The sequence below is a fragment of the Corallococcus sp. AS-1-12 genome (assembly GCF_020036995.1).
GTDB lineage: Bacteria > Myxococcota > Myxococcia > Myxococcales > Myxococcaceae > Corallococcus.
Genome location: NZ_JAIQDD010000021.1, coordinates 57,672 through 115,342, shown reverse-complemented (window position 1 = coordinate 115,342; position 57,671 = coordinate 57,672). Strand labels below are relative to the sequence as shown.

Genomic DNA, 57,671 nt, shown 5'->3' with positions numbered 1-57,671 from the left:
CGAGGCATCGCGTGTCCCTTTGGCGAAGAACGCCCGGGACGCTAGAGGAGCCCTCCGGCAACCTCAAGGCTCAGGGGCGCAGCAGCACCAGCTCCACGCGCCGGTTGAGCTCGCGGCCACGGGGAATCAGGTTGGGGGCCTTGGGGTTGCGGTCCCCCAGGCCCACGGCCTCCACGCGGGACGGGGCCACGCCGGCGCGGATCAGCATGTCCGCCACGGCGCGGGCGCGGGCGTCGGAGAGGCTCTGGCGCGCGGGCTCGGGGACCTCGCGCGAGTCGGTGTGGCCCTCGACGCGCAGGCGCGCCTTCGGGTCGCGCACGAGCAGGTCCACCGCCAGGTCCAGGCCCGCGAGCGAGGCCTTGGCGGGCACGGGCTTCTTCTCGTCGAAGCTCAGGGGCTGGGGCAGCTCGATGCGGCCCTCCTGCACCTTGGCGGCCTTGGCGGCCTTGGGCGCGGGCACCAGCGCGAAGGCGAGCGACGTGTCCGCCCCGGCGGCCAGCTCCACCTGACGCGTCTGCGCGAGGAAGCCCTCGGCGATGAGGTCCACGGTGTACGCGCCCGCGGACAGGGCCACGTCCTGCGGCTTCTTGCCGGGCACGGTGAGCTTCAGGGGCTCGCCCGCGCCGCGCACGAAGGCGACGGCGGAGGTGGGCTTCTTCGACGTCACCTGGAGGCGAAGGCGGCTGGGGGCCACCAGCGGGCGCTCCACGGGCGGCGTCACGGAGACCACGGTCGTCGTGGGCTTCACGCCCGCGTCCGGCGGTGGCGTGGGCTGCGCGACCTTCACCGGGGCGCCGGCGTCCACGGGCGCGGGCTTCACGGGCGGCGCGGTGACGACGGCGGGCTCGTCCTTCAGCGGCTGGATCATCTCCGCGGTGACGGCGTGGGAGAGCTTGAGCTTGAGGCGCGGATCCGGCGCGTTGGGCACGACGCTGGGGGACGCCTTCACCACGACGCGCAGGCCGCGCTGGGTCTGGAAGCCGACGGAGGCGGTGATCTTCCAGAGGAAGCCGTTGGTCTCGCTGAACAGGCTCCAGGAGCCGTTGGTGTACGTGACGCGCGAGACGAGGGTGTGCTCGCCGGGTTCGACCTTCAGGTTCGCGAGCCGGTGGACGCCGGGCGCGTTGAGCTCCTCCAGCGACGGGACGGCGAGCGGCTCGCCATCCAGGAGGAAGTCGGTCTCCACGAGCCGGTAGCCGTCCTCCGGCTTGAAGCCCGCGAAGAGCACCTGCACTTCGGAGGGCGACTCGGGGACCATGTCGCGCAGTTGGCGTTCCAGCTCCGCGCGCACCTGTTCCTCGCGGGTGGTTTCAGCCGCGAACGCGCCCGGGGCGAGGAGTCCTGCGAGGACCAGGGACCCGAATCTGAGGAAGGTGGAATCCACGAGACGCCACGCAGCATGGCACAAGGCGCCCCGGGACGATGCAGGGATACAGCCCTGTAGGGCGAGCAGGCGTGCGGGTCCGTCAAGTTTCGGGGATCCGGTTGAGGGCCTGGCGGTGAATCCCGCGTTCCAACCAGTCCTGGCGTGGCGAGGCCGGGATGGATCATCCTGTTCCGAGCATGGATCCACGGCCCGAGTCCCCTCCCACGGCTGTCCCCTCCACTCCCAAGGCGGCCTCCCGTTTCTCACGGCGGGCGTGGACCTGGAGCGCGGTGGGGGCGGTGGTGACGCTGGGGATGCTCGCGGGGATGGTGCGGGTGGAGCGCACGGCGCGAGGCCCGGTGCTGCTCCATCTGGGCGAGTGGGTGGACGTCCCGGCCCCGGCCGCGGGGCGAGTGATGTCGGTGGACGTGGGGCTGACCGAGCCGGTCAAGGCCGGGCAGGTGGTGGCGCGGCTGGAGACGGCGTCCGGCGAGGCGGAGGTGGTGGCGCCGCTGGAGGCGAAGGTGGGCCGGGTGGCGGTGAGGAAGGGGGCCCAGGTGGAGGCGGGGCAGCCGGTGGTGGCGTTGATGAACCGGGACGTGATGCCGTCGCTCTACGCGCTGTTCCCAGAGGACTTCCGGTCGGAGCTGGCGCCGGGGATGACGTTGGAGTTCCAGATGCCGGGCATGCCCCAGCCGCTGGACGCGGTCATCGAGCAGGTGGAAGGCCCGGAGGCGTCGCTCCAGTTCGCGAAGGCGCAGGGGCGAGACGGAGCGTACCCGAAGGGCGCGGTGCTGGTCCGCGCGCACGTGCCGGACCGGACCTACGAGCGCGACGGCAAGACGCGCGTCTACCAGGACGGCGAGTGGGGCCGGGTGCAGGTGAAGCTGGGAACGCAGCGGCTGCTCGTGTCGTGGTTCCCGGGCCTGCGTGATGCGCTGCCGTGAGGCGGCCTGACGCTCAGGCGCCCTGACGGGACAGGCGGCGCTCCAGGCGCTCCAGGCGGAGCCGGTGTTCGTCGGGCAGCTCCACGGGGGCGGCGAGCCTGGCGTGGTACAGGGCCCGGGGCAGGTCCTTGAGGGAGTGCTCGTAGAGCTTCGTCAGGGACAGGTGCAGCACCGCGCCCTGCCCGGGCTTCGCGAACGTCAGCGCCCGCTGCAGGTGCGCCACCGCCGCCTCGCAGTCACCCGATCGGCGGCACAGGCGCGAGGCCAGCACCAGCGCTTCGATTCCCACCGGGCCTCCGCTCTCCGCCGCGGCCTTCGCGAACGTCAGCGCCCGCGCCGCGTCCCCTGCCCTCTCCGCCACCTGCGCGAAGCCCAGCAGATCCCGTGGGTCCTGCCGCTCCGTGCCCTCCGACTGGAAGCGGCGCACCAGGTCGCCCATCAGCGCCGCCAGCAGCAGCAGGTCCTTCTGGTTGTGCTCCAGCACCGGCACCAGCTCCGAGCCGTCCGTGCCTCGCAGGAAGCGGAAGTACAGCTCCGGGATCAGCGAGCCGTCCACGTCCCCCACCCGGTGATGCCCCAGCACCTTCGACTCCAGATGCACCAGCCTCGCGCCCTCGCCCCGGTGCTTGAAGACGCGCCGCGCGCAGTGCAGCAGGTCCAGGTGCGGCAGCTCCTTGGGCACCGGCACCCGGTTGAGCACGAAGCGCGTGCGCAAGAGCGGCCAGTCGAAGCTCTTGCCGTTGTACGTCACGAGGCAGGACGACGACGCCATGCGCTCGGCCAGCAGGCGCAGCAGGGGCGCCTCTTCTCCCATGCGCCGCAGGAAGAGCTGCTGCACGCGCATGGAGCGGCCTTCGAACCAGCCCAGGCCCACCAGGAACGGCACCGTGCCCGTGCCGCCCGCGAGCCCTGTCGTCTCCGTGTCCAGCATCAGCATCCGCGTGAAGTCCACCGACTCCAGCTCCGGATGCAGCGCCAGCCCCGCCACCAGCCGCGCGTCCACGTCGAGCGCCGCCGCCACCGGCGCCATGCCGTGACGGTGGTCTGGCGCATACACCTGCTCGGCCACGTGCACCGTGCCGTGCGGCGTCGACCGCGCCTCCACCGGCAATGCGCGCGGCTCGGGGACCGGCGCCACCGCCTTCCGAGCGGACGCCGTGCCCTGACGCTCCGCCCAGAAAGACAGCATCTGGCGCAGGGTTTCTACCCGGGGATCCGCGGGGCCGTCCACACCGCCGCCCCGCTTCGCCGCGAACCGCCGCCGCGCCTCTTCGCGCAGGTCCACGAGGCCGTCCGCGTGCCGGGCCTCGTGGGAGGAATCGTCCTGCGGAGGAGGCTCATTGAGGGCAGGTTCCCCCTCCCCATCCATCGACATGCGCTTGCGCAGCGCCTGGACCAGCACCTCCGCGAGGGTGGTCGTCCCCGCCTCTTCCACTGGCGGAATCCGAGCCACCTCCGGCGCCTCCACCGCGGGTGTCTCCACCGCCGGAGCCACCGCCACGGTGTTCACGGGCGCCCGGGCCTGACTGCCGGGGCCCGCGCTGGTGAGTCGGGACAGCTTGCGCTTCAGGTCCATGCCGCGCCCGTGCTCCTCACTGCACCCCGGCGACGCCGAGCGCCGCCAGCAGGTCCAACGCCAGCCGCTTGCGAGGTTGCGACCCCGACGGCGCGCTCCCCGGCTGCCCACCCGCCGCCGGCCCGATGCACGCCGGACACCCGTCCTCGCATGGGCACGACTCCAGCAACTTGCGCCCTCGCAGGAGCAACTCCTCGCGCTGATCGTACAGCCGCGCCGCCAGCCCCACGCCGCCGGGCACGTTGTCGTAGAGGAACAGCGTGGGATCGAAGCCCACGCCCCCCTCCTTGCGCGGCGGACCGTCCGGCTCGTCCTTGCTGCCCAGCGTGCGGCCCAGGTCTCGCGGGTCGCTCATCAACCCCACGCACGCCACCGTGCGCAGCGCGGACCCCAGCCCTCGCAGCGCGTCGATGACCGCGGGCCGGGGCGCGTCCATGCTCCGCACCACCGCCTCCGGCACCGTCAGCCACAGCGCCGACGTGTGCATCTGCATCTCCGGCAGCCGCACGTCGCCGTAGCCCACGTTCTCGTGCGTGTGGAACTTGATCTTCTTGTAGCCGACCACCTTCTCGATGACGGACACCTCGCCCAGCCCCGCGTGCAGCGAGGGCCCCAGCGGCGCGCCCTGGTCCTCCTGGATGACGCTCACGCGCACGTTCGTCATCGCGTCCGTGAAGTAGTCCGGCGCCACCTTGCGCACGAACGCCTTGTGGTTCTCCAGGTCCAGCAGCTCCACCTGGTACTGCTCGGAGTCGTGCTGGTAGATGGCCTGCTCGTGCAACTGCGTGTGCGCCGAGCGGAAGTCCATCTCCGCCAGCGTCTTGTCCGTGCCACGCTCGATGACCACCACGTTGTCCCAGCCCACGCTGCGCAAGGACACGTGGTGCGCCGGATACGCGTCCGACGACCAGTGGAACATCCGCCGCCCGCCCTCCGGCGCCTGCGACGGGTGCACCACCTGGTGCTGCGTGAGGAAGTCCAGCGCCTCCGTGGTGTTCTCCACCGGCACGTCGCCGAACGCATCCCCCTCCTCGAAGGGCAGCTCGAACGCCGCGCACTTCAGGTGCTGGACCAATATCTCCACGTTGTCCGGATCAATCCGCGCGTGCTCCACCGGCGCGCCCGTGAGCGCGCGCGGATCCGCCGCGAAGTACTGATCCAACGGCGAGCTGGACGTCACCAGCAGCGCCAGGCTCCCCATGCCGCGCCGGCCCGCGCGCCCGAAGCGCTGCGCCAGCGCCGCCACGGAGCCCGGGTAGCCCGCGCACACGACGGCATCCAGCGACCCGATGTCGATGCCCAGCTCCAGCGCGTTGGTGGCCACCACGCAGCGCACCTCGCCCGCGCGCATCGCGGCCTCCGTCGCGCGCCGGGTGCCCGGGAGGTAGCCGCCCCGGTAGCCCTGGATGAGCGACGGGTCCAGCTTCTCCTCCACGAACCGGTCGCGCAGGTACTTGAGCATCACCTCCACGTTGTTGCGCGACTGGCCGAACAGCAGCGTGGACACCCCCGCGCGCACCAGGTCCGACGTGAGCCGCACTGCGCTCTTCAGGTAGCTCGCGCGGATGCCCAGCTCCGCGTTCACCACCGGCGGGTTGTAGACCAACACCCGGCGCTCGCCGGACGGCGCCCCGCTCTCCGACACGAGCGCCACCTCGCGCCCCAGCATCCGCTCCGCGTGCGCCTTCGGGTTGCCGATGGTCGCCGACGCCAGGATGAACGTGGGCGACGCGCCATGGAACCGCGCCACCCGCTGCAACCGCCGCAGCACGTTGGCCAGGTGCGAGCCGAAGACGCCCCGGTACGTGTGCAGCTCGTCAATCACCACGTAGCGCAGGTTCGCGAACAGCCGCGCCCAGTTCGCGTGGTGCGGCAGGATGCCCGTGTGCAGCATGTCCGGGTTGGTGAGCACCACGCCCGCGCGCTCCCGGGCCGCCCGCCGCGCGTCCCCCGGCGTGTCCCCGTCGAAGGTGATGGCGCCGTGGCCCAGGCCCGCCTCGCGCATGAACGCGCGCAGGGACTCCTCCTGGTCGCGCGACAGGGCCTTGGTGGGGAACAGGTAGAGCGCCCGCGCTTCCGGCTCGCGCGCGAAGCGATCCAACAGCGGCAGGTTGTAGCAGAGGCTCTTTCCGGACGCGGTCGGCGTGGCGATGACCAGGCTCTCCCCGTCGCGGGCCCGCGCGAAGGCTTCGGCCTGGTGGGAGAAGAGCTGCTCCACGCCCCGGCGCTTGAGCGCGTCCCGGACCTGCGGGGACAGCCCCTCCGGCAGCGGCGCGAACACGCCGGCGCGGGCGGGCGTCACGGCGTCGTGGACGATGTTCGGCCACACCTGCCGGTCCGTGCGCCACCCCTGGAGGACGGCGTCCAGCCCGCGAGCCCCCGACCACGGCGTGCGGCGCGGGCCGGAGAAGGCCTCGGTTTCCTTCTCGGGCTTCATAGGGCCGGCCACTGTACAGACGTGTACCCGGAAGGACAACGCGCGTCAGGACCTCCCGCGTCGGTCCTTGGGGGGCCCATCACCCACATTCGCCCCCGGCAGTAGCCGGCCCGATTCCCTGCTGGACAGGCGGCTTCGGGGGACCTCGACGGGCCCGAGGCGCGGACCCTAGTGTCCCGCGCCCGTGGCGCTCGCGATCTTCCTGTTCACGTACATCTTCATCGCCGGGGCGAGGCTGCCCTTCATCAAGCTGGACCGCCCCGGAGGTGCCCTGCTGGGCGCCACGCTGATGGTGGTGGCCGGGGTCGTCACGCCCGCCGAGGTGTTCGGCCACAGCGCGGACCGCGATCAGCAGGCCATCGACATGGACACGCTCGTCCTCCTGCTGGGGATGATGCTGCTGGCCGTGTACCTGGCGCAGGCGAACTTCTTCCGCGCCGCCGGGGCCAAGGCCCTCAAGGTCGCGCACACGCCGCGGCTGCTCCTGGTGGCCGTGACGTTCGTGAGCGCGTTCCTGTCCGCGTTCCTCGTCAACGACACCGTGTGTCTGTTCCTCACGCCGCTGGTGCTGGCGGTGGTGGCGGACGCGCGCCTGCCGCCCGCGCCGTACCTGCTGGCGGTGTGCATGGGCAGCAACAGCGGCTCCGTGGCCACCTTCACCGGCAACCCGCAGAACATGCTGATTCAAGGCGCGTCCGGCCTGGGCTACGCGCGGTTCGCCGCGTACATGGCGCTGCCCGCGGTGCTCTCCACCGCCGTCGTCGCCGTGACGCTGCTCTACATGTTCCGCAAGGCGCTGCCGTCCGCGCGCTTCGACACGCACCCGCCCCCGCTGGAGGTGGACCGCCGGCTGCTGGCGCTGGGGCTGGGCGGCCTGCTGGGCGTGGTGGTGGCGTTCTTCGCCGGCCTGCCCATGAGCTGGAGCGCGCTCGCGGGCGGCGTGCTGGTGATGTCCCTGTCCGGGCACGAGCCGCGCGAGGCCCTGGAGCGGGTGGACTGGGTGCTGCTGCTCTTCTTCGCCAGCCTCTTCGTCGTCGTGCACGGGGTGAACAAGGCGGGCTGGGCGGAGGAGATCCGCCACGTGTTCTCCCCGCTGATGGCCGGGCCGCCCTGGCGCGAGACGCTGGGCTTCGCCGTCCTCACGCTGGTGGCGTCCAACCTCTTCAGCAACGTGCCCTTCGTGATGCTCGCGCGGGCGTGGGTGCCGGCCATGCAGGAGCCGGAGCTGGCGTGGCACGTGCTCGCGCTGGGCTCCACGCTCGCGGGCAACCTCACGCTGGTGGGCAGCGTGGCCAACCTCATCGTCTTCGAGGCCGCGCGCGGCAAGGTCCGCATGGGCTTCGTGGACTACCTGCGCGTGGGGGTGCCCGTGACGCTGATCAGCTTCGCCGTGGGGCTGGGCGTGCTGCTGGCCGAGCACGCCCTCTTCTAGGCGTCCGGATCCGGCAGCTCGCCCGGGGGGAGCTGCTGCTCGGGCGGCGTGGGCGCCGGGGCGCGCTCGGGCGCCGGGGTGACGGCGGAGGGCACGGTGTCCGGCGCGGTGCTGCCCGAGGGGGCCGCGCCCTTGCGGTTCTTGGGCGTCAGGTCCTTCACGAACATGTCCGCCACCTTGTCCAGCAGGTCCGTCATGGCCAGGCGGAACAGCTCCGGCTCCTTGCCGACCTTGAACGGATCCAGGTGCGGCGCGCCCTGCTCCACCGCGTCCAGGTCGAACGGCCGGCGCCACAGCTCCGAGCGCCCGTCCAGCCGGAACATGCGCCCGTACCCCTTGAGGTAGGCCCCGGCGTGCCCGTCATCGCTGCGCATGCCGTAGTCCTGGATGACGAACTCCACGATGGTGTCCGCGCCCAGCGGGGCCATCAAGTCGTAGTCCGGCGCGTTGGCGGGCACCTCCTCCACCAGGAAGCTCTCCAGCGCGGAGGCCACCCGGGCGGGGTCCACCGCGTCCGTCCAGGGGGCCTCCTCCGGCAGGCGGGACAGGGTGGTGACGCGCAGGCGCTCGGAGAGCTCGAAGCGCGTCACCGCCTGCTGCAGCTTCACGGTGAGCCGGCGATCCGCCTCCTTGGGCTCCAGCTTCTTGAGCTTGTCGGAGTACGCGCTGTCCTCCTGGAACACCTTGCTCTTGGGGCCCGCGCCGTCCTCGATGCGGGAGATGAAGGCGGGCCGCTGGACCCGGTCCAGGTCCGCGCCGGACAGGCGCTGGGACGCGCACCCGGCGGTGAAGGCGACGAGGACTGCGGCGAAAAGGAGGCTTCGGCTTCGCACCATGGGCCCCAGGCTATCCCATCCCCGTCCCCCTGGCCTGTTTGTGACCCACCGGAGGCCTGGGGAGTGTCCAGCGCTGATATGCTGCCCGGCCGTGACTCCTCCCCCTTCTGTTCCCCCCGGCCCGGGCCCCAACCGCAAGCGGCGGCTGGGCGAGATCCTGATGGACGCCGGCCTGCTCACCGAAACCCAGTTGCGCACCGCGCTCGCCGAGCAGCGCAAGTGGGGCGGCCGGCTGGGCCTCACCCTGGTGCAGATGGGCGTCGTGGACGAGAGCTCCATGGTGCACGCCCTGTCGCGGCAGTTGGCCATCCCCACCGTGAACCTGGACACGCACGTCCCCGTCCCGAACGCCCTCCAGGCGCTGCGCGTGGACATCGCCGAGCGCTACACCGTCTTCCCCATCGCGTACGAGCCCGGCACCAAGACGCTCACGGTGGCCACGTCGGATCCCACCAACGTGGAGTCGCTCCAGGAGCTGGCCTTCCACTCCGGCCAGAAGCTCCAGGTCGTGGTGGCGACGGCGTCCTCCATCGAGCGCGCCATCCGGCACCACTACCACGGGGAGATCACCTCCACGGCCGCCACGCCGCTCTCCTTCGGCATGGACGAGGCCACCTTCGAGCTGGCCCCGCCGCAGCAGCCCGAGCCCCCGCCGCGAACGCCCACGCCGCCGCCGGTGGTGCGCGACGCGGAGCTGGCGTCGAAGGTGGAGGCGCTCACGCAGCAGGTGGCGGACCTGGAGCGCATGGTGGCGCAGCAGGCGCGCGTGATGCGCGCGATGATGGACGCGCTGGAGGCCCGGGGCGCGCTGACCCGCGAGGAGGTCCAGGCGAAGGCCCGGTGAACACCGCATGGCGCTCCCCTTCTCCGAAAAGCTGAAGCTGGAGCTGACCGTCACCGCGGGCGAGCAGGCGTTCGCCATCCCGGGCGGCCAGGTGCGGGACTTCTCGCTGCGGATGACGCCCACCGGCTTCCGCTGCGAGCTGACTTTCTGGACCGCGCTGGAGAAGGCGGACGCGGCGCTGTTCACCGCGTTCAGCAAGCCGGACCTGGTGCGGGTGCGGCTGGCGCTGTCCGGCGTCTTCGACCCGCCCGCCGCGCCGCTGGTGGTGCAGGGCCTTGTCACGGAGAAGCGCGTCGGCGGCACCGCGCACGGCAACAAGGACAGCGTGGCGGTGGCCTTCCGCCAGTACACCGTCACCTTCGAGGACCCCGCGCGCGTGCTCTGGAAGCAGCACCGCCCGGTGGAGCTGCACACGGCGAAGAAGCTGTCGGACCTCCTGGACGCGCACAAGCCCGGCGGCCTGCTGCTCACCTACGACTGGGACGCGCTGGAGGAGAAGCACGCGATGGTGTGCCTGGGCATCGGCGACGACCACGCGGCCGCGAGCTTCTACGACTTCGTCCTCTGGTTCGTGGACACGCGCGGCGGCGTGCTCACCTACGACAGCCCCAAGGACACGTACACCTTCTCCGCGAAGAAGCCGGCCACGGGCACCGCCACCGGGCTCAGCCGCAAGCACGTGGCGCGCGTGGACGTGGAGATGCCGCCCGTCATCCGTCACGGCGCGCGGGTGCTCAACGGCTTTGGCGCCGGGGCGACCACGGTGGCGCTGGAGCAGCCCCAGGCGGTGGCGGGCATCCAGCACGACATGCTGGTGCGCACGCCCATCGCGGCGGAGGCGGAGCAGCGTCAGGCGCTGGAGAAGGGACGCCTGCGCGTGCGCAAGCGGCGGCTGCGGCTGGCGTTCCTGGACATGCCGCCCGTCGCGCTGCACCCGGGTGCGTTGATCAAGCTGGACGGAGGCCGGTGGAGCCCGGACCTCACGGGCCTGGGCGAGGACCACCGCGTCGCGGAGCTGGCCTTCGACGGCGTGGGGCTCCAGGCCGGGCCGCACGACGGGCAGCAGGAGACGCTGCAGGGCTACACGATCTCCCTGTCCGTGCTGCTGGAGCAGAAGTCGGATCCGGTGCCGGAGCTGCCCGCGTACCGCCCGCCCCGCTACCCCATCTACGTCGAGGGCAAGGTGCACAGCCCCGGCGGCGAGGCCTCGGACCGCATCTACCTCCAGGTGGATGATCAGAAGACGTCCGTGACGAACTACCGGGTGGCGATCCCGCTCTGGAACAAGACGGTGAGCGTGCCGGCGGAGCCCGGTGAGTTCCCGGGGACGTTCTACTTCCCGCCGTACAAGAACGAGCGCGTGCTGGTGGCGCTGCACTTCGACCACGCGGCGCTGCACCGCTTCCTGGACTGGGGCGAGGGCGTGCGCATGCCCCAGGACAGCCAGGGGGATCAGATCCTCTTCGGCAAGAACGGCGCGAACCAGACGGCGCTCACGCACGACTTCCAGGACAACAAGCCGGTGTGGAACCTGGGGCGAGTGAACGCCAGCGACACGGAGATCATCCGCCTGTCGGAGGGCCACCTCCTCATCCAGACGAAGGAGAACCCCGGCGGCGCCGCCACCACGCCCACGTACGACGTGACGCCGCAGGTGGAGACGGCGAAGGGCGACCTCACCGCGGGCGTGGACGGCGCGGTGAGCGACGCGACGGCGGCGTACAAGGAGTCCACGGCGGAGGTGAACGCCAAGCTGAACGCGGCGACCGAGGAGACGGGCGCGGCCCTCGCCGCCGCGGAGGCCCAGGTGAAGGGCAAGGCCGCCGAATCCCGCGCCAAGCTCACCGGCGCGCTCAACGGCGTGGATGGCCAGACGGGGGCGCTCTCCGGCGCCGCCGCGGAAGCCAAGGCCGCGCTCGCGGGGTTGAAATGAAGGAGCTGCGCGCCACCGTGGCGAAGCACAAGTCGGCCGTGGAGGGCTTCGGCTCCGGCATCACGCCGCGGCTCGCCACCGCGAAGGGCGAGGTGGAGGCCCTGGCCCAGGGCGTCGTGGAGCAGGTCGCCGCGCTGCGCCCCTCCATCAGCGCGTCGCTGGGCGCGCTGCTCACGCAGGTGAACGCGGCGAACGTGACGCTGGCGGACCCCTCCCCCCGCTTCGACGCGCTGGCCACGGAGGTGCAGGGCCACCAGCAGTCCCTGACCGCCTCCAGCACCACGGCGCGCACGACGGCGGAGTCGCTGGGCCAGGAGGCGACGGCGAAGAGCCAGGGCCTGGAGGCGCAGGCGAAGTCGTCCGCGGAGGCGTCGCAGGGGCAGCTCACCGCGCTCCAGCAGCAGGTGGCCCAGAAGTGCGACGCGGACAAGCAGTCGTTCGACGCGAAGCTCGCGAAGCGCAAGGGCTCCAAGGAGGAGACGGAGGCCCGCCGCGCGCAGGGCTACGCGTTGATCGAGCAGACGCGCTCGCAGCTCACGCAGGACCTCACGGGCGTGGGGTCCACCCTCACGGCGGCGCTGTCGGCGGTGCTGGTGCGGCTGGCCGCCTCGCGCGACGCGGCGACGGGCCGGAGCGCCCAGCTCACCGCCACGCTGGAGGGCGCGGTGAAGAACCCCGTGAGCGCGCTGAAGGCGCTGCACCAGGAGATCGTCAACGCGGGCACGGCGGCGAAGGACACCCACCAGCAGCAGCAGTCCGCGCTGGAGGGCCAGCGCAAGACGCTGGTGGATCAGCTCATGGCCGCGGCGGCGGCGTCGGCCGCCATCGTGGATCCGCTGGACACCCAGGTGGCCCCCTCGCTGACGGCGGGCAAGACGCAGGCGGACGGGGCGCTGGACACGCTGGGCAAGACCCTCGCCGGCCAGGTGGCCAGCGTCACCGCGCAGCTCACGGCGGTGGAGAAGCTCATCGACCAGGTGCAGAAGCAGGTGGAGACCGCCATCACCACGGTGAGCGGCACCATCGACGGCGTGGTGCAGGGAGCGCTCACGGCGGTGGAGACCGTCAAGGCGCCGCTGAAGGCCACGCTGGAGGCGGCCTTCACCACGCTGGACTCGCTGGTCGCCACCGTCAGCGCCCTCAAGCAGCAGGTGATGGCGCTCTTCGAAGCGCTGCCGCAGTTGCTGGAGCAGCTCCAGACCCTCTTCCAGCAGATCGTCGGCTCGCTGGAGTCGCTGCTGGAGCGGGCCATGGGCCTCCTGGACGCCATCCCGGCCGCGGACCTGCCCAAGCCGCTGGTCAGCCCCGCGGTGCAGGGCATCAGCCAGGTGGTGGGGCAGATCACCACGCAACTGGGGACGATCTCCTCGCAGGTGGGCACGCAGCTCCAGGCGGTGCAGCAGACCATCGTCTCGCAGGTGGAGACGGTGCAGACCCAGGCGCAGACGCAGATCGACGCGGCCACCACGCAGGCCGTGACGCAGATGGGCACGCTCACCCAGTCCGTCCTCCAGGGCATCGAGCAGGCCACCGCGCAGGTGGGGCAGATCGTCGCCGCGGCCGTCACGCAGATCGGCACCGTGAAGGACCAGGGCGTGCAGCAGATTGAAGCCATGAAGCAGCAGGTCGCCGCCCGGGTGACGCCGCTGGACACGCAGGTGCCCCAGCGCCTGGAGGCCCTGGACGCGCAGGTGGGCTCCGGCATCGACGCGGCGGTGCAGGCCATGCAGGCCGCGCGCGACTCGGCGGAGGGCCAGGTGACGTCCGCGAAGGGCCGGCTGGACTCGCACCTGGGCACGACGAGCTCATCCGTCACGGCCGGGCTGACGTCCCTGGAGACGGCCCGCGCCAGCGCGGAGACGTCGCTGACGTCCCAGGTGGACTCGGTGCTCGCGGCCTTCAAGCAGCGCGCGGAGGGCCTGAAGGCGGGCGCGCAGACGCAGGTGGACTCCGTCTCCACCCAGGCCACGGGGCAGAAGCCGCAGCTCCTCTCCCCGCTCGACGCGATTGGCGCCCAGCTCCAGGCGGGCGCCTTCGCGAAGCCGGTGACGGCGGCGAACGGCCGGGTGACGTCCGCGCTCAACGCGCTGGGGCCGAAGCTGGACGCGCTCGCGTCCTGAGCGCTCCTACTTGGGAGACGCCAGGGACATGGGCGGCTCGGGCGCCTTGGGGGCGGCCGGGGCCTTGGGGGCCTCGGGCGCGGCGGGCGTGGACTCCTGCGCGGGCACGCCCTTGGGCAGGTCCGTGCGGATGCGGCTCTCCTGGAGCTCGATGTCCACCGTCTTGGGCACCGGCACGTCCAGCAGCGCCTGCCACGCGCCGTTGGGCGTGGTGAAGAGGAAGCTCACCGCCACCGCCTGCTCCGGCGGCAGGGGGATCTTCACCTGCTTCGTGCGGCTCGGGTAGATGACCACCGTCTGGAGCACGGACTCGTCCGGGCTGATGACCTTGGCCGCGACGTCCGCGTAGCCCTCCGTCATCGACGTCTTCGACACCGTGCGGATGAGCATGTACAGCGGCCGGCCCTGATTGGTGCCCGCGGGCGCCTTGACGTTCACCGTCAGGCTGGGCGCCGCGCAGCTCCCCACCACCACCGCCGTCACCAGGCCCGCGGCCAGCCTCACACCCCTGCCCTTCATGGCACCACCCCACGGAATGGCGCCCAAGGCTCGCCGCGCAACCCGAAGCTGATCTCCAGGACCTTCTCGTTCGCCGCCAGCCCACGGCCCGGCAGCACCCACACCACGTTGGACTGATCCGTCAGCGTCGCGGACTCCAGCAGGCGGAAGCAGTTCCACGACGACTCGGACATCTCCATGGAGCGGTAGCGCTTCCCGTCCTGGGACGGCGAGCGCAGCTCCACGCCGATGGACGACGGCTGCGGGCTCCACCAGCTCAGGGGGAACTCACCCCACGCCGGCCGCTGGTTGAAGCCGAACGACGCCGCCCCGCCGCACTTCAGGTACGACAGCGTCACGAAGCTGTCCGGCGTGGGCGCCGTCGGCAGCGGCAGCGGGCGCACCTGCATGGGGATGGGCCGGGGCTTGCCCTCGTCGTCCCACAGCAGCTTCGACAGGCGGCCCAACTGGCCCAGCGCGGTGAGCATGCGCGGGGGCAGCAGCAGCCGCGACTTCAGCGGATAGCGCAGCGTCCAGTCCGTCCCGCGCTCCTCCACCACCGGCGCCAGCACCTGCGTGACGAAGCCCCAGAAGGCCCCGTCCTTGCGGCGCAGCACCTCCAGCTCCACCGGGTCCACCTCCAGCGACGCGCTGGGGTTGAACGGATAGCGCTTCACCAGCGGATCCAGCGTGCGGCGGGCCTGGTAGGTCCACTGCTCCGCGATGACGCGCTCCAGCTCCGCGCGGCCCCGGTTGCGCACGACGATGAAGGGCTGGCGGAACGGCTGGCGGAACTCGCCCACCAGGCCGTGCTGATCCAGCCACGCGTCCACCCGGCGCAGGTATGAGTCCTCCTCCTCCAGCAGCATGCTCAGCGCCACGCGCCCCACCGGCGACAGCATCTCCGCCAACTGCGAGCCCGCCGAGGACGCCGTCGCGCCGGGCGCCGCCGCGTCCTTGGGGGCGGCGGGCTTCGCGGCCGCGGGCTTCACGCCGGACAGCTCCTGCTGAAGCTGCGACACCAGCGTGGTGTAGGCCGCCAGCTCCACGAGCACGCCGCTCTTGTCCGGCGTCATCAACTGCACCACCGGCTTGAAGGGCGCCACCGCCTCGCGCATGGGCGCGTAGTACTCGCTCTCCAGCGGGCCCACGCCGGCGCGGACCGCCACGTCGCGCAGCATCGCCTCCAGCGGCGAGGACGGCTGCAGCAGCACGGACAGGTCGCTGGCCAGCGAGCCTCGCGGCGTGGTGCGGAAGCGGTAGCCCCGGTACGTCGCGTAGAGGTCCTGGCCGTAGCGCCTGGCGAAGGTCTGCACCTTGCCCTGCACGAAGGTGGCGCGCTCCACGGCCTCCTCGCGGGACAGGCTGGACTTGGCGAGCCGCTCCGTGAACTCGTCCACCAGCGGGCTCAACTGCGCCTCGAAGGCGGCCTTGCCCAGCACCTTGCCCACCACCGGGGCCGTCCCGCTGGCGAACTCCGTGTCGTCGTCCCCCACCCCTTCGGTGGCGACCTCCGACGTCGTCTCCCCCGTGCGCGGGTTGAGCGCGTTGCCGTCGAACGGCGTGCGGCCCGTCTCCTTCAGCGAGCGCAGCACCTTGTCCAGGAGCTGCCGCGACACGTCCATGGGACGGAAATCGAAGTCGCGCCGGAGGACCTCCACCTGGTAGCGCGCGTCACCGTCGCTGGGGGCGAAGAGGCCGTCCGCGCGGGTGAGCAGCTCCGCGGGCGTCATGCGGGCGGCGGCGCGCAGCGCGGCGTCCGTCTCGTCCTCCATGCGCAGGATGGCCTCCAGCGTCTGGCGGTTCTGGCGCAGCCAGTCCAGCGAGTCCAGCAGGCTGCCCACGCCCTTCAACTGGCTGGCGTCCGGCTCCGCGTCCGACGCGTTGATGAGGTCCATCACCTTGCGGGCGGAGTTGTACGGCGCGCTCTCCGCCAGCGAGGCGCGCAGGCGCTCCCGGTCGTCCGCGAGCGCGCGCCAGCGGGCCAGGTCCAGCTCCTTCGCGGCCAGCGTGTCCTGCAACTGCATGAAGTGGTCGCGCCACGGGCCCAGCAGGCCGTCCAGCGACAGCCAGACGTAGGGCCAGCGCGTCCAGGGGACGTTCTCGTCGAAGGGCCTGTCGCTGGCGATGACGTAGTTGGCGATCATCGGCTCCGCCAGCCCCATCGCCTCCAGCCAGTTGTGCTCCTGGTCGGTGCTGGCCAGGCTCAGCCCGAAGGCCTCCGCCGTCCACCCCAGTTGCTTCTTGTGCGCCCCGTGCACGCTGTTCAGCACGAACTTGCCCAGGTCCTCGTTGCGCGACGCGTACAGCACGCCCAGCGTGTAGAGCACCTGCTCCGGACGGCACAGCGTCTCCATGTGGCAACTGTCGTCCACGGCGGGCGCCGGGATCAGCGGCGTGGCGCGCGTGCCCCGGCTGGCGAAGGCGGGCGCGGGCTGGCAGCCGGGAATCTGGCTCGCGCAGCGCCGGCACTGGTCCTGGCACTTCTCCAGCATCGGCTTCAGGTAGGACATCCGGATGCTGCGCGCGAGCCGCGAGCGCAGCTCCTCCCACTCGTCGGTGAAGCTGTGCGCCAGGGGCGGCCAGTAGCGCGTGGCGCCCCAGAGGGCCTCCATCGCCCGCACCGCGTCGCTCGTCTGGGACTCCACCACGGAGCCGGACACGCTCTGGTTGCGCTCCTCCAGCCGCTGCACCGTCACCTGGAACGCGTCCAGCTTGTCCTGCGCGCGCAACAGCAGGCGGTAGAAGTGCGCGTACGCCAGCAGCACCGGCAGGCACCCCACCGCGAGGATGGCCGCGCACCGGCGCAGGTGCATCCAGCGGTAGTCCCGGACGAGCAGCTCCGCCGGCTGGTCCGCCTGCACCGCCAGCGCGCCCGTGGGCTGGGCGTCCGGCCCTCCCGAGGACAGGTACACGCGCTTGAGGTTCAGCGGGTACGCCAGCGAGCCGCCCTCCAGCAGCGTGGACACGAAGCGCCCCAGCGCCGCGAACGCCTCGCCGCCGCGCGAGTAGAAGGACGCCAGCCGCTCGAACGCGTCCGGCGCGAGCGAGGTGAGCCCCAGCGCCAGGTACTTCTCCATGGGCTGGAGCGCTTCTCCCAGCTCCCCTTCCCTGCCGGGCGGCGGAACCTCCAGCTCCAGCGGCACGCCGTTCTTGCGCAGGAGCTGCGCGAAGTCCGCGTAGCCGTCCAGCGTGTCCATGTGCGTGAGGACCAGCCGCGTCTCCACGGGCGCCTGGCACACCTCCGACAGGAGGTTGACCTTGCCGCGCAGGAGCTGGGTGACGCGCTTCACCTCGTCCGGAGACGTCTCCAGCAGCCAGTTCACCTTCAGGACGATGACGGCCCGGCCCACGTGCCGGCGCCCGAAGGTGGCCTTCCACAGCCGGCGCAGCGCGCGCCGCGCGTGGCGCGAGTCGTCCTCCAGCACGGGCGCGGCCAGCTCCTGCACCACGACCTCCGGCCCCAGGAACACCTTGAGGAGCGGGTCGTCCGTGTAGCTGGGCATGAACTGGCGCTGCTGCCGCTCCCAGTCCACCTCCGCCTCGATGAGGTCCGACTTGCCGCTGCCCGCCGGGCCCAGCACCACCAGCGTGGGGAAGTCCCGCACGGACGCGCGGAAGCGCCACGGCAGCTTCGCCAGGAACTGCCTGCGCACGGCCAGGAGCTGACCGGAGCCGAGCGGCTTCTGCTCGCCCGCGAGCGACGGGCCGCCCTGCTGCCGCTTGCGCCACCAGAGCGTCACGCCCACGCCAATGGCCGCGAGCACCACCACGATGCCCAGCACGAGCACCCAATGGGCCTTCAAGGCCGCCAGCATGGACTGGATCGCGCCCACGTCAGCCGCCGCTCCTTCCGCCCGGCTTCACGGCCAACTGGAGCGCTTCCAGCACGTCCTCGGCCTCCTCCAGCGTGGAGGTCAGCTTCGCGCGCAGCTTCTCCTGCTCCTGCGGCGACGGCAGCATCCCGTCCCCGGGCGGATCCAGCGCCAGCAGGCCCTCGCGCACGGAGTCCAGCAGCGGCTGCACGCCCTCCTTCAGCGACCCCAGCTCCGCGCCCACCCGCTGCTCCAGCGCGTCCAGCAGCGCGAGCGTCCGGGGAGGAGCCTTGGGGGCCGGCGCGGGAGGCCGTGCGTCGTGTGTCGGGAAGGGCCTCAATTGGAGACCCACCACAGGAAGACGGGCAGCCCCAGCACGATGGCCGCCGTCACGGCGTAGTAGCGCACCGGGAAGTCATAGACGGTGGGCACCGCCGCGGGCACCACCGGCGCGGGCGGCGCCATGGCGGCCGGCTGCGGGATGCGCTGGGAGATGCGGTCCTTGAGTTCGCGGATGCGCTCCGGCTGCCCCACGAGGCGGCCCGTGAAGCCCGCGGCCAGGCAGAAGCGGATCATCTCGAAGACGATGGAGGGCGTATCGTTGCGACGCAACTTCTCTTCCACGAACTCGTAGAAGAGGTCTCCGCCCGCATCCACCTGGAACAGGTTCTGCTGCAGGAGCGGCCAGAGATGTTGCTCCGCGTCCGCCAGCCGCCGGAGCACCCACTCATCCAGGAAGAAGACGAAGGGGCGGATCAGATCCTCCACTTCGTCCGGGCGCATGTCCGCGCCGAACGCGGCGCGCAGGCGCTCCAGCTCCACCATCAGCGCCTGCTCCAGGTGGCCCAGCGCTTCCTGCCCCACCCTGCCCTGCGGCCGGCGCGCACCCGGGGCGGGCTCGGCGGGCAGCGCCCGGTCGAGGAGCTGGCGCACGCGTCGCTGCGTTGCCAGGAGTGCGTTCCAATGCTCCAGTTTCATGAGAGTGTTTGACTATGTTGGAAGCTGTAGCGGCCCCAAACCCGCCACCGAGGCCTTGAGATCAACCGTCGCCTCGTTGTTCCAAGCATCAAGCAGGTCCCTCAACTGCTCAAGAAAGCAGATGACGACAGGCTCGAAGCTCTGGTCGAAGGGCTCCATCACGGCTTCATACGCGTGGCGGAGCCCCGACCCCTTGAGCGCGCTGTCGGGCACGACACTGAACTTCAACTCCTTGAGCCACGGAAGGACGCGGCGGAACGGGCTCTCCGCGGGGGTCCCCAGGTGACCCAGCAGGGCGACCACCTCGTCCCGGCCCAGCGTGGGCTTCGCCTTCCACGCGAGGAACTGCGTCAACGCCTCCACGTCATCCCGTAGCACGCTGTCGCGGTGCGGCTGGAGGCTGCCCACCGTCTGCCATTTCAGGCCCTCGATGTGACGGCCCGGCACGGACACGTCCACCCTGCCCGCCGCCTGCGCGGAGAACTGCGGCTGGTGCCACAGGGCCTCCAGCACGATCTTTCGCGGCGCCGTGAAGGCCTCCGGCATGCGCACGATGAGGCTCTGCCGGGACGCGAGCTTCTCGTCGAAGGTCTCGTCCACCTCGTAGCTGGGGCCCTTGCCGGGCAGGAAGGCGGGCCGCAGCGGGGCCAGGCCCGCCTTGGTCATCTCGAAGACGCCCGTCACCGAGTGCAGGGTGAACTCGCGCCCCGCGCTCATGCTGATGATGGGGTGCTCCGCGCGCGTGCCGTCCGCCACCACCACCTGCGCGGGCTCCGCCTTGAGGTTCACCACCGGCACGGTGAAGAGCTGGAAGAAGTCCGGGTGCAGCGAGCGGCCGACGTTCCAGTCCTTGTCCAGGTCCAGGCAGAGGCAGAACCGCATCCAGGAGCTGCCGCGCGGCGGCGGCACCTTCACGTGCACGAAGAGCTGCTGCTCCGGGAACTGGAAGAACGCGCGCAGGCGCTGGAACGGGTGCGCGTAGAGGCCGCTGTCGTCCGGCGCGGGCGGGTCCCGGTTGAAGGACACCTCGCAGGGGCTGCCCACGGAGTGCTCGTCCGCCTCCTCGTCGTAGACGACGCTCACCTGCTTCAGGTGCTTGCGCAGCGCGTGGAACACCGCCAGCGACGAGCGGTAGTCGTCCAGGTGCCGCACGTGCAGGCTGAGCACGTCGATGGCGTCCTTGCGCGCGAAGCGGGACTCGAAGCGGAGGATGAGCCGGTGGCCGCTGCGCACCTGGGGCACCACGTCCGTGCCCTTGAGGAAGATGGGCAGCACGCGCAGGTCGCGCTGGAGCCGGAACGAGCCCGCCACCCCTTCCGCGGGCGTCAGGCGCAGCTCCGTGCCCCGGGTGAGCAGCACCGGCTCCACCATCTTCTCCGTGGGCACGGCCTGCGCCATGGCGGCGGCGGGCACGGGCTCCAGCAGGAAGTCGAAGAAGCCCGCGAACAGCCGGCGCCAGGTGGAGCGCAGGTTGTGCAGCGTGGCGTGCCGCGTCTGCACGGAGAAGAACGCCATCGCCTCGATGAGGCGGCGCACGTCCGGGTCCTCGCGGTCCAACGGGGCCGCCGGGTGCCGCTCCTGGAAGCGCTGGCGGAAGCGCTCCAGCCCGTCCAGCTCCGACAGGAAGTCCAGGTAGATCTTCTCCGAGAAGTCCTTCACCGCCCGCTCTCCCGCCGTACGTCAGTCGTCGCCATGTGTGGGTCAGTCGTCCGTCTTCAGCCCAGCTTCACCAGCGCGCCGCCCACGCTGGTGATGGAGCCCTTCAGGTTCGCCATGCCGGAGCTCTCCAGGTCGAGCTTGCCGGTGCCGGACACCTTGGTCATCGCGCCGGACATCTCCGCCTGCGACTTGCCGGCCAGCTTCAGCGTCACGCCGTCCACCTTGGCCTCGCCGCCGGAGGTCACCATCTCCGCGCCCATGTTGCCCTTCATGGCCAGCTTGGACGTGGCCTCGATGTTCACGTTCGCGCTGGAGGACAGCTTCGCGTCGCTGGTGGCCGTCTGCGTGAGCTTGGCGCTCGTCTTGAGCGTCATGTCCTTGGTGCTCTCCACCGTGAGCGTGTCCTGGCTGGTCCACTTGGAGACGCCCTTGGACTTCATCGTGATGGTGTCGGTGTCGAAGGTCAGGTCCTTCACCGTCACCACGATGCTGTCCTGCTTCTGCACGATGGTGCTCGTCTCCTGCTGGCCCTTCACCGTGATGGTGATGCTGGTGCCGTCCATCACGATGGTCTGGGTGATCTTGTCATCCCCATTGTCGACCTGGACGGTGATGCCGCCCTTCTTGTCCAGTTCGATCTTGCAGACCAGCGTTCCCGCCGCTCCCGGTCCTGAAGCTCCCATCGTCCCTCCCGCCTCAGGCGGACTCTTCCTTCACCAGGATGAGCAGGTTGCCTTCCTTGAGCTCGACCTTCTCCGTGTCGCTTTCGTTCGTGCGCTGCAGGCGCCACAGCGGCTTGTTGTCCTCGTAGAAGTGCCTCATGGACGTGCCGCTCGTCGTGGTCTTGCCGACGAGCAGGTGCACGCCCTGCCCGTCCGAGGGCAGCCGCGCGCCCGCCCGCCAGTCCAGGTTGCGCTTGAGCCACGCGCGCAGGAAGTCCAGCGCCACCAGCACCCGGGCGCCCTTGTAGGCCGGGAAGTAGAAGTGCCCCGGCTGCAGGTTCGCGTTGAAGGGCACCTGGACGATCTGGTTGGCGAACAGCGGCAGCTTCACCTTGTAGCTGTCCAGCGACGTGGCCTCGTCCGTGTACGCCTGCCAGGTCTCGTCCTTCTGCTCGCCCACTTCGCTGACGACGAGCCCCTCCACGAAGCGCGGGTACACCGGCGCGGTGAAGGGCGGCAGGTCCACGTGCGCCTCCGCCTTCTTCTCCAGCCGCGTGGTGAGCGAGATGAGGAAGCGGCTCTCCGGCTTGGGCCGCCGCACGGGCTCGTCGCCCGAGGGACCGGACGCATCCCCGCCCGAAGGCAGCTCCCCCTCCTCCACGGGCAGCGGCTCCGCGCGCAGGCTCATCCGGCGCACCCGGAAGTCCTGCGTGGCCGGCACGCCCGCGGCCGTCCACCCGGCCGTGTCCGGCAGCTTCACCAGCGCGCCCGGGGCGAAGGCCACCGCCGGGAAGCGGTTCCAGTCCAGCTCCACCTCCAGGCCGCGAATCTTGAGGCGCGCCGTCTCCAGCGTCACGCGGGCCTGCACGTCGTCCGCGATGTCCGTGCGCAGCAGCACGTCCTGGCGGATGCCGGTGACGGCCTGGGCGTTGGTGATGGCCTGGTTCTTGGGGCTCTCCGCGGCCGCGTTGAGGATGGCCACGTCGTGGCGCGCCACCTCCGGGAACACCACCGACACGCGGTCCACGTCCGCCGCGCGCAGCGTGAGGGGCGTCCCGGTGGCGTCCTTCGTCGCGCGCAGTTGGTAGCCCTGCGCCGTGTAGTCGTACGCCAGCACGCCGTTGCGCGTGTGCACGAACCAGACGACGAAGTCGTAGAAGCTGGCGCCGGACTCCGGGGCCAGGCCCAGGAAGATGAGCGGCAGCGTCTTGTCCAGCTCCGCGGCCCAGTCATTGGCCAGGGTGATCTTGTCGCCCTTGTGCGCGTCCAGCACGTCCTGGAGCGTCTTCTGCGTGTAGAGCACGCACGGGTGGTGCTGCGTCCACAAGAGCCGCGCGGGGTCCACGAAGCGCACGGTGTAGTGGCGGTAGGTGATGCCCGCGCCCTTGGCCCGGGCGACGGCCTCCTCCGTGAGGGCCTTCTCCTGCACCAACCCCTTCACCTTCAGCGACGTGAAGGTGGGCTTCGTCGCCGTGTCGGAGTGCACGGCCTTCAGCTCCAGCGCCACCTCCGCCAGGTCCGGCTTGAGGAAGTCCGCCAGCAGCGTGTCCTGCTTCTGTCCGCCGTGCGCCGTCTCGTCGAGCACGCGGAACTCCACCCTCCCCTCGTGCCCCCAGCCGTGCAGATCCAGCTCGAAGGCGAGCACGTCCGAGGAGGGGATGGCGTGCGCCGTCCCGCCGATGGTGAGCGTCAGGCCCAGGTCCAGGCGGTCGGCGAAGGCCATCAGGTGTCCTCCGCCTGCACGCGCACCCGGCCGGTGGTGGAGTGGAACAGCAGCGACAGGTGGCAGGGCTGCCCGTCGAAGGTGCCCTTGCAGTCGAAGTACAGCCACAGCGCGCTGTCACGGCCGCGCAGCTTCACCTCCGGGTCCACCAGCCGCGGCTCGTGCCGGGTGATCTCCTGCTGGATCTCCGCGGTGAGCGCCTCCACCAGCTCGCGCGTGCCCAGCTTCTCCGTGTACCCGCCCAGCCCGAAGTCGTGCATGAAGAAGCCGTAGCCCTTCTTCGTGTTGAGCACGGCTTCGATGTTGCGCATCACGTGCTCCAGGCTGTCGCGGCTGTTGGCGTGCTCCCTGCGGGCCGCGAACTTGTCCAGGAACGGTGCGCGCGCCATGGCGTCTAGCTCCTCCGCCAGAACAGCGAGGTCTGGGCGCCCCGGAGCGCGGGCGTCACGTAGAAGGCCAGGCCGTCCTCGCGCAGCGCGTGCTGCCACTCCTCGCCCTGGCTGAGCAGGTACCAGTCGATCTCCGGCCCCAGCGCGTGCGGGAAGGACGGATACGGCACGTGCTTGAAGGGCACGCCCTTCAGGGCCTGGCGGCGCACCAGCGGCAGCCGGGAGGGGCTGGCCAGCTTCACGCCGTCCAGCGGCGTGCGCTCCCCGGGCTGGGTGCGCTGCACCAGGAGGTACGCCTCGCTGGCGGAGCGGATCTCCGGCGGCAGCGGCGTCATCTGGAACTGGCCCTCCTTCGCCTGGAAGGCCTTGTGCGTGGAGCGCGTGGCCTCCGGCTGGAAGCTGCGCTGGAGCAGGCGGATCCACCCGCCCAGGGACTCGTTGAGGCCCTCGTGCTGGTACACCGGCATCTGCTCGTCCGGGAGCATCTCCAGGTAGCAGCACGCCTCGAAGTACAGCCGGCGGAGCGCGTCGAACAGGTGGTACGGGTGCACGTACACCTGCCGGAACATGTCCCGGCGCAGCGCGATGAGCCGCTGCACTTCGAAGAGCGCCCGGCGCGCGTTGGTGAGCCGGTCCGTGCGCAGGTACGTGTCCGAGATGTTGGTGAGCAGTTGCTGGCGCACCTGATCCAACAGGTCATCCAGCGTGGAGAGCAGCTTCTCCAGGAAGGGGTTGGGCCCCACGAGCAGGAGCGGCGGCACCCAGTCCGGGGACGTGTGCCACGCGCCGTCCTCGTCCTGAGACACGGCGGCCAGCCCCAGCGAACCGATGGTCCCGTCCAGCACCGGCTCCGTGGACAACTGGAGCTTGTGGAGCACGCGCTGGAGCACCGGCGGATCATCCGCGTACAGGCGGATGCCCTCCGCGCTGACGGTCTCCTTGAGCACGTGCAGGTAGACGATGAACTCCGTCCTGCCCACGGCTTCCAGCGACAGGGGCGAGATGACGGAGTTGCCCGGGACGTCCAGCAGGTCCCCGGACTTGGTGACGACGGTGAGCGCGGAGATGGACAGGCTGCCGCTCTGCAGGAGCGACTCGTTCCAGGCCAGGTTCGCGACGCCGTAGGAAGGCAGGCCGGACAGCGTGGAGTGGAGGCGGATCTCCGCGTCCAGCGCGTCCTCCTGCGCGACGAAATGCTCCGGAAGAAGCGTCTGGCCTACGTGCCAGCGGACCCGTGCGAGCTTGTACCGCTGCATACGCCGTTCTTTCCTTCCACCCGCCTGAACCCGGCCGGGAGCGAGACCTGCTCCCGGCCTGGTTTAGACCCGGACCGCGGCCGATGCTACTTGGCGGCCGCCTCGGTGATGCCCCACTTCTTCGCGATCTTCTTCGCGGAGGAGGTGGCCAGGTTCAGCGACTGCTCGGTCGCCTGCGGCTTGATGCCGATCTGGAACGTGAAGTTCTTGGGCGACTGCACCTCACGCGACTCGTTGTCCGCGATGGACATGTTCAGGTCGTCGCCGTTCTTCTCGAGCAGGCCCTTCATCTCCGCGTCGAGGAAGTTCGACTTGAAGTACTTCTTCCCGATGGGGTCGTACTCGTAGATGACGTACTTGAAGTTGACTTCGATGTTGCTGAAGTTGCCCAGCAGCATCTCCGCCACCTTCTGCTTGTTCGCCACCGACACCTGGCCGGAGAAGTACATGGCGTCCGTCACGCCCGTCTCCCACAGGTAGTGGTTGAGCACCGCGACGACCTTGTCGGCGATGGCCGCGTCCGGGTTCTCAGGATCCTTGATGGTCTCCTGATCCGCCGCCAGCGCCTCGCCGCCAATGGTGATGGCGGTGATGTAGCCCACGGGGGTCTGCTTGTCCTTCTTGAAGTTGAAACCCTGATACACGTCCAGGTTGCGCGAAAACTGGGGCATCTGTCACTCCAGGGTAAGGGGGGCAGGCGCTCACCTGCCCCAAGTGGGAAGCGGCTCAACCGAGCCGCGACTCGAGCATCAGCTCCACGTTGAGGCCTTCGAACTGGATGTGCGGGAGCACGGCCAGCTTGCAGTCATACCAACCGATCTCACCGGGACGCGGGAACACCGTCACGCTGCTCGCCTTGAACGGGAAGCGGCGCACGGTGAGGTCGTCCGGGTTGGCCACGGTCGTGACGTAGTTGGACAGCCACGAGTCCAACTGCCGCTGGATGTAGGGCGCGTCCGCCGTGTTGCCGATGTTGTCGCGCATGATGCACTTCACGTAGTGCGCCAGCCGCGTGATGGAGAACGTGTAGGCCAGGTTGGTGACGAGCTGCGAGTTCTCCGAGTCCTTGGGGTCCTTGAACGTCTTGGCGACCTTGGCGGACTGGGTGCTGAAGAACGTCGCGTCGCTGGAACCCTTGCGGTACACGAGCGGGATGAAGCCCGAGCGCGCGAACTCGTACTCGCGGTAGTCGGGGATCGCGATCTCCACCGGGGCCTTGATCTCCTCCTGGCCGCGCAGGGAGAAGGTGTCCACGGGCAGGCCCGTGATCAGACCGCCGCCCTTGGGGCCGCGGATGGACTGGCACCAGCCGGAGATCTCGAACGCCTTCACCATGTTGCGCGCGAGCAGGATGGCGGAGTTGCCCCAGAGGTACTTGTCGGAGTCGCCGCGCGCCGTCTCGGTGAAGTTGAGGACGTCGCAGGGGTTCTTGTCCGGGTGCCAGGGCAGGCGCAGCACGTAGCGCGGGAAGGTCAGGCCCACGTACGCGGCCTCCTCCGTGTCGCGGAACGCGTTCCAGCGGCCGAAGCGCGGGTGGGCGAGCACGCCCTCCAGGTTCTTGATGGCCTCCATCTCCTCGATGGTCTCGCAGCCGAAGAACTTGTGGTTCACGGCGGAGATGAACGGCGCGTGCGCGGCGTTGGAGACCTTGGCCATGCGCTGCAGCCAGGTGAGGTCCGCGGGCGACGAGGAGAAGTCGTACAGGCCCACGATGGCGCCGAAGGGGCGGCCGCCGTACTGGTCGTACTCCTGGATATAGACCTTGTCGAACAGCGCTCCGGCGAAGATGTTGCTGGAGTTGTTCTCGAAGTCCTCCGCCAGCTCATCCTTGGCGACGTCCAGGATGTCGATGGCGATGTTGGCCTTGAAGTTGGTGTGGTCGACCAGGTCCTCCAGGCCGCGCCACGTGGACTCCAGCTTCTGGAAGGTCTCGTTGTGGAGGATCTCGTTCATCTGCGCGTCGATCATGCGGTCGATGCGGCTGATGACGTCCAGCACCTGGCCCTTGTCGAAGCGGGCGGTGTTGTCCGGGCCCTCCACGGGGGCCACGTTCTGCAGGAGCGCGGCGACGCTGGAGAGGAAGCGGCTCTCCAGGGTGACCTGCTGCTCGTCGCCCGCGGGGGCGAAGTTGGTGGTGATCATCGGCGCCGATTCCTGGGGCGGATCGAGCCGGACGCTGGTGAACAGGCGCTTCAGGTAGGTGGTCTCAGCCATGGCGGAGTCCTTTTAGAAGTCGAAGGGTTGGGAAGGCGGATCAGGAAGCGGCCGGGGGCTTGGCGCCCGCGGCGACGGTGGCGGCGACCGCGGCCGTGGCGGCGGCGGCGCCCCCGGCGGGCTTGCCAGCGGCGGCGGCGGCACCGGCGGCGGGCGCGTCCGTCTTCGCGGTCTCACCGGAGGGCAGGCGCATGGTCTCGTAGCCCTTCAGCTCGTTGAGCAGCTCCTTGAGCGCGTCCGGCTTGGAGAACAGCTCGTAGAGCTCGCGGCGCAGGTCCTTGCGGTTGTCGATGTTCGACTGCATCTCCACGAGGAGCGTCTTCAGGAGCAGCAGCGCCTTGAGCTTCGGCACGTGCTTGACGATCTCATCCGGGTGGAAGGACTTCATCCGGTCGATGGGGAGCGTGACGTTCAGCTCCGACTCCACGTCCGGGTTGATGCGGTTGGGGACCTCGAAGTTGGCGGACATCTTCATGTCCTTCATCAACTCGTCGAGGTTGCGGCCGTCCACGGACCGCAGCTTGCGCGTCTCCAGGTCCGTCTTGCGGTCCTCGGAGGAGCCCAGCGAGAAGTCGCCCATGACCAGGAGGCGCAACGGCAGGTTCACCGTCTCCTGCTCGCCGTTGATGGTGGTGCGGTACGTGAGGGTGATGCGGGATTTGGGAAGCTGGTCCTGAATGGCCACGGTGACTCCCTGACAATCGCAGTGCGTCGGATTCCCCCCAGTCCTACTGGAGCCGCCCCGGGAGTACGCCCTGCCGAGTGAACATTTACAGCCTAGGCGCGATCAGGAATTCCCGTCAACCAGCCGACATGACAGGTCTAGCGGGGTTCGGATGATCGCAGTTGAGCGGTGTCCCCCGTGAACAGGAGGACCTCCTGGGTCTGTTCCGGGCCTCCTACCAACGGCTCGTAGCCCAGGTGGCTTCCGTCGATCAGCCGCGCGTAGCTGCTCTGATCACGCAGGCACAGGATGACGGCGAGCGCGAGCGGGGTCTCCGCGAGGCTCGGGAGGATGCGGGTGTTGAGGCGCCGGCGGGCCTCCACGGCCCAGGGGGTGCCGGTGCCGGAGTGCGGCTCGTTGAGGAACAGCCGCACCTCCACCCCGCCGGTGGGGACGGTGGCGAAGCCGCCCACCGCGCTGCCGTCTCCGAGCGCGGCGGCGCCCAGGCGGATGCCCTTGGCTTCGATGCGCTGGCGGCGCGTCTCGCGGCGCACCACCACCTCCGCCTCCGGGAAGACCTTGGCGAACAGCCAGTGCAGGCTGCTGGGGCACGCGAGCCGCAGCAGGCGCAGCCGGTGCGCGGTGGAGTGCTCCCAGCCGGGCAGCAGGGACTCGTCGCGGTCCGGGAACTGGCCCGCGAAGCGGGTCCGCAGCAGCAGGTGGTCGAAGTAACCCAGGAAGTCCGCCATCGTGTCCTGCTCCAGGCGGTCCATGGCCTGGAAGAGGAACGAGGGCAGCGGCGTCTGCAGGCTGAGCAGGCCCAGGTTGACGGTGATGACCACGCGCTTGCGCGGGTGGCGGGTGAACTCGATGGCGTGCACCAGGTGGGGCTGGTGCACGGTGCTGCGGTGGCTGCGGAACTCCACCTCCGCCTCGCCGTAGCCCTCCTTGGCGAGCAGGTCCAGGAGGGCCGGCACGTCGAAGCTGCGGATGCGCTCGCTGATGCGCTCCTCGACGGTGAGCTTGCGGCCCGGCTGTTCGCGCTCCAGTGCCATGGGGCTATTCGTCGTATTCCGGGCCGCCGCCGCGCGGCGGGCGCGCCTGGGCGACGAGGAACGCTTCCAGGTCCACGCGGTAGAGCTGATCCATGGCGCGGAAGGACAGCGTCTCCGTGTTGTGCAGCATGGGCTCGATGGCCTCCGCGTGCTGCGTCAGGCCGTTGAAGAAGCCGGAGAAGAGCTGCGGCAGGTACACGCGCGGGTCGAAGCGCTCCACCGTGGCGAGCACGTCCACGGCGATGACGCTCGCCTTGGTGTAGTCCTCGCGCTCCACCAGCGCCTCGAAGGCAGACAGCTTGCGGACCAGCAGCGCGAGCGCGGGAGACATGGGCACGCCAGGCCCCGTGTCCTGCGCCTCCTGGCGGGCGGCCTTCTTGCGGCGCGCGGGGCGGACCTCCTCTTCCTCCTCCCCTTCTTCGTCGTCCTCTTCTTCCTCGTCGTCCTCCGGAGCGGCGGCGAGCTCGGGCTCCGGCGCCGCGGCGGGCCGGGGCTCCTCCGGCGGGGGCAGGAAGGGCACGGCCTGGGCGTGGGAGCGCAGCGCGCCGAGCAGCGTGCGCATGGCGTCCATGCACGCGCTCTTCTGCAGGATGGCGAGGGCGGCGATGAGCGGGTCGCCCAGGGCCAGGGCCTCTTCCATGGGCTCGCGGTTGCCGGGCGCGCTCCAGGCCTGCCATTGCGCGTCCTTGAGGCGCGAGTGGTGCTCCAGGTGCTTGCCCATCATCTTCAGCAGCCAGCGCAGGCCGGTGTCCGCGAAGACGAGCTTCTTCTCCACCGGGCCGAAGAAGTCCCAGTTCTCCGTCAGCGTGCGCTTGAGGGAGCGGAACAGGACGGGCAGCGCCTTCATGCCGTCCGCGAAGAAGTGGCCGAAGAGGTACGGCCCCACCAGGCGGATGTCGCGCACGCCCTGGCGCAGGAGCGCGGCGGCGGCGCGGGAGGCGTCCGCGTACTCGCTCTTGGCGACGAAGCCGGTGATGGCCTCCAGGCGCGGATCCGGTCCCTCGGACTCGTCGAGCGGTACGGGGGCGGTGGTGAACTCCACGTCGAGCAGCGTGAAGTCCACGGGCTCCAACACCTGCGCGGGGCTACCCATCGATGGCCACCATCTGTCCGGGGGCGGTGATCTGGATGACGCCGCCCCAGTTGCACATGCACTTGGAGTTGCTCTCCAGCGCCGGCATGTTGCCGATCAGCACCTTGGGACACCCGGGCACCCAGGGGGCCGCGGTGACGGGGATGCAGGGCATGGGGGTGAGCGCGCCGAAGGCCGCCGCGGTCGCCGCCGCCACCATGGGGTTGGCCAGGGACTGGCACATGCCGAAGGGCAGGATGTTCATGAACGGCTTGTTGTCCATGATGTTCGCCGCGGGCGTGGTGGCCATCACCCGGTTCACGGGCAGCACCATCAGCGACGAGGGCGCCATCCCGAAGCTGCATTGGAGCATCGCTCCCATCACGACCTGCGCACCCATGGACCGCTCCTTTTTCAGCGCGCTGACGACGGATCATCATCGCCTGAAGCCTCGGCGCTTTCCAGCAGCCGTCCTCGCAGGGCGGTGAGGGCCTGGAACATCGGGTCCCTCGCCTTCTTGTGCAGCGCGCCGGTGAAGAACTGCGAGGCGCACCACGCGTCGTCGACCGCGCCCTTCACCCGGTGGGGAAAGAGCGGAAAGAACTCGATGCGGTCGGGCAGGAAGTCCCCGCCCAGCAGCATTTCGATGCGCCGGTGGATCTCCTGCTCGCCGGACGAGGGAGCAGGCGTGGCCCCGGTGAAGGCCAGGAGGATGAAGCGGGAGTGGCTGGCGAGGCCGCCGGTGGACACGGGCACCACGCTGGTGCCCGCGAGGAACGGCAGGTCCTCCAGCGCGGCGGTGACCTCCTTCGCGGAGTAGGTGCGGCCGTCGTGCCGGAAGCCCAGGGTGCCCGCGTAGTGGTAGCGCTGGCGGATCCGCGCGAGCAGGACGTGACCCGGCGGGTATTCCTTGTCCGGCAGCAGCGTGAAGACGCCCACGTCCGTGGGGGCGCCCTGCCCGCTCTCGTTCGGATCCTTCAGCGTCCACGCGCGGCCCGGCACGGGGAGGACGTCCGTGTGCACGTCCGTGGCCGGCTCGTTCACGCCGCGCGACGACACCAGCACCGCGCCGCCGACGGACGCGTCGATGAGGACGTTGGAGGACGGCACGCCCTGGAGGCCGCACTGCTTCACCCACGCCCGCCACGCCTGGGCGTCGAAGGGCTCCTCCGGGCTGCGGAACCAGTGCTGCACGTTGCGCAGGCTGGCGCGGTGGCGCACGAGCAGGTCTCTCAGCTTCGGCGTGACGCCCAGGGCGCGCAGCGGGTGCTCCAGGAGCGGGGCCGGGTTGAGCGCCAGGTCCGCCATCTCCAGGTGCAGGTAGGTGGCGCCGCGCAGGAGCGTGGCGAAGAGGAGCGCCGGCAGGTGCTGGAGCACCGGGAAGTCCGGCGCCGCGAGGAGGTCTCCCTGCGACAGGCCGAAGGTGAGCATCCCGTCGCCGATGGCGCCCTTCCACGCGTTCTCCGCGGTGAGGGGCACCGGCGTGTGCGGCGGATCCACCAGCGGCGAGAAGAGCAGCCCCACCACGTCCGTGGGCTTGTACGTATGGGACGTGAAGCCCGGCGCCCCCCTCCCCTGGCTCTTGAGCAAAAGCTGCTCGTGGCCCTTGAGGAGCGGGAGCTGGTGGGGCTCCGCGGCGATGAAGTCCGGCGTCAGGGACTCCAGCCGCGTGGCCATGGCGCGCGGGCCCATGGGCGGCAGGAGCGTGAAGCAGCCGCCCAGCTTCAGCGTGGCCAGCAGCGACACGAGCAGCTCCTGCCCCACGCCGTGGACCAGGCACACCTTCGCGCCCGGCTCCACGCCCTGATCCGCCCACTCGCTGGCGCGGCGCGAGGCCAGGTCGTGCAGCGTGCGGTAGCCCAGGGCCTGCCAGCCCTGGATGCGCTGGTGCGTGCGGAGCGCGGGGCGCTCCAGCGCGACGTGGCGCACGATGAGATCATGGAAGAAGTCGTACTGCTGGCCCGGGCGGCTCTTGGGGGGCGGGACGCCCCGGCCCGCGTGGGCGTCCGCGAGCGCCACGGCGAACCCTTCCGGATCCTCCCAGCTCTCCTGCCACCACTTCGGGGCCCCGGACTCCGGAGCGAAGCCGGCTTCCAGTTGCCGGAGGATGTCCTTCACGTCGAAAGGCATGGGTGTCTACCGCGAGGGAAAGTCGAAGCCGACCTTCACCATGAAGCGGACCTTGGAGCGCACGTTGCTGTCCGGGGCGTAGTCGATGGGGGTCGCCCCGCGCTTCGCGGGCGTCTGCTGCGGCTTCGCGCGTTCAATGGACGTGGGCACGACGGCGCGCACCAGCGGGTGACGGGCCTGGAGCGGAGGGACGTGGATGTCCACGTCCCGGCCGAAGAGCCACGCGCCGCAGCGCCAGAGGACGTCGTGGCGCCGGAGGAGCAGCGTCCAGAAGCGGTCGCGCGTCTCCGTGGCCTCGAAGAGCAGCGGTGAGCTCCCGTCCTCGCGTGCCTCCCCGGGGGCCGCGAGCAGGGCGCGCAGTTGCTGCGCCACGCGCTCCACCTCGTTCACGTCCTCGGGGGTGACGGGCGAGCGGCCGGCGAGCTTCGCCTCGTGCTGGCGGAACAGCGCCACGAGTCCGAGGCAGTCCCCCACCACGTCGCGGTGGCCCTCGCTGTGGGCGGACGCCACGTCCGCGGCGGAGAGGAAGGCGGCCTCCGCGAGCGCCTCCGCGGTCTTGAGCAGCTTGCGGCGCAGTTGCTGGGCGCGGTCGAAGAGGGCTCCGAAGGTGCTGGCCCGCATGTCGCGCTGGATGCGCAGCGCGGCCCAGGCCAGCCCCTGGGCGAGCAGCGGCAGTTCGCGCAGCTCCTCGACGTTGACGCCTGGGAGCGCGGCGAGCTCCGGCTCCCGGGCGAGCACGCTCTCCACGCCGCGCTTTGTGTTGTGGAAGGCGAGCGCGATGTTGGAGCGGCACTCCTCCACGGCGCCTTCGAGGGCACGCGCGGGGGCCAGGAACACGTCATAGCCGGGCTCGGAGCCAAGGGCTTCCAGCTCGGCGATGTCGTCGGGCCCCAATCCCGCTGTCGCGTGCTGGCCTCCAGCCATGCCGGGCAGGATAGCGGGCGCTTCCGGGCGTCACAACCTGGCGCCCTGCCCGGCCGCGTCAGGTGACTCGCGGGGTGGGATGCACGCCTGGGGACCCAGGGGGGCGCCGTCAGACGAGGATGAGGTCGTCCTCGTCGTCCGCCTGGGAGCTCCCCGTCTGGGTGCCCAGCACGTGCTCCGTGCGGCGCAGGCGTTCGTCGCTCAGGTCCGAGACGAGCATCAGCACCTGCGGGTGGCTGGAGATGAGCGAGTCGAAGTCCTCGCGCGGCAGGCGCAGCAGCGTGGTGTGGCGTGTGGCCTCCACGGTGGCGGTGGCCGGCGTCTTCTGCAGGAGGGAGATCTCCCCGAAGAGGTCCCCTTCCCTCAGGAGGGTCAGCCGCTGCCCGCTCTTGTGGACCTCCACCTCGCCGGAGAGGATGACGTAGAGACCGTCCGTGGCGTCGCCTTCGCGGATGATGACGTCGCCGCGCTCCACGTCGCGGGCCCGGAAGCGCTCCACCAGGTTGCGGCGATCCTTGCGGTTGAAGGGGCGGAACAGCGCGGAGCTGTTCATCACGTTCGCGAGGAGCCGCTCGCGGCAGAACTTCTTGAGGGCGATGGCGACGGGCGGATGGCTGCGCGAGAGCGTGGCGAGCACGGCGGCGGAGATCTCGAGCACCTGCGTGTCGTCGGACACGGACTCCACGGAGGCGGCGCGCGGGGCTCCGGACAGGAGCGCCATCTCGCCGAAGAAGGCGCCACCCTGCAGAGTGGCCAGGTCCTGGTGGCGGTCGTCCTCTTCCTTGAAGACGCGCACGCTGCCTTCGCAGATGACGTAGAAGGCGTCGCCGTGCGTGCCCTGCGCGAGGATGCGCTCGCCGGGGCCGAAGCGCCGCAGCGGGCAGCGTTCGAAGAGCTGGATGAACGCGTCGCGCGGCAGGTCGGAGAAGAGCGGGATGGACGGCAGCGCGTCCCAGGTGCCGGGCCCGGCCTCCTCGGTCAACTCGTAGATGGGCTCCTCCTCCTGCGCATGTTCGGCCAGTCCGCGCTGGGCCGCGAGCTCCACCGCGTGCAGCAGCGAGTCCGCTTCGATCTCCAGCTCCGTGAAGCTGGAGACGCGCAGGGACGCGCGCCAGGGCTCCGGGGCTCCGGAGGTGGTGGGCACCACGGAGGCTCCGGTGGCGACCGTGGCCGTGGGCCTGGAGGGCGTGTCGACGCGGCGGGGGCGCAGACCCGGGGGCGCGGCCTGCGCGGGAGGCTTCGGCTCGGTGGGGGCCGGCGCGGTGTCGGGGCCCGTGATGGGCGGCGCGAGCGCCTGCCAGCGCCCGCTGGGCGTCCGGATCTGGGGAAGCTCGAACATGGGAGCTGGGGACGGCGGTGCGACTCGAACGGACTGGCCCGTCAGCGCGGGTGCGGCGCGTGGCGCGGCGGTGACAGGCACCGCGTGTGTCTCAGGCGGCGCGGGAACGGCTACAGGCGGCGCGGGGACAACCGCAGGCGGCGCGGGGACAACCGCAGCCGGCGCGGAGACAACCGCAGCCGGCGCGGGATGGCTCGCGGTCGTTGGCGCGGCGGAGCCGTGCACCGCTGGCGACTCAGGCGTCACGGGCGCTTCGGGCACGTCCTGCGCGGGCGCGAGCTCCACCTCGACGGAGAGGACCACCTCGGTGTCGTCCGCGATGGGGGCGGGCGCGCTCGACAGGGCCAGCTCAGGCGGGAGTGAGTCCGACAGGTCCACCGGTGCTCCGCTGGCTTCCAGCGGCTCCGGGGGCACGGGGTGGGTGGCCTCTGGCGGGGGCTCCCGTTGGGTGACGAGGCTCGCGGGGGTGGACGCGGTGTCCTTCGGCTTCGCCCTGGACGTGGCCGGCGTTCCCCTTCGAGCGTACAGGTCCGCGAGCATCTGCTGCACGCCCTGGTGGGACGGATCCAGCTCGAGGATCAGCTTGCTCGCGGCGATGGCGCGCGGGAGGAAGCCCTCCTTCGCGAAGCCCTCCGCCGCGGACTGGTACGCGGAGACGGCGCGGCCACGCTGTCCGGCCTTGGCCCATGCATCGCCCATGCGCAGGCGGCTCTGGTGGTCCTTCGGCTCCGCCTGGCAGTAATCCTCGTACAGCTCGGCGGCCTTGGCGAAGCGGCCCTTACCGAAGGCCTCCGTCGCCTTGTCCTTGAGCGCGCGGGACTCCATTCACCGCGCCCCGCCAGCCGCCGTGCCTTCCTTCGTCGGCGAGGCCCCCGCCGCGACGCGGACCTCGCGGAAGTAGTCGCCCTTCAGCGCGTCCAGCGGCTCTGCCTCCGCGCCGGTGTTCATCTTGCGCAGCGCCGTGGCCGCCGCGGCGCGGATCTCCGGCAGGTCGTGGTACAGGTCCCGCCCCACCACCTCCGCGGACTTCGCGTCACCCATGGCCCCCAGCGCCAGCAGCACGTCGCGCCGGGCCACGCTGTTGGAGTCGTCCAGCGCCTTGAGCAGCGTGGGCACCGCGCCCTTCGCGCCCATCCGCCCCAGCAACTGCGCCGCGAGCGCCGCCTCCGCCCCACCCTCCTTCACCACGACCTGCAACGCCTCCGACGCGGACGCCGGCGGCGGCCCCACGCGCGTCAGCGCATCCAGGACCACCAGCTTCTCGCTGCCCATCTTCGGCAGCGATTCCACCAGCGCGAGCTGCCCGGCCTCGCCCTGCTCCGCCAGCGCCAGCGCCAGCGTCTTCTGCAGCTCGCGGTCGGGCTCCAGCAGCGCCGCGCGGGTCACCTCGATGCCCTCCGGCCCCACGGACGCGAGCCCCACCAGCGCAGCCGCGCGCAGCACCGGGCTCGCGTCGTCCGCGTAGCCCTTGAGGATCTCCAGCGCTCCAGGCGCCTTGAGCGCCCCCAGCGCGGTGAGCAGCGTGGCCAGCGGCTGCAGCTTCGCGGGCTCCACGTCGTCGCTCAGCTCCGAGGGGACTCGCGGCGGCACCACCACCCGCCCGGCCTGCTTGGCGCGGGCCGCGTTGAGGGCCTGGAGCCGCTCGAAGAGCTGCGCGTGCTTGGAGGACCGGGGATCTTCCTTCCCCTTCGCCGCGTCCGGGCGCGGGGCCGACGGATCCAGGTCCGCGGCGTACTTCTGCGGCAGCGCCTGCGGGATCCAGTCTGCGCGCAGCGTCGCGAGCCCGGCGACCTCCTGCTCGTAGAGCTTCTGGATGACGGGCACCACGGAGGCATCGCCCACGTGCGTCACCGCCTCCACCGCGAGCGTGCGCAGCCCGGCGTCCGGCTGGTTGAGCCACGGCGTCACCTTGGGCAGCAGCGCCTGCGCCGCCGGGCCCAGGCCCGTCACCGCCTGGAGCCCCGACGCCGCGGTGGCCGGGCGCGACAGCCGGTCCGCGATGGGCTCCGCCGGGCAGCCGCCTCGCGAACGCATGGCGCGGGCGGCGTCCAGGGCTTCGTCCCGGGCGCCGTCGAGCGCGATGGCGCACAGCGCGGCGTCCGTCGCGGGCGTGCGCGGGAAGGTCAGGATGGCGTCGGTGGCCAGCGGGCTCACCGCGCTCTTCTCCACCGCCACCGCCTGGAGCTTCGTCGCGGCGGTCGGGTCCTGCAGCTTCATCAGCGCGCCGATGGCGGACTCGCGCAGCTCCGGGAAGCTCTCGTCGAGCAGCAGCGCGATGGGGGCCACCGCGCGGGTGTCGCCCGCGTCGCCCAGGCCGCGCACGGCGGCGGCGGCGAGGATGACCTGGCTGTCGCGCACCATGGGCAGCAGCCGGTTCACCGCCTCCGCGCGGCCGCTCTTGCCCAGCTCCTCCGCGGCGCCCACTCGCTCCGGGAGCGCGCCCTCGGTGAGGGCCAGGAGGTTGCGGTCCCAGAGGCCCTTGGACTCGGCGGCGACGACGGTGGCCATGGCGCCGGGGACGTTGGCGCTCTTGAGGGCCTGGACGATGACCCGGCGCGTGGCGCGGCCCCGCCGTCCGTACTGGAGCGTGAGGTACGCCTTGGCCTTGTCGTTCTTCACCTTGGCGAGCGCCAGGGCGGCCTGGCCCTGCACGGCCTCGTCGGGATCCTCCAGGAGCTCTCCGAGGAGGTCCACGACGCGCGGGTCCTGGCTCTCCCCGAGCGCGCTGGCGGCCTCTCCGCGGACGATGGCGGAGAGGTCCTTGGCGGCGCGGGTGAAGAGGACCAGGTCGTCCGCGTTGTTCTGCTCGGCGAGCTTCCTCACGGCCGCGGCGCGGATTTCGGGACGGGGGTCCTGGATCTCCGCGAGGAGCTGATCCCGGTTGCCATTGCACCCGACGAGGAGGGTCAGGGCGAGGAAGAGGGGTCGCACGCGGATTCGCATCGTTCTCCCGGAGCGGCGGACGCTGGAGGTAGGCGGCGGTTATATCAACGCCCTCCCGGGCCGCCCACCGACGGAGCGACCCAGGAGGAGGGGTGTTTCAGCGGGAGCGGCCACCGCGAGGGGGCGGACGGCCTGCCCCTCCCCGAGGCGCCTTGCTGTTCCAGCGCGGCTCGGAGGCGCGCGTCTTGCGCTCCTTGAAGTCCTGGTATCCGCCGCCGCGCTCGCCCGGGGGGGCCTTCTTCACGCCCGCGCGGACGATGCGCTCGCCCGAGCCACTGGACGAGGACTCACCGCCGCCGCGAGACCGGCTGCCGGAGTCCTCGCCACGGGGCTTCCACTCGCGACGCTCGGGACGGCCCGCGGACTCGCCACGGGGCTTCCACTCGCGACGCTCGGGGCGGTCACCGCCAGCGGGCTTGCCGAAGCGGCTGCCACCGCGAGGAGCACCGCCTTCGGAGCGGCCCGCGCCGGCCGGCTTGCCGAAGCGGCCACCGCCACGAGCGCCACCCTCTTCGCCACCGAAGCGGCTGCCACCCGCCGGCTTGCCGAAGCGGCCGCGAGGAGCGCCACCTTCGTCACCGCCACGGCCCGCGCCGGCCGGCTTGCCGAAGCGACCACCACCGCGAGGTGCACCGCCTTCGTCACCGAAGCGACCCGCGGGCTTGCCGAACCGGCCGCCACCGCGAGGCGCACCGCCCTCGGCACCGAAGCGGCCTGCGGGCTTGCCGAAGCGGCCGCCACCGCGCGACGCACCGCCCTCGGCACCGAAGCGACCGCCACCACGAGGGGCGCCTTCGTCACCACCACGGCCCGCCGGCTTTCCGAACCGGCTGCCACCGCTCGAAGGCTTGCCGAAGCGGCTGCCACCGCGCGACGCACCACCCTCGGCACCGGCACGGGCAGGCCTGCCGAAGCTGCTGCGCGGAGCCTCATCACCATCGCGGCTTTCCCGGGCCGGCTTTCCGAAGCGGCCCGCGCCACGAGCGCCGCCCTCGCTATCGCCGAAACGACCCGCGGGCTTGCCGAAGCGGCCACCGCTACGGGGAGCATCTCCCTCCGCGCCAGCACGGGCCGGCTTGCCGAAGCGACCGCCACCGCGAGGAGCGCCGCCCTCTTCGCCACCGAAGCGGCTCGTGGGCTTGCCGAAACGGCCACCGCCGCGAGGAGCGCCACCCTCTTCACCGCCGAAGCGGCTCGCGGGCTTGCCGAAACGGCCCGCGCCACGAGGAGCACCGCCCTCTTCACCGCCGAAGCGGCTCGCAGGCTTGCCGAAGCGGCCCGCGCCACGAGGAGCACCGCCCTCTTCGCCGCCAAAGCGGCTCGCGGGCTTGCCGAAGCGGCTGCCACCGCGAGGAGCATCGCCCTCCGCGCCAGCACGGGCCGGCTTGCCGAAACGCCCGCGCGGAGCCTCATCACCACCACGGCCCGCACCGGCCGGCTTGCCGAAGCGGCTGCCACCGCGCGACGCACCACCCTCGGCACCAAACCGGCCACCGCCACGGGACGCGCCACCCTCGGCACCGAACCGGCCACCGCCGCGCGACGCACCACCCTCGGAGCGACCCGCGCCGGCCGGCTTGCCGAACCGCGTGGCGCCACGGGGGGCTCGCTCACCCTCGGGCTTGCTGGAACGTCCCGCGCCTCGCGCGGCCTTGCCGTACGTGGCTCCCTCGGCGGCGTCCGACTCCACCTCGTCACTGTCGTCGTCGAACGTCGGCACGTCCTCCAGGTCCGCGCCGTCATCCGTGGCCAGCGTCGCACCGCGCTTCGCGAACTTCGGCGGACGCGTGCCTCCGTCCTGCACGCCCTTCCACTCCTTGCGCTCCGGACGCGCCTCGCGGGTCTTGGGCCCCGTCGCGGCCTTCTTGGCCGCGCGCTCCGTCTTGCGCGGCGCCACCGGCGCGTCGTCGTCCATCGACAGCTCGACGTCGTCGTCATCCGCCCCGCCGAAGCCCGGCGCCGAGCGCCCGTGACGGCGCGGCGGCAGCTTCAGGTCCGACGCGTTCGGCTGCGCACGGCCCTCCGCCACCTCCGTGAGCTGCATCACCTCCGCGGTCTTCAGCTCCCGCAGCTCACCGGGGCGCAGGCCCTCCACGCCGATGCCCGCGTAGTTCGGACGGAACAGGCGCACCACCGGGTGCCCCACCGCCGCGCACAGGCGCTTGATGAGGTGCGGACGGCCCTCCGCCACCACGATCTTCAGCCAGGTGTTGCGCTCGGCCTTCTCGAAGATGTCCACGGACACCGGCGTGGCCATGCCGTCTTCCAGCCGCACGCCCCCGCGCAGCTTCTCCAGCGTGGGCATGTCCGGCACGCCCTTCACCTTCGCCAGGTACGTGCGAGGCACCTGGAAGCTCGGGTGCGTGAGCTTGTGCGCCAGCGCGCCGTCATCCGTGAAGAGCAGCGCCCCTTCGGCGTCGTAGTCCAGACGGCCCACGGGGAACAGGCGGCGGCCCGTCTCCTCCACGTAGCTGGCCACCGTGGGCCGGCCCTGCGGATCCGACAGCGTCGTCACGACGCCCACGGGCTTGTAGAGCAGGTAGTACGACGATTCTTCCGGCGGCGTGACGAGCTTCCCATCCACGGTCACCAGGTCCACCCCGGGCTCCACCCGGCTGCCCAGCTCCGTCACCGTCTTGTTGTTCACTCCGACGCGACCGGAGGTGATGAGTTCTTCCGCGTGCCGGCGCGAAGCCACTCCCGCGCGAGCCAGATACTTCTGCAAACGTTCCGCCGCCATGCCTTGCCTTCTTCCAGTTGCCGCCCGTCACTCGGGCTTGGGCCCCTCGCTATCACCCTTCTCGGGCGAAGGGGGGCTTTCCAGGATGCTGGCGCTGACCTTCTGGCTCCGCTCCGCGGCGGCCATGGCCTCCTCCAGCTCCTCCAGGGCGGCCTCGCTGGCCGCCTCGTTCTTCTCCATCCGCTTCGTGAAGTTCGGGTCCGACAGCGCCGCCACCGTCCCCTCCGCCTTCGGAGCCGGGGGCGCTGCCTCCTTCTCCACGATCTCCCGGTGCTCCTGGGTCAATTCATGGAATTCACGGAGCGTGGGCAGCGCGGACAGGTCCTTCAGCGCGAAGAACTCCAGGAACTCGCGCGTGGTTCCATAAAGAATGGGGCGGCCGACTTCTTCCCGCTTGCCCAGGATTTTCACCAGCTTGCGGTCCATCAACGCCTTGAGCACCGCGCCGCAGTCCACGCCGCGGATGTCCTCCAGCTCCGGGCGGGTGACGGGCTGCCGGTACGCGATGATGGCCAGCGTCTCCACCGCCGCCCGGGTGAGCCGCTGCGGCTTCACCCGGAGGTAGCGCCGGACGTACTCCGCGGAGTGGGGATCCGTGCGGAACTGCCACCCGCCCGCCACCTCGTAGAGGACGACGCCGCTGATGCCCTCGCGGTGGATGCCGGAGAGCTGATCCAGCGCCTGGAGGATGGGCTCCCGGGGGATGCCGGTGGCCTGGTAGAGCTCGTCCACGTTCAGGGGGCGCTCGGCGACGAAGAGCACGCTCTCCAGGACCGTGCGGATGCGGTCCGGGGAGAGGTTGCGGCTCTTGGCGACCAGCTTCTCGAAGGAGGACTGGAGGTCCGGGACGTTGTCGGTGTCGTCCGAGTCCTCCTCGATGGCGGCCGCCTCCACCCCGTCCAGCTCCGCGTCGTCCGGGCCGGGGCCGGTGACGGCGGCGATCTCCTCCTCGGAGAACTGTCCGGGGCCGCCGGGCGTGCCGGGGGCGGGCGTCTCGTCAGCGTCGTCGGGACCGTTACCGGTAGTCACTCTCGTCGACCTCCGTGGGGATGAGCTTCTCCAGCGCGTCCCCGTTGGGCGTCACCTGGATGGGGCCCAGGGGCTCCTCCTGGAAGACCTTGATGAGGCGGCGCTTCACCATCTCCAGCATGGCGATGAAGGTGATGACCACCTCCTGGCGCGTGGCCGCCTCCGTGAACAGCGCCTCGAACACCACCTGCCCGTCCTTCTTGAGCCGCTCCGCCAGCCGGAGGATGGCCTCGGACAGGCTGACGCGCTCCAGGACGACCTCGTGCTGCACCTTGGGCGTCAGCCGCTCGAGCACGCGGTCGAGCGCCTCCACCAGCTTGAGGACGGAGATCTCCTGGAGCCCGACCTCGTCCTCCGGGATGGGGACCGCCTCCACGGGCACCTTCCGGGCGAACACGTCCCGGTCCAGGATGTCCTGCTTGGCCAGGTGCTCCGCGGCCTCCTTGTACTTCTGGTACTCCAGGAGCCTGCGCACCAGCTCCGCGCGAGGGTCCTGAGCCTCCTCCACCGAGGCGAGCACGTCCGCGCCTTCGGGCACCTGGGCCGCGTCCTGCCGGGGCAGGAGCATGCGGCTCTTCAGGTGGGCGAGCGTGGAGGCCATCACCAGGAACTCCCCGGCGATGTCCAGGTTCAGCTCCCGCATCCGCTCGAGGTACTCGAGGTACTTGGCGGTGATCAGCGCCAGCGGGATGTCGAAGATGTCGACCCGGTGCTCCTTGATGAGGTGGAGCAGCAGGTCCAGGGGACCCTCGAAGTTGGGCAGCGCCACCCGGAAGGCGTCTCCGGGCGTGCGCGGCAATCCCTCCCCGTCGGGGTCTGGCGGGAGGTCGTCGGGCGGTGGGGGCTTGCGACCTTCGCTCACCGGCCGGCGTCCTTCTGGGGGGATGGGAACTTCGTCATGCGGAAGGGGCCGAAATTCCAGCCTTTACGAGCGCCGGAGGGACAGACCTCCTTAGCAATGCCTCCCAGGGGGGTCAAACATTTGAACAGGAACGGGCGTTCAGGGGATTCCCACGGCCCGTCTCACCTGGTCCATCAGGCGGGTGGCTTCCGCCCGGGCGCGGTCGGCGCCGTCCTTGAGGATGCGCTCCAACTCGCCGGGGTCGTTGAGCAGCTCCTGGCGGCGCTGGCGGGCGGGGCCGAAGGTGACGTGGAAGGCGTCCAGGAGCTTCTTCTTGAAGTCGCCGTAGCCCTTGCCGCCGGCCTTCCAGGACGCGTCCACGTCGGAGAACTCGCCGGGCGGGAGCATCAGCTTGAGCAGATCATAGAGCGGCGCGTCCACGGTGGGCTTGGGCGCGTCCACGGGCGTGGAGTCCGTCTTGATGGACATGATGCGCTTCTTGATGTCCTTCTCCTCGCCGAACAGCTCCAGCGTGTTGCCGTACGACTTGGACATCTTCTGTCCGTCGATGCCGGGCACGGTGGCGGCGTTCTCCTGCACGAAGGCGGAGGGCAGCTTGAGGATGCCGGGCGCGTGGCCCCGCTCCTTCCCTTCCGGGTCCGCCGGGTCGTAGCCGGGGACGTACTGGGTGTTGAACTTCACGGCCCAGTCGCGCGCGAACTCGATGTGCTGAATCTGGTCCTTGCCCACCGGCACCTGATCCGCGCTGTAGAGCAGGATGTCCGCGGACATGAGGACGGGGTACGCGTAGAGGCCGAAGTCCGGGCTGATGCCGCGGGCGACCTTGTCCTTGTAGCTGTGGGCGCGCTCCAGGTGGGCCTGGGGCACCACGGTGCCGAGGATCCAGTTGAGCTCCAGGACCTCCTTCACGTCGCTCTGGCGGAAGAGGACGGCCTTCTTCGGATCCAGGCCCAGCGACAGGTACGTGAGCGCCGCGTCGCGCGTCAGCTCCAGCGCGAGCTTCGGGTCCCTCACGGTGGTGAGCGCGTGGTAGTTGGCGATGAAGTAGTAGGCCTCGCCCTGGTCCTGGAGCTGCACGAACTGCCGCATCGCCCCGTAATAGTTGCCGATGTGCAGCCTTCCGGACGACTGGACGCCTGAGAGAATCCGCATCGCGATTCGCGCTCCGAATGACGGGTGGAGGACACGGTTCGTTCGCACACCCGCCGTCACGCTGCAACCTTCCGTTGGGACAGGTGGGCCCTTTCAATGCCTGACACCCGCATGCCCGGCCTTGCTGGAACATTTCGTCCGGGCAGGAAAAGTCCAGGAGTTTCGAGGGGTTGAGACGTCTCGGGTCTCCCAGTTACCCTGGCGGCCGGCGCAGCATGCGACCTGCCTTGGAGGGCGCCCCCGGATGGAAGCGTTCACAGGAAACCTGGCCAGCTACCGGCTCCAGTTGGTGTTGCCCCCGCTGTACGCGACGCCAGGGGTGGAGGGGACGCTGCGGGTGGAGCGGGGCGCGGTGCGCCGGGAGTTCTACCTGCGGGACGGGCACCTGGTGGGGGTGGCCTCCACGGATCCGAGGGAGCACCTGGCGCAGGTGCTGGTGAACCTGCGCATCCTGGAAGCGCCCCGGGCTGCGGCGGCGTTCGAGGCGGCGGAGGGGGCGAACCTGCCCTACGGCACGTTCCTGGTGCAGCGCTGCTTCGTGGAGCTGTCGCAGTTGACGGAGGCGATGGAGCACAAGGCGCGCGAGGCGCTGTTCGACTGCTACACCTGGGAGTCGGGCGAGGTGGAGTTCACGCCGGGGCTGCCCCTGTCCGGCCGGGCAGTGGGCCTGCGGCTGCCGTTGAGCACGCTGCACCGGGACGCGGTGGCGCGGGTGCAGGAGTGGGCGCAGTTCCGGGACATCTTCCCGCGCCTGGACACCACGTTCCGGGTGTTCCGCGAGTTCGCGGTGGAGACGTTCTCCGAGGAGGAGGACGTGCTGCTGGACCTGGCGGCCGGAGGCGCGACGCTGGGCGAGCTCTTGGCGAGCGCGAGGGAGGCGCCGTTGTTCGCGGCGCGCTGGGTGCTGCACCTGTACCGGCGGGGGGCGCTGGCGCCGCACCGGTCGACGGGCCCCACGGTGGGCGAGTCCACGGAGTTCACGGAGCTGTTGGCGCTGGTGCGCGCGTTCCTGTCGTCGCGAAAGTACGACCTGGCGGTGGCGTTGGCGGCGCAGGTGCTGGAGCGGGGCCCGGTGCCGGAGGCGCACGCGCTGTACCGCGAGGCGGAGGTGGGGTTGACGCTGGCGTTGAGTGACGCGCTGTTCGCGTTGGACGGCAGGCTGGTGTTCGAGCCCATCCCCCGCCCTGCCCCGGCGGACCTGACGGCGGACGACCTGTACCTGTACTCGAAGCTGAGGGGCAGCCGGAGCATCCGTCAGGCGCTGCGCACGGCGGCGATGGGAGAGCTGGCCGCGTCACGGTCCGTGGAAAGGCTGAGGGCCGCGGGGCTGATCCGCGTGGCGCCCCTGGCGCCCGGTGCACCAGAGCCCGGGCCAAGGCGGACGACGACGGATCCGTACGGGTTGAACCTGGGGGACCTGGGCGGGAGCTGAGGCTCAGGGGAACTTGAGCGTGCCCTCGCGCCAGGCCTTGAGCGCGTACTGGGCAGGGGTCCTGTTGGGTCCCGGCCGAGCCGCGAGCCAGAGAAGGACGGGCTCGCCATGCTCGGGTGCGAACTCCAGGGCATGGGTCGCGACGAAGGACCGAACGATCTCGTCCTTGCTCTCAAGCAAGGGAAGGAGCTGGGACGTCGCGCCACGGCTCCGAAGCTCCCGGTATGCCCCAGAGAGCGCATCGGCTGCTCGATTGGCCGACCGCGAGTCCGCGGCGTCCAGGGCCTGCCCGTAGGCAATGGCGCTCTCCTCGTACCACTGGATGAGTTCCTCGATGCTGGCCTTCTGGAACCTGCGCGCAGTCATGGGATGACTCCGTAGTCCATGAGGGTGCTCAATCCAAAGTCGCGTTGAGCCTGGAACGATTGACCGCTCAGCCACTGCCGCACGGTCTGCGTCAGGGAAATACGAGGATCCTTCGATGAGTAGTAGGCGCTGATCCGTTGGTGGACGGCTTCGTCAATCGCGATCACGTTCTCGGTGTTGTGCACGGCCTGGGGACCGAAGCGCTGCACGTTGCCGTCCGTCTGCTCGACGATGTGATGCCACTGCTTCCCCGGCCCCGCGGGTCCTCGGGCCCTCTTGAGGGCGCTGAAGGAGTTCCAGGAACGCGCCCCTCCTGGCGGGGTGCTGGCCGGAGTCTTCGCCGCCATGGCGACCGCCGTGGATGGCAGGGCGAGCGTGATGATGCCACCCGAGACGGACACCGCCCTCACCTGCTCGAGGCTCGCGACGTTGATGCCGACACGTGAGGCCACCGCCGCGCCTCCCGGGAAGTTCGGCAGCGTCGCGATCCTGGCCGCCAGCAACGACGCGCCACCGGTCATGCCGTGGCTCACCGCGACCGTGACCGCGAGGACCAGCACCCGTGCGATGGAGGGACCGACCCGGGCGGCGAAGCGCTGGCCGGACGCATCCAGCTCCTTCCAGGTGGTGGCCTGATCCGTCGCGAGCTTCAGGTCCTGACTCGCGTCAATCAGCTCCAGGAACGTCTCCGCGCCCAGGTAGATCAGCAGCAGCGCGGAGATGACCGCCGCGGCCTTGGTGAACGCAGGCTCGGGATTGGCGGCCAGCGCCGCCCAGGTCACGAGCCCCGTGGCGATCACCGCGTAGAAGAGCTGGGGCGCCAGGGTCTCCTCCACGGCCCTCGCGATGCTCTCCTTGAGCGGGTCGAGGGACAGCGTCAGCGCCACGCCGAACTTGTCCCAGTCGCTCAGCCCCATCACGTCTTCGAGCAGCGAGATGCAGCCGCTCCGACGGAGGCCCGGCTCGCAGAAGCCTCCGAACGCACGGTCCGTTTCGCCCGTGGGATAGGAAGCGCGCACCCAGTCGACTGGCCGCGAAGCCCGGAGGCGCAGCGGCGTGACCAGGACCAGCTCGGTCAGCGCCTGTTCAAAGGCCCCCTCCCCCACGGTCACCGCCCGGACGGGAGACGCCGGGCTGAACTCGATGGGGGCACCTTCGCCTGTATCCAGCCGCACCCTGCCCCTCGGGGCCGCACACGCACTGAGCAAGGCGAGGAGCAGGACGGCGAGCGGGACTCGAAAGGCCATGGACCCCTCCGGGCCCACTCCCTAGCGTGAGGCTCGACCCGAGGGGAAGCCCCGTGGCGGGCTTCGTGCGCTGACGCGGCTTCAGGGCGCGTCGGGCATCTTCTTGTCGGACACCAGCACCCAGACCGAATTCGTCTTGTCGCTGTAGAACAGCGTGATGGCCACGTGGCGCGCGCCGTGCGCGAAGCGGAAGACGAAGCCGAACGTCTGGTAGAGCTTCTTCGCCCGCACGCCCTCCTGGAACAGGCCGAAGAACTGCCGCACGCGCGTGCACGGCGCCACGTCGTAGAAGAAGTTCTTGCCGATCTGCTCGCTCGCCTGGATGCGCGCCAGCGCGGCCTCGGTCCGGTTGAACTTGAGGATCCGGCCCTGCGCGTCGAGCTGGATCATCCCCAACGGGAGGTGATCCAGCTCCACCTCCGACATGCCGTCGACGCGCTGGATGAGCGCGTCGAGCGACTCCGTCGTGGTCGCTTGAAGGGGAACGGGTTCGCCAGTGGGGGGCGTGTGCGGGGTCGGGTTCATGCGCGCAACCGTAGATGAAGTCCTCACCGGCACGTCCGTGCGATGGCGCTGTCCAATGTTTGATCGTTGGATGGTGTGCTTCCAGGCGCGCACAATCCTCCGCAATCCGACGGAGACGCGCGCACGGCGCTCGTGCGGCGAAGTCCTTCCGGACCCTGTGTGCGCCCCTCCTGCCGCGGGTGCGGCCCTTCGCGGCCCTCAGCTCGCGGTGCGGGTCGCCGCGTCCACCCGGCCGAGCCACGCGCTCAACCGCTTGCGCCGCTCCACCTCCGCCCCCTGCCAGGGCGTGAGCGGCGTTCGCAGGCTGTGCAACTGCCCGAACAGCGCCAGGTCCGCCACGCTCAGCGCCCCTGACAGCCAGAAGCCCTGCTCCGGCGCCCGGGCGTCCAACTGGTCCAGCAGCGCCCCGAACCGGCGCCAGCAGGCCTCCGGCCCCGCACGCCAGATGTCGCGCGCCACCAGGCGCTCCACCTGCTTGCGGCGGATCAGCGCCGGGACCACCGCGCGCACCGGCGCCGGCATGAAGTGGAAGAACGCGGCGCGCGTCCGGGGCCAGTTGCGGTCATCCGCCCAGCGCGACGCGACCAGGAAGCCGTTGAGCGACGTGTCCGCCAGCTCCTCCCAGAGCAGCGCCTCCGGCGACGCGTCGATGCGGCCCGGCGCCAACTGCTGGATGCGCGCGAGGATGGCCGTGGAGTCCGGCACCGCCTCCGCTCCCACCAGCAGCACCGGCACCTGTCCGGTGGGGTTGTGCGCGCGGTGCATGGCCGGGTTGTCCGCGCAGCCGCGCGCGTAGGGCAGCCCCACGTACTTCAGGGCCCGGTGGACCTTCAGGCAGAAGGGCGAATAGCTCTCGATGCCCGGCAGGCCCGGGTCGGCGAGCTCGAGCAGGGTCAAGGACGGAAGTGCGTTCGAGGTCATGACGCGAAGGTAGGCCGCCCCTGTGACAGCCTTCTGTCAGGATAGTGCGAAGGCCGTCAGCCCCGGCTCAGTCCTCCCGGAGGATGTCCGTCCACCGCAAGGTGGAGATCTCCTGCTGGAACGGCGCGAGCATGAGCTTCCGGTAGTCCATCACCACCTGGGTCATCTTCTCCTCCAGGAACTTCCGGACCTCATCGTGGGTCTTGAAGTACGAGTCGATCCCCTTCAGCGCGTCCCGGATGGCCGTCATCTCGTCCCCGGTGTAGCCGTTGGTGAACTCCTCGCGCGTCCGCACACGCATGAGGAACTGGGTGAGCTCGTCCGCGACGACCGGCGGGATGAACTCGTGGTGCATGGCGATGAAGGCGGCGATCTCGTTCTTCGTGCCGCCCAGGAAGTTGACGTTCTTCGGATCCAGCGAGGCGCCGCTCAGGGTGTTGCAGTACGCCCGCATCACGTCCTTGAGCGCCGCCAACTGGCGCACGTCCGCCACGGATTGGATCTGGTAGTTCGTCAGCGGCTTCAGCTTGCTCCCGAGCTCTCCCTGGGGAGAGACCAGCATGAAGGACGCCGCGCCCAGGACGTCGATGCGGCACCGCTCCGAGAACCGCTTCCGGAGCCCGATGGCGGCCTCTTTCACGGCGTTCTCGCGCAGCGACAGGTTCCGGAAGAGCCAGCCCTCGTCGCAGATGAGCTCCAGCTCCTCCTCGTCGACTCCCCGGCCCTTCTGGGTGAGGAGGTTGCTGCTGACCAGCAGCTTCGCCACCCCGGACGGACTGTCGTTCACCTCCTGCCCGATGCAGTAGACGTAGCAGTCGACGTCCTGGATCTCCGTGACGAGCTTCTTCGTCTTGGTGATGACCTCGTCCTCGCCCTTGCCCGTCTTCGTGTCCTCCAGCGAGTAGGCCTTCACGCTGAGCACCGTGCTGTTGGTGCTTTCGACCTCCGCCAGGCTCACGCCCTTCTTGAACTCCGACGTGACGGACTGGTGCACATAGGTCCCGCTCTTGGCGAGCTTGGGGGCGTGCACGAGCAGGGAGTTGGCGAGGATGTTCACCCCGGAGCGCACCAGCCAGTGCACCTCATGGCCATAGCGGATGGACTGCTCGACCGCGTCGATGGCCGCGTTGCCGCCCTGGACGACGATCCGCTTGCGCTTCTTCCCGTTCGTCACGAGGAAGCGCATGAGCTGATCCATGTCCATGATGCGCCGGTCCTTCTCCCACCCCTTGGGGGCCTTGATGCCGTTGGCCTCCGTGGGCTTGAGGTAGCTCCCGTTGCCCGTCATCAGGAGCAGCTCGCGGGCCTGGATGGGGCCCCGCACCTTCTCCGACGTCGTCGGCGTGAAGGTGATCTCGAAGTGGGCCTTGTCCTCGTCGTCGTCCGGCTTCCACTCGATCTTCGTCACGTTGCCCCAGATCCGGGTCAGGCCCAGGTTCATGGCGCGGCCGATGACGTTCAGCCACTCGTCCTTGAAGCTCTCGCGGGTCGTGTAGCCCTGGGACTGCTCGAACAGGACGTCCTCTCCGACCACGGAGTCACTCGTGCTGAAGACCTTCTCCCACTCGGACTTCACCATGCTCCGGGACTGGGTGTTCTTGAAGGAGGAGAGCGGCCGGGTGCTGATGACCTGGCGGGTGTGATTGACGACGTAGTTGCCGCCCCGCCCCGTGTACTGGTCGTTCTTGCGGATGTGCCACGGGTTGCTCATGCCGATGAGCACCGTGTTCTTGAACACGGCGCGCTTGGACGTGAGATCCAGCAGCGACTTGTCCAGCGGCGCCTCCTGCATGTCGATGTCCTTGTCACCGACGAACATCAGGTGTGCCAGCGCCTTCTTGCGCGCCTCCAGGTTCTTGATCTTCCCGAACTGCTTCTTGAACTGCTCCCGGACGTCCGACGTGAGGTCGGACCCCATGCGCGCATCGAGGTAGTACATGGCGCCGCCACCGGCGCCGATAATGGCCTTGTCGAAGATGGGCATGGGGTCCTCCCGTCAGTCAGGGGTCTACTGGCCGTTGTACTTGAGATCCCGCGGGTTGACGGTCGGCTTGCCGCGGAGCTGATCGACGGCCTCGAAGGCCTTCATGCCGCTGTTGCCCTGGGTCGCCTGCTGCCACGCGGGCAGCGACTTGAAGGCGAACACCATGTCGAAGTCCATGGGCACCGTCCCGGGGTCCAGCGGCACGTTGCCCGGGTTGTCCTGGAACCACTTCATCCAGGCCTGCGAACCGGGCTGCTCGAGCACCAGCGCGTCCCCCACGGTCGTCGGCGGCATCGTGGTGGTGGGCAGCAGGAACGTCTTCATGGGCCACTCGGCCACGCTGTGGCAGCTCATGCACGACGAGGCCTGCACGGCCGGCACGATCTGCCCGTTGATGGAGGCCGGCGCCACCACCGCGCCGTCGTTCGGGCCGGAGAGGCGGCCGCCCCACCCCAGCGTCGCCGTGGAGTACGCGGGCGCCGCGGGGTTGATGACCGTCTCCTGCAGCGGCATGCCCGGGTTCAGCGTGGAGTTGACGTCGGGATCATCCCCCCACATCGCGCCCAGGGGGATCATCTTGTCCCACGGGGTGCCCGGCACGCGCATGTCATAGACGAGCGTGGAGAACACCCAGCCCGTCTTGGGCGCCGTCTTGGTGTCCTTCACGATGATGTCGAACTGCATGATCGACGCGTTCATCACCTGCGGCTTCGCGCCCGCGGGCCCGTTGGGCGGCGGCACGTAGACGGGCCACAGCGACGCGCCCTGCATCACCGGCCAGTCCTTGGCCAGCGCGCTGGTCAGCGCGACCTTGATGACGATGGACCCCTCCGGGAACTGCGCGGACGTGTTGGTGAGCGTGGGCGTCATCGCCGTCTTGCCCCACACCTGCCCCAGCGCGTACGCCGCCACCTTGTCGTAGTAGGTCAGCACGTACGTCGTCATGTCGACCTTGAGGCCGGACGCGGCGAAGGTGGACGCGGGGAACTCGGAGCCCACGTACGTGCCGTGGATGCTCTCTCGGATGGAGGCGAGCCACGGCTCGTTGTACCAGCCCTCCTTCGCCGCATCCCACTGGGGATAGTTGTAGAGCAGCGTCTGCATGGACGGCGCGATGTAGTTCTTCAGCGCGTAGACGTACGCGAGCGCGTTCGTCTTGGAGATGGGCTGTCCCTTGAGCGCGGCGATCCACGGCGGGTTGGCCGGCGGCGCCACGGGCGTGGCCGGATAGTCGTGGCTGAGGCTGAACAGCGGGCCCGAGTACTGCGAGGCCGGCGGGATGCTGCCGTTGTTGTCCGCGAAGGGGTTGGCGTTCACGGCGTTGCGCTCGAAGGCCTCGCGGGCCGCGGCGAACGGCGTGCGGACCTTCGCGGACGCCTCGGGGGTGGTGGCGGAGGCCGGCACCACCTTGGCGGCGGGCGCCTTCTTGGGCGCCGGCTTCGCTTCCGCCGCGTTCGCCTCCGGCACCGTGCAGGCGGAGAGGGACAGCGCCAGGCAGCCGGTGAGGCCCAGGACGCCGGACATCAGGAATTGGCGAGATTGCTTCATGGACGAGCAGACCTTCGTGGGCCACACCGCGCCCGAGTGGGGTGGAACGCGAGACCGTGCGACAGGGCGGCGGACGCCATGTCCGCCGCCGCCGTCCTGCACTGCACACGGCGATCCACCGCCCGGGAATGCGTCGTTTCCCCCGCGAACCTGCTTCCGCGGGCGCGCGTCAGCGCCCGGCGCGCGTCTTCACCGCAAGCGCGTGCGTTCGCGCGCGACGCACGCCCCGCGCCCCTCCCCTCGGTCCAGGGTCCCCCTCACCCCGGAGCCGGGCGCTTGCGCGCGGACGGCTTGGGCTTGAACGCGTCGCTGCGCGGGTGGAACTCGTCGTACACCTTGCGCAGCCGCGCGCCGTTGACGTGCGTGTAGATCTGCGTCGTCGCCAGGTCCGCGTGGCCCAGCATCTGCTGCACCGCGCGCAGGTCCGCGCCGCGCTCCACCAGGTGCGTGGCGAACGAGTGGCGCAGCTTGTGCGGCGACAGCGGCTTCAGGATGCCGGCCTTCAGCGCGTAGCGCTTGAGCAGCTTCCAGAAGCCCTGCCGCGTGAAGCCCTCGCCGCGCGGCGTGACGAACAGCGCCTCCGCCCGGCGCCGGCCCAACAGCTCCGGCCGCGACAGGGACAGGTACGCCTGGACCTTTTCAATCGCCACGCGCCCCAGCGGGACGATGCGCTCCTTGGAGCCCTTGCCCTTCGTGACGAGGTAGCCGGACGTGAGCTGCACGTTGTTGAGCTCCAGCGTGCACAGCTCCGTCACGCGCAGGCCGGTGGCGTAGAGCACCTCCAGCATGGCCTTGTCGCGCAGGCCCGTGACGGAGCGCTCGTCGGGCGCGGCGAGGAGCTGCTCCACCTCCTCCAGGGTGAGGAACACGGGCAGCTTCCGGGGGGACTTCGGCGTGTCCACGTCCTCCGTGGGGTCCTTGTCCGCCAGCCGCTCCGCCACCAGGAAGCGGTGGAAGACGCGCAGCGCGGCCAGGTGGCGCGCCTGGCTGCGGCGGCCCAGGCCCCGCTTGCCCAGCGTCACCAGGTGCGCGAGCACGTCCTCCTGGGTGACGCGCGCCACGTCCTCCTTGCCGCGCGAGCGCAGGTCCTCGAAGTACACGGTGAGGTCCGCCGCGTAGGCGTCCACCGTCTTGCCGGACAGGCCCCGCTCCGCGCGGATGAAGGCGATGAACGCGTCGAGCAGTCCTTCCATGGTCCCCGGAGGCTACCGGACGCGCGCCTCGCGGCAACTCCCTGACGGCCCCCCCGCGCCTTCAGGCCTGGGGCTCCGCCGAGGCCTCCTGGGCGTGCGCGCGCTCCAGCGCCTCCACCACCCAGGGCCAGCCCACCAGGATGTTGCCCGGCGAGCGCAGGCACGCGTCCGCCACCGCCAGCACCTCCGCCGGCCGCGAGCGCACCGCCAGCGCCAGGTGGCGGCCGAGGAACGGGTGCGGCAGGTAGCTCAGGTTGTGGTGGCGCACCGGCACCCAGCGCAGCGTGGGCCTCCCCGTGAAGCGCTCCACCGCGTACGCCACCGCCTGCGCCAGCACCTCCAGCGCGTAGAACGGCAGCCGGAACGCGCACGTCAGGAAGGCCACCAGCGCGCTCGCCGCCACCGCGCCCGCGAAGGACACCGTCGAGGCGCTGCTCCACACCAGCATGGGCACCAGGCTCGTCGCGATGGCCGCCACCTGCACGTTGCGCACGGACGGACCGCGCCCGCTGGACAGGCCGCCAATGCTCCCCGCGGACAGGCCGGACACGATGCCCAGGCACAGGCCCACCGTCATCGCCGCCCCGCCGCCGTGCTCCGGGCCGAAGGCGCCGCCCGCCGTGGCGTGCAGCCCCGCCAGCATGGACACGCTCGCCAGCGAGCCCAGCAGCACCCCGGACGCGAGCCCCGACACCAGCGCCACCACCAGCCCCACCGCGCTGCACAGCGCCGCGGAGACCAGGTACACGCCCCGCATCGGCACGCCCATCAGCCGCAGCCCCAGCCCCGCCAGCACCGTGAGGGTCGGCGACAGCACGACGAGCAGGAGCAGCATCCGCGCCACGTAGGCCCCGGCGGCGCGGCCTCCCTCGGCCTGCTCCCGCCACAACTGCCCGATGCGGCCCGCCGGCGAGCGGATGCCCGCCTCGCGCAGCCGGTAATGCAGATCAATGGGACGGAGCACCAACAGGCCCAGCAGCGCGAGCGCGCCCGGCACCCGCTCCGGTGAATCCACGACAGGCGTTGCTGGTAGGTCCCCCTCGGCCAAGGCTTCCCCCTCTGGAAAGGATTTCAGGACTCCAGACTACCCTTGCCCTGCCTCAGGATTTCAAGCGTATCGCCTATCAGTGAAACCACCGTGGACGGCTCGTTCAACGTGACGCCACCGTCCAGGATCAGATCCAGCCCGTGCCCCAGCGCCGTCTTGATGTCCCGCGCGTCCGAGAGAACCGTACCGTCGGTATGGGTCGCCGACGTGGTGATGAGCGGGCGGCCGAGCGCCTTGGCCAGCTCGCGGGGCAGGACGGCGTCCGGCACGCGCAGGCCCACCTGCTTCTGCTTCGTCATCATCACCTCCGGCACCAGGCGCGTGGCCTCCAGGATGAAGGTGAAGGCCCCGGGGGTGAGCCCCTTCATGGCGCGGTAGGCGAAGTTGCTCACGTGCGCGTAGCGGGCCACGTCCGACAGGTCCGGGCACAGCAGGGACAGGGGCTTCTTCTTGTCGCGGCCCTTGAGCTGGTACAGCCGCTCGATGGCCTTCTTGGCGTTCAAATCACAGCCGAGCCCGTAGTACGTGTCCGTGGGGTAGGCGATGAGGCCGCCCTTCTCCAACACCTCCACCGCGCGCGCGACGTGGCGGGGCGAGGGGTGATCCACGTCCACCTCGAGGATGGGAGCGACGGCGGCGGGCATGACGGCAGGCTCCTGGCAGAGGCCACCCCCGGGCGTGAGAGGGGGTGTGCTCCCACTATGCGCCGCCGCCCGCCTCCTCCGCACGGATTTCGCCACTGCCCAGGAGCGCGCGCCGGGTGAGGACGGGCCCCACCAGCTCGTGCGCGGTGATCATCGCGACGATGAGCACCTCCACCTGCGGCCCGAAGGACGGGAAGGTGCGCGACACCAGCGCCGCCAGGCCGAACGTCACGCCCGCCTGGGAGATGAGCCCCATCCACAGGTATTGCTTGAGGCGCGGGTCCTCCGCGGGCGCGAACCTGCGGCACGCGCCCCAGATGGCCAGGCCGCGCAGCGCCACGAGCAGCAGCGCCGCCGGCCCCACGGTCACCAGCGCGTCCAGCTTCAGCCCCGCGCCCGCCGCGGCGAAGAAGAGCGCGAACACCGGCAGGCCCGCCTGGTTGATGGCCTGGTGGATGCGCCGGCCCTCGCGCTCGTCCAGGTTCGCGATGAGCGCCCCGGCCGCCAGCGACACCAGGAGCGGCGACAGGTGCAGCCGCGCCCCGCCCTCGGCCGCCGCGAACGACAGCCCCACGAGGAACAGCGGCAGCTCGCGGTTGACGCCCCGCATGTACAGGAGCATGGCCACCGCCAGCAGGCACCCCACGGCCACGGAGCCGAACAGCTCCCACCCCACCCCGCCCACCAGCGCGGGCAGGTCCAGCCCGTCGCCGAACGTCGCGCGGGTGATGCCCGCCGCCAGGCCGAAGGCCACCATCACGAACAGGTCCCCGATGATGACCAGCGCCATCAGGAACTCCGTGAAGGGGCCGCGCGCGGACGTCTCCTGCACGATGGCGATGGTCACCGTGGGGGAGAACGACACCACCACCGTGGACAGCAGCGCGCTCACCGCCAGCGCCTGCGGCACCGTCATGGGGGTCAGGAACGGCAGCACGGGCTTGAGCGCGAACGTCGCCCCGAAGCACACCGCGAACGTCACCCCGCACACCGCCGCGCACAGCAGCGCCACGCGCGCGCCCACCCGGCGGATGAGCCCCAGGTGCAGCTCCGTGCCCGCGACGAGCGCGATGAGGCTCACCGCCAGCCCCTTCACCAGCTCCAGCCCCTTCACGCCCGCGTTGGGGATGAAGCCCAGCGCGTACGGCCCCACCGCCACGCCCACCAGCAGGTAGCCGGTGAGGCGCGGCAGGCCCATGCCCTTGGCCACCTTGCCCGCGAACAGGCCGCACAAAAGCAGCGCGCCCGCCGCCAGCAGCACCGGCGTGCCCGCGTCCGCGCGCACCACCTGCGCCTGGGTGATGGCCGCCAGGAGCGCCACGAGCAGCAGCAACCGGAAGATGGACCCCTTCACGCCGCCACCTCCGCGTCACCGGCGGACGGCGTGGCCTGGGCGGCCGTGGCCCGGGCCTCCGCGGCCAGCACGTGCCGGAAGGCCCCGTGCGCGAGCATCTCGTTGACGACCGCGCCCACCGCCACCACGTCCAGCACCCGCTGGGACAGCGAGCCGGGCACCAGCAGCACGTACTCGGCCACCAGGCACAGCGCCAGGCCGCCCTGGGAGATGAGCGCGTAGCCGAAGCGCGGCGGCAGGTCCAACACGCCCGCCGTGAGCCGCTGCGCGAACCTCCCCCCCAGCACCTTGCCCAGGAAGCGCAGCCCCACGAACGCGGGCAACAGCGCCCAGGCGGACACGTCGCGCGCCTGGATGTGGCTGCCCACCAGGAACACCAGCACCAGGTACGTGGGCCGCTCCACGCGCGAGAGCGCCCGCGCCACCCGCTCCGCCGTGCGCCCGCCCATCAGCGCCAGCGTCGCGCCGCAGGCCACGCCCGCCAGGAGCGAGGACAGCCGCAGGTACGCCGCCGCGCCGCCCACCAGCGCCACCATGCCCAGCGTCACCGTGGTCTGCTCCGCCAGGTCCTTCAGCGAATACGTGAGGAACGCCAGCAGCGCCCCGCACGCCACGCCCAACAGCAGCGCCAGCGACAGCAGGCCCAGCCCCTCCGCCGCGTTGCCGGTGACGCCCAGCACCAGGCCCAGCGCGAGCACGCCCAGGCCCACCGCGTCGTCCATCATCGTGAGCAGCGCCACGCCCAGGCCCCGCGCGCGCTCCATCCGCCCGTTGCGGTAGCCCAGCACCGCGAAGTGGCCGGAGGACAGGCTCGCCGCCGCGCCCAGCAGCGCCGCCGCGCCCACCGCCATCATGGGCCTCAAGCCCATGGACAAGAGCAGCGGGACGGACAGGGGCAGCGCGACGAAGAGGAACGCCGTGCCCGCTTGCGCGACCGCCGCCGCGTACACGGGCCGGGGCAGCAGCCGCAGCAGGCGCGGCTCCAGGTTGAGCCCCAACAGCACGCCGCCCGTCCCCAGCCCCAGCGCCACCAGCGGGCTCAGCGACTCCAGGTTGCGCGGGGTGAGCACGCCCAGCAGGGACGGGCCCAGCAGGGCCCCGAAGATGAGGAACAAGAGGCCGCTGGCCGCGAGCCGCGCCAGCGCCGGGAAGCGGCCCGGATCCAGGAGCGACCGGCTGGACGCGAGCAGCGACAACGCCGCGACGATGAGGAAGACGAGCAGCGCTTGCACGCAGCGTGCTTACACCCGCGCGCCCCCGCGCGTCATCCCCGCCGATGCGTGGGCGCCGCCAGGACAGGCAGGGCCACCAGGCGGCCCATGGGCGGGTCGTCCGCGTCCATCTCCAACTGCACGCGCTGGATGATGCGGTCCAGCTCCTCCTGCGGCAGGGAGGGCAGCACGCTCACGAGGACGACGCGGTCCTCGTCCGCGCCCAGCGCGAGGCTGCGCAGCCCGGCGAACACCGGGACCTCCGCGGACAGGGCCGCGGCGGCGCTGCGCGCTCGGATGACCAGCGGTTCCGGGATGCCAAACTCCCGGAGCCGGCGGATCGCCCGCTCGGTCGTCTCCACCTGTTCGAGGAACGTGATGACCAGGTACACGCGGCCGTCATACCGGAAGACCGCGCTTCCTGTCCCCCGTTACTCGTTGCCGCCCGGCTGCGCGGGCTCCTCCGGCGGCGTCGCCGGAGCGGAGGTGCCCTCGGACGCGGGGGCATTCCCGGCCTGGCCCTCCATGGCGGCGCGGGCGGCGCGCTTGCCCTCTTCGATCAGCTTCTTGACCTTCTGCCCGCCCTTGCGGCCGATCTCCTCATAGAAGTTCGGTCCGCGGGTGGCCTTGACGCGATCGCCGCCCTTCTTGCCGATCTCCTCGTAGAACTTCGCGCCGCGCTCGGCCTTCACGGTCTCGCCGCCCTTGCGGCCGATCTCCTCGTAGAAGGAGCGTCCGCGCTCGGCCTTCACCGTCGCTCCGCCCTTGCGGCCGATGGTCTCGTAGAACTCGCGACCGCGCTCGTTGCGGACCGTCTCTCCGCCCTTACGACCCGCCTCGGCCACCGTCATGCTGCCCTTGTTGTCCTTGTCCGACATGTCCGTGTCTCCTCTCATGACTGCCCAACCCCGTCCGCGCCTTGGTGTCCCTTGCCTGAAACCTTGGGACGGAAGCGCCCCGATGCAAGCAAGCTCCGTACACCGCCAGCCGTTCTCTCCTGACATTGCATGCATAATCCCCAAGGATTTCGCGCGCTTGTCAGGCCTGCTGGGCATCCGGACGGGACGGGTGATTGCCCGGCAGGACGCTCTCGCTGTTCACAACAATTCAGCCCACGTTGCCGATTCCCTGCCCGGATCCCACCTTGTGCGCAACGCCTGACACATGGGTCTGGCGGGTGTGGGGAGGTTGCATTGGCGAGCGTCAGGAGTGGGCTGAAGACCTGGTTGCGGATCCTCGCGCCCATGGTCGTCTCCATTGGCGGTCTGGTGATGCTCCGGCTCTTAGGGCCGGACTTCATCGATCAGCGCACCATCCGGGAGGTGCTGCTGCCCCTGGGCGACTACGCCCCCCTGGCCTACGTGGCCTTCCTGGCCGTGAGGCCCCTGACGCTCCTGCCGGGTCAGGTGCTCACCGCGGTGGGCGGGATGATGTTCGGAACCCTTGCCGCGACCCTCTATTCACTAACAGGCAGCTTCCTGTCCGCCACCCTGCTCTACTTCGTCGCTCGCAAGCTGGGCACGCGGCCCATGCAGCGCCTGTGCGGCAGCAAGTACGCGGCCATCGCCAAGGCGGCGCGGCGGCACGACTTCCAGTTCACGTT

The 57,671-nt window shown here is 70.7% G+C and carries 48 protein-coding genes (2 of these 48 cut by a window edge); 7 read left to right on the top strand and 41 right to left on the bottom strand.

Annotated features, from left to right (window positions below; translation table 11 throughout):
• A protein-coding gene (locus tag K8556_RS27460) for a WGR domain-containing protein (RefSeq protein WP_223743072.1) crosses the window boundary here: on the bottom strand, positions 1-8 show its beginning. Its footprint begins 1,339 nt before the window's first position; only the first 8 of its 1,347 coding nucleotides appear in the window; its start codon is at positions 6-8; the stop codon falls past the left edge of the window.
• A gap of 62 nt (positions 9-70) precedes the next feature.
• Positions 71-1,291, bottom strand: a complete 1,221-nt coding sequence (locus K8556_RS27455; protein WP_223743071.1) for an OmpA family protein — start codon at positions 1,289-1,291, stop codon at positions 71-73.
• A 272-nt stretch (positions 1,292-1,563) separates the two neighbouring features.
• On the opposite strand from K8556_RS27455, the gene K8556_RS27450 reads away from it, so the two are divergent.
• Positions 1,564-2,313, top strand: coding sequence for a biotin/lipoyl-containing protein (locus K8556_RS27450; RefSeq protein WP_223743070.1), 750 nt, complete (start codon positions 1,564-1,566; stop codon positions 2,311-2,313).
• 13 nt (positions 2,314-2,326) lie between these two features.
• On the opposite strand, the gene K8556_RS27445 is transcribed toward K8556_RS27450, so the two are convergent.
• Complete coding sequence (locus K8556_RS27445; RefSeq protein WP_223743069.1) at positions 2,327-3,889, bottom strand: ribonuclease H-like domain-containing protein; 1,563 nt, start codon at positions 3,887-3,889, stop codon at positions 2,327-2,329.
• Positions 3,890-3,905: 16 nt separating this feature from the next.
• A complete protein-coding gene (locus K8556_RS27440; RefSeq protein ID WP_223743068.1) occupies positions 3,906-6,326 on the bottom strand; it encodes a DEAD/DEAH box helicase in 2,421 nt (806 codons plus the stop codon).
• Positions 6,327-6,510: 184 nt separating this feature from the next.
• On the opposite strand from K8556_RS27440, the gene K8556_RS27435 reads away from it, so the two are divergent.
• Positions 6,511-7,758: an SLC13 family permease gene (locus tag K8556_RS27435; RefSeq protein WP_223743067.1), complete on the top strand. Its 1,248-nt coding sequence runs from the start codon at positions 6,511-6,513 to the stop codon at positions 7,756-7,758.
• On the opposite strand, the gene K8556_RS27430 is transcribed toward K8556_RS27435, so the two are convergent.
• Positions 7,755-8,594 carry a hypothetical protein gene (locus K8556_RS27430; RefSeq protein WP_223743066.1) on the bottom strand — a complete coding sequence of 280 codons (840 nt, stop codon included), beginning with the start codon at positions 8,592-8,594 and terminating at the stop codon, positions 7,755-7,757. The genes K8556_RS27435 and K8556_RS27430 overlap by 4 nt on opposite strands.
• A 91-nt stretch (positions 8,595-8,685) precedes the next feature.
• Between K8556_RS27430 and K8556_RS27425 the strand changes: the two genes are divergently transcribed.
• Genes K8556_RS27425 through K8556_RS27415 form a run of 3 tightly spaced genes read left to right on the top strand, consistent with a single transcriptional unit; the run spans position 8,686 to position 13,491 of the window.
• On the top strand, positions 8,686-9,438 hold the full coding sequence (locus K8556_RS27425; RefSeq protein ID WP_223743065.1) for a general secretion pathway protein GspE: 753 nt from the start codon (positions 8,686-8,688) through the stop codon (positions 9,436-9,438).
• Between the two features lie 7 nt (positions 9,439-9,445).
• A complete protein-coding gene (locus tag K8556_RS27420) occupies positions 9,446-11,371 on the top strand; it encodes a hypothetical protein (protein ID WP_223743064.1) in 1,926 nt (641 codons plus the stop codon).
• Entirely contained in the window at positions 11,368-13,491 is a 2,124-nt protein-coding gene (locus K8556_RS27415) for a hypothetical protein (protein WP_223743063.1), read from the top strand. Before K8556_RS27420 ends, K8556_RS27415 begins: the two co-directional genes overlap by 4 nt.
• A gap of 6 nt (positions 13,492-13,497) precedes the next feature.
• Here K8556_RS27415 and K8556_RS27410 read toward each other — a convergent pair whose 3' ends face one another.
• The 23 genes from K8556_RS27410 to trpS form a co-directional block, all read right to left on the bottom strand.
• Positions 13,498-14,010, bottom strand: a complete 513-nt coding sequence (locus tag K8556_RS27410; RefSeq protein WP_223743062.1) for a hypothetical protein — start codon at positions 14,008-14,010, stop codon at positions 13,498-13,500.
• Complete coding sequence (locus tag K8556_RS27405) at positions 14,007-17,825, bottom strand: type VI secretion IcmF C-terminal domain-containing protein (protein ID WP_223743061.1); 3,819 nt, start codon at positions 17,823-17,825, stop codon at positions 14,007-14,009. The genes K8556_RS27410 and K8556_RS27405 overlap by 4 nt, the downstream gene beginning before the upstream one ends.
• Before the next feature lies 1 nt (position 17,826).
• Positions 17,827-18,144 carry a hypothetical protein gene (locus K8556_RS27400; protein ID WP_223743060.1) on the bottom strand — a complete coding sequence of 106 codons (318 nt, stop codon included), beginning with the start codon at positions 18,142-18,144 and terminating at the stop codon, positions 17,827-17,829.
• Entirely contained in the window at positions 18,141-18,737 is a 597-nt protein-coding gene (locus K8556_RS27395; protein WP_223743059.1) for a DotU family type IV/VI secretion system protein, read from the bottom strand. The genes K8556_RS27400 and K8556_RS27395 overlap by 4 nt, the downstream gene beginning before the upstream one ends.
• 57 nt (positions 18,738-18,794) lie before the next feature.
• Positions 18,795-20,441: a type VI secretion system baseplate subunit TssF gene (locus K8556_RS27390; RefSeq protein ID WP_223743058.1), complete on the bottom strand. Its 1,647-nt coding sequence runs from the start codon at positions 20,439-20,441 to the stop codon at positions 18,795-18,797.
• 56 nt (positions 20,442-20,497) lie between these two features.
• Positions 20,498-21,124 (bottom strand): hypothetical protein, encoded by a 627-nt coding sequence (locus K8556_RS27385; protein ID WP_223743057.1) that lies wholly within the window; start codon positions 21,122-21,124, stop codon positions 20,498-20,500.
• A 13-nt stretch (positions 21,125-21,137) separates the two neighbouring features.
• Complete coding sequence (locus K8556_RS27380) at positions 21,138-22,826, bottom strand: hypothetical protein (protein ID WP_223743056.1); 1,689 nt, start codon at positions 22,824-22,826, stop codon at positions 21,138-21,140.
• Positions 22,826-23,215 carry a GPW/gp25 family protein gene (locus K8556_RS27375; RefSeq protein WP_223743055.1) on the bottom strand — a complete coding sequence of 130 codons (390 nt, stop codon included), beginning with the start codon at positions 23,213-23,215 and terminating at the stop codon, positions 22,826-22,828. Before K8556_RS27375 ends, K8556_RS27380 begins: the two co-directional genes overlap by 1 nt.
• A 5-nt stretch (positions 23,216-23,220) precedes the next feature.
• Positions 23,221-24,471, bottom strand: coding sequence for a type VI secretion system baseplate subunit TssK (gene tssK, locus K8556_RS27370; protein WP_223743054.1), 1,251 nt, complete (start codon positions 24,469-24,471; stop codon positions 23,221-23,223).
• Between the two features lie 86 nt (positions 24,472-24,557).
• Positions 24,558-25,142, bottom strand: a complete 585-nt coding sequence (locus tag K8556_RS27365; protein ID WP_223743053.1) for a hypothetical protein — start codon at positions 25,140-25,142, stop codon at positions 24,558-24,560.
• 55 nt (positions 25,143-25,197) lie between these two features.
• Positions 25,198-26,685: a type VI secretion system contractile sheath large subunit gene (gene tssC, locus K8556_RS27360; protein ID WP_223743052.1), complete on the bottom strand. Its 1,488-nt coding sequence runs from the start codon at positions 26,683-26,685 to the stop codon at positions 25,198-25,200.
• A 40-nt stretch (positions 26,686-26,725) separates the two neighbouring features.
• The gene (tssB, locus tag K8556_RS27355; RefSeq protein ID WP_223743051.1) at positions 26,726-27,370 is read right to left on the bottom strand and encodes a type VI secretion system contractile sheath small subunit; all 645 of its coding nucleotides are present in this window, start codon (positions 27,368-27,370) and stop codon (positions 26,726-26,728) included.
• Positions 27,371-27,507: 137 nt separating this feature from the next.
• Complete coding sequence (locus tag K8556_RS27350) at positions 27,508-28,404, bottom strand: hypothetical protein (RefSeq protein ID WP_014396951.1); 897 nt, start codon at positions 28,402-28,404, stop codon at positions 27,508-27,510.
• A 4-nt stretch (positions 28,405-28,408) separates the two neighbouring features.
• Positions 28,409-29,497, bottom strand: coding sequence for a type VI secretion system protein IglI family protein (locus K8556_RS27345; RefSeq protein WP_223743050.1), 1,089 nt, complete (start codon positions 29,495-29,497; stop codon positions 28,409-28,411).
• The gene (locus K8556_RS27340; protein ID WP_223743049.1) at positions 29,490-29,876 is read right to left on the bottom strand and encodes a DUF4280 domain-containing protein; all 387 of its coding nucleotides are present in this window, start codon (positions 29,874-29,876) and stop codon (positions 29,490-29,492) included. The genes K8556_RS27345 and K8556_RS27340 overlap by 8 nt, the downstream gene beginning before the upstream one ends.
• A gap of 14 nt (positions 29,877-29,890) precedes the next feature.
• On the bottom strand, positions 29,891-31,606 hold the full coding sequence (locus tag K8556_RS27335; protein ID WP_223743048.1) for a long-chain fatty acid--CoA ligase: 1,716 nt from the start codon (positions 31,604-31,606) through the stop codon (positions 29,891-29,893).
• A 6-nt stretch (positions 31,607-31,612) separates the two neighbouring features.
• On the bottom strand, positions 31,613-32,500 hold the full coding sequence (locus K8556_RS27330; protein ID WP_223743047.1) for a hypothetical protein: 888 nt from the start codon (positions 32,498-32,500) through the stop codon (positions 31,613-31,615).
• 139 nt (positions 32,501-32,639) lie between these two features.
• The gene (locus tag K8556_RS27325) at positions 32,640-34,694 is read right to left on the bottom strand and encodes a cyclic nucleotide-binding domain-containing protein (protein WP_223743046.1); all 2,055 of its coding nucleotides are present in this window, start codon (positions 34,692-34,694) and stop codon (positions 32,640-32,642) included.
• Positions 34,695-36,812 (bottom strand): HEAT repeat domain-containing protein, encoded by a 2,118-nt coding sequence (locus tag K8556_RS27320; protein WP_223743045.1) that lies wholly within the window; start codon positions 36,810-36,812, stop codon positions 34,695-34,697.
• 97 nt (positions 36,813-36,909) lie between these two features.
• Positions 36,910-39,552: a pseudouridine synthase gene (locus tag K8556_RS27315; RefSeq protein WP_223743044.1), complete on the bottom strand. Its 2,643-nt coding sequence runs from the start codon at positions 39,550-39,552 to the stop codon at positions 36,910-36,912.
• A 27-nt stretch (positions 39,553-39,579) separates the two neighbouring features.
• On the bottom strand, positions 39,580-40,581 hold the full coding sequence (gene scpB / locus K8556_RS27310) for an SMC-Scp complex subunit ScpB (protein ID WP_223743043.1): 1,002 nt from the start codon (positions 40,579-40,581) through the stop codon (positions 39,580-39,582).
• Positions 40,568-41,380, bottom strand: a complete 813-nt coding sequence (locus K8556_RS27305) for a ScpA family protein (RefSeq protein ID WP_370639975.1) — start codon at positions 41,378-41,380, stop codon at positions 40,568-40,570. The genes scpB and K8556_RS27305 overlap by 14 nt, the downstream gene beginning before the upstream one ends.
• Positions 41,381-41,581: 201 nt before the next feature.
• Positions 41,582-42,595 carry a tryptophan--tRNA ligase gene (gene trpS, locus K8556_RS27300; RefSeq protein ID WP_223743041.1) on the bottom strand — a complete coding sequence of 338 codons (1,014 nt, stop codon included), beginning with the start codon at positions 42,593-42,595 and terminating at the stop codon, positions 41,582-41,584.
• 244 nt (positions 42,596-42,839) lie between these two features.
• Here trpS and K8556_RS27295 point away from each other — a divergent pair, with 244 nt between their 5' ends.
• Positions 42,840-44,027 carry a DUF4388 domain-containing protein gene (locus tag K8556_RS27295; RefSeq protein ID WP_223743040.1) on the top strand — a complete coding sequence of 396 codons (1,188 nt, stop codon included), beginning with the start codon at positions 42,840-42,842 and terminating at the stop codon, positions 44,025-44,027.
• Positions 44,028-44,030: 3 nt separating this feature from the next.
• Here the strand turns inward: K8556_RS27295 and K8556_RS27290 are convergent, their stop codons facing one another.
• From K8556_RS27290 to K8556_RS27230, 13 genes are all read right to left on the bottom strand, one after another.
• Positions 44,031-44,393, bottom strand: a complete 363-nt coding sequence (locus K8556_RS27290) for a DUF2019 domain-containing protein (protein ID WP_223743039.1) — start codon at positions 44,391-44,393, stop codon at positions 44,031-44,033.
• Complete coding sequence (locus K8556_RS27285) at positions 44,390-45,640, bottom strand: hypothetical protein (protein ID WP_223743038.1); 1,251 nt, start codon at positions 45,638-45,640, stop codon at positions 44,390-44,392. The genes K8556_RS27290 and K8556_RS27285 overlap by 4 nt, the downstream gene beginning before the upstream one ends.
• Before the next feature lie 81 nt (positions 45,641-45,721).
• A complete protein-coding gene (locus tag K8556_RS27280; RefSeq protein ID WP_223743037.1) occupies positions 45,722-46,165 on the bottom strand; it encodes a PAS domain-containing protein in 444 nt (147 codons plus the stop codon).
• A 198-nt stretch (positions 46,166-46,363) separates the two neighbouring features.
• The gene (locus K8556_RS27275) at positions 46,364-47,062 is read right to left on the bottom strand and encodes a glutathione S-transferase family protein (protein ID WP_223743036.1); all 699 of its coding nucleotides are present in this window, start codon (positions 47,060-47,062) and stop codon (positions 46,364-46,366) included.
• 91 nt (positions 47,063-47,153) lie between these two features.
• On the bottom strand, positions 47,154-49,070 hold the full coding sequence (locus tag K8556_RS27270) for a hypothetical protein (protein WP_223743035.1): 1,917 nt from the start codon (positions 49,068-49,070) through the stop codon (positions 47,154-47,156).
• A 24-nt stretch (positions 49,071-49,094) separates the two neighbouring features.
• A complete protein-coding gene (locus K8556_RS27265; RefSeq protein WP_223743034.1) occupies positions 49,095-50,618 on the bottom strand; it encodes a hypothetical protein in 1,524 nt (507 codons plus the stop codon).
• A gap of 257 nt (positions 50,619-50,875) precedes the next feature.
• Complete coding sequence (gene xerD, locus K8556_RS27260) at positions 50,876-51,811, bottom strand: site-specific tyrosine recombinase XerD (protein ID WP_223743033.1); 936 nt, start codon at positions 51,809-51,811, stop codon at positions 50,876-50,878.
• A gap of 61 nt (positions 51,812-51,872) precedes the next feature.
• Positions 51,873-52,859 carry a hypothetical protein gene (locus K8556_RS27255; RefSeq protein ID WP_255652275.1) on the bottom strand — a complete coding sequence of 329 codons (987 nt, stop codon included), beginning with the start codon at positions 52,857-52,859 and terminating at the stop codon, positions 51,873-51,875.
• A gap of 23 nt (positions 52,860-52,882) precedes the next feature.
• Positions 52,883-53,503, bottom strand: coding sequence for an L-threonylcarbamoyladenylate synthase (locus tag K8556_RS27250; RefSeq protein WP_223743031.1), 621 nt, complete (start codon positions 53,501-53,503; stop codon positions 52,883-52,885).
• A gap of 55 nt (positions 53,504-53,558) precedes the next feature.
• Positions 53,559-54,857 carry a cation:proton antiporter gene (locus K8556_RS27245; protein WP_223743030.1) on the bottom strand — a complete coding sequence of 433 codons (1,299 nt, stop codon included), beginning with the start codon at positions 54,855-54,857 and terminating at the stop codon, positions 53,559-53,561.
• The gene (locus K8556_RS27240; RefSeq protein WP_223743029.1) at positions 54,854-56,089 is read right to left on the bottom strand and encodes a sodium:proton exchanger; all 1,236 of its coding nucleotides are present in this window, start codon (positions 56,087-56,089) and stop codon (positions 54,854-54,856) included. The genes K8556_RS27245 and K8556_RS27240 overlap by 4 nt, the downstream gene beginning before the upstream one ends.
• A 32-nt stretch (positions 56,090-56,121) precedes the next feature.
• A complete protein-coding gene (locus tag K8556_RS27235; protein ID WP_223743028.1) occupies positions 56,122-56,460 on the bottom strand; it encodes a hypothetical protein in 339 nt (112 codons plus the stop codon).
• A gap of 39 nt (positions 56,461-56,499) precedes the next feature.
• Entirely contained in the window at positions 56,500-56,946 is a 447-nt protein-coding gene (locus tag K8556_RS27230) for a general stress protein (RefSeq protein WP_223743027.1), read from the bottom strand.
• A 348-nt stretch (positions 56,947-57,294) separates the two neighbouring features.
• Between K8556_RS27230 and K8556_RS27225 the strand changes: the two genes are divergently transcribed.
• On the top strand, positions 57,295-57,671 hold the 5' portion of the coding sequence (locus K8556_RS27225) for a TVP38/TMEM64 family protein (RefSeq protein ID WP_223743026.1). It continues 334 nt past the right edge of the window; the window shows 377 of its 711 coding nt (coding positions 1-377); it begins with the start codon at positions 57,295-57,297; the stop codon falls past the right edge of the window.

What these genes read in the sequence shown, in the direction of transcription:
- K8556_RS27420 (WP_223743064.1), top strand. Translation starts at nt 9,446, where the DNA reads ATGGCGCTCCCCTTCTCCGAAAAGCTGAAGCTGGAGCTGACCGTCACC.
- K8556_RS27315 (WP_223743044.1), bottom strand. Translation starts at nt 39,552, where the DNA reads ATGGCGGCGGAACGTTTGCAGAAGTATCTGGCTCGCGCGGGAGTGGCT.
- K8556_RS27250 (WP_223743031.1), bottom strand. Translation starts at nt 53,503, where the DNA reads ATGCCCGCCGCCGTCGCTCCCATCCTCGAGGTGGACGTGGATCACCCC.
- K8556_RS27380 (WP_223743056.1), bottom strand. Translation starts at nt 22,826, where the DNA reads ATGGCCTTCGCCGACCGCCTGGACCTGGGCCTGACGCTCACCATCGGC.
- K8556_RS27365 (WP_223743053.1), bottom strand. Translation starts at nt 25,142, where the DNA reads ATGCCCCAGTTTTCGCGCAACCTGGACGTGTATCAGGGTTTCAACTTC.
- tssK (WP_223743054.1), bottom strand. Translation starts at nt 24,471, where the DNA reads ATGCAGCGGTACAAGCTCGCACGGGTCCGCTGGCACGTAGGCCAGACG.
- K8556_RS27430 (WP_223743066.1), bottom strand. Translation starts at nt 8,594, where the DNA reads ATGGTGCGAAGCCGAAGCCTCCTTTTCGCCGCAGTCCTCGTCGCCTTC.
- K8556_RS27270 (WP_223743035.1), bottom strand. Translation starts at nt 49,070, where the DNA reads ATGCCCATCTTCGACAAGGCCATTATCGGCGCCGGTGGCGGCGCCATG.
- K8556_RS27265 (WP_223743034.1), bottom strand. Translation starts at nt 50,618, where the DNA reads ATGAAGCAATCTCGCCAATTCCTGATGTCCGGCGTCCTGGGCCTCACC.
- K8556_RS27375 (WP_223743055.1), bottom strand. Translation starts at nt 23,215, where the DNA reads ATGGCGCGCGCACCGTTCCTGGACAAGTTCGCGGCCCGCAGGGAGCAC.
- K8556_RS27350 (WP_014396951.1), bottom strand. Translation starts at nt 28,404, where the DNA reads ATGGCACTGGAGCGCGAACAGCCGGGCCGCAAGCTCACCGTCGAGGAG.
- xerD (WP_223743033.1), bottom strand. Translation starts at nt 51,811, where the DNA reads ATGGAAGGACTGCTCGACGCGTTCATCGCCTTCATCCGCGCGGAGCGG.
- K8556_RS27320 (WP_223743045.1), bottom strand. Translation starts at nt 36,812, where the DNA reads ATGCGAATCCGCGTGCGACCCCTCTTCCTCGCCCTGACCCTCCTCGTC.
- K8556_RS27230 (WP_223743027.1), bottom strand. Translation starts at nt 56,946, where the DNA reads ATGTCGGACAAGGACAACAAGGGCAGCATGACGGTGGCCGAGGCGGGT.
- K8556_RS27280 (WP_223743037.1), bottom strand. Translation starts at nt 46,165, where the DNA reads ATGAACCCGACCCCGCACACGCCCCCCACTGGCGAACCCGTTCCCCTT.
- trpS (WP_223743041.1), bottom strand. Translation starts at nt 42,595, where the DNA reads ATGCGGATTCTCTCAGGCGTCCAGTCGTCCGGAAGGCTGCACATCGGC.
- K8556_RS27340 (WP_223743049.1), bottom strand. Translation starts at nt 29,876, where the DNA reads ATGGGTGCGCAGGTCGTGATGGGAGCGATGCTCCAATGCAGCTTCGGG.
- K8556_RS27290 (WP_223743039.1), bottom strand. Translation starts at nt 44,393, where the DNA reads ATGACTGCGCGCAGGTTCCAGAAGGCCAGCATCGAGGAACTCATCCAG.
- K8556_RS27445 (WP_223743069.1), bottom strand. Translation starts at nt 3,889, where the DNA reads ATGGACCTGAAGCGCAAGCTGTCCCGACTCACCAGCGCGGGCCCCGGC.
- K8556_RS27335 (WP_223743048.1), bottom strand. Translation starts at nt 31,606, where the DNA reads ATGCCTTTCGACGTGAAGGACATCCTCCGGCAACTGGAAGCCGGCTTC.
- K8556_RS27285 (WP_223743038.1), bottom strand. Translation starts at nt 45,640, where the DNA reads ATGGCCTTTCGAGTCCCGCTCGCCGTCCTGCTCCTCGCCTTGCTCAGT.
- K8556_RS27385 (WP_223743057.1), bottom strand. Translation starts at nt 21,124, where the DNA reads ATGGGAGCTTCAGGACCGGGAGCGGCGGGAACGCTGGTCTGCAAGATC.
- K8556_RS27410 (WP_223743062.1), bottom strand. Translation starts at nt 14,010, where the DNA reads ATGAAGGGCAGGGGTGTGAGGCTGGCCGCGGGCCTGGTGACGGCGGTG.
- K8556_RS27450 (WP_223743070.1), top strand. Translation starts at nt 1,564, where the DNA reads ATGGATCCACGGCCCGAGTCCCCTCCCACGGCTGTCCCCTCCACTCCC.
- K8556_RS27325 (WP_223743046.1), bottom strand. Translation starts at nt 34,694, where the DNA reads ATGGAGTCCCGCGCGCTCAAGGACAAGGCGACGGAGGCCTTCGGTAAG.
- tssC (WP_223743052.1), bottom strand. Translation starts at nt 26,685, where the DNA reads ATGGCTGAGACCACCTACCTGAAGCGCCTGTTCACCAGCGTCCGGCTC.
- K8556_RS27415 (WP_223743063.1), top strand. Translation starts at nt 11,368, where the DNA reads ATGAAGGAGCTGCGCGCCACCGTGGCGAAGCACAAGTCGGCCGTGGAG.
- K8556_RS27345 (WP_223743050.1), bottom strand. Translation starts at nt 29,497, where the DNA reads ATGGGTAGCCCCGCGCAGGTGTTGGAGCCCGTGGACTTCACGCTGCTC.
- K8556_RS27440 (WP_223743068.1), bottom strand. Translation starts at nt 6,326, where the DNA reads ATGAAGCCCGAGAAGGAAACCGAGGCCTTCTCCGGCCCGCGCCGCACG.
- K8556_RS27295 (WP_223743040.1), top strand. Translation starts at nt 42,840, where the DNA reads ATGGAAGCGTTCACAGGAAACCTGGCCAGCTACCGGCTCCAGTTGGTG.